This is a genomic window from Noviherbaspirillum aerium (assembly GCF_008929045.1).
In the GTDB taxonomy this organism is placed as follows: domain Bacteria; phylum Pseudomonadota; class Gammaproteobacteria; order Burkholderiales; family Burkholderiaceae_D; genus Noviherbaspirillum; species Noviherbaspirillum aerium.
The window spans coordinates 57,672-114,060 of the sequence record NZ_VFAH01000008.1 but is presented as its reverse complement, the minus strand read 5'-3'; the positions used below and the strand labels follow the sequence as shown (position 1 = coordinate 114,060).

The 56,389-nt window shown below is 60.8% G+C and carries 56 protein-coding genes (2 of these 56 only partly in view); 17 read left to right on the top strand and 39 right to left on the bottom strand.

Annotation, left to right across the window (positions count from 1 at the left end):
- The 12 genes from fliG to fliR all read left to right on the top strand — a co-directional run.
- Positions 1-898 carry the 3' portion of a flagellar motor switch protein FliG gene (fliG, locus tag FH061_RS13670; RefSeq protein WP_151636385.1) on the top strand. 98 nt of this gene lie to the left of the window's left edge, so 898 of the gene's 996 nt are visible here — the last part of the coding sequence; the start codon falls outside the window, past its left edge; it ends in the stop codon at positions 896-898.
- Between the two features lie 115 nt (positions 899-1,013).
- Positions 1,014-1,697: a flagellar assembly protein FliH gene (gene fliH / locus FH061_RS13665; protein WP_151636384.1), complete on the top strand. Its 684-nt coding sequence runs from the start codon at positions 1,014-1,016 to the stop codon at positions 1,695-1,697.
- Positions 1,694-3,094 carry a flagellar protein export ATPase FliI gene (fliI, locus tag FH061_RS13660; protein WP_151636383.1) on the top strand — a complete coding sequence of 467 codons (1,401 nt, stop codon included), beginning with the start codon at positions 1,694-1,696 and terminating at the stop codon, positions 3,092-3,094. Before fliH ends, fliI begins: the two co-directional genes overlap by 4 nt.
- Before the next feature lie 29 nt (positions 3,095-3,123).
- Positions 3,124-3,564, top strand: a complete 441-nt coding sequence (gene fliJ / locus FH061_RS13655; protein WP_151636382.1) for a flagellar export protein FliJ — start codon at positions 3,124-3,126, stop codon at positions 3,562-3,564.
- A 7-nt stretch (positions 3,565-3,571) separates the two neighbouring features.
- A complete protein-coding gene (locus FH061_RS13650; protein ID WP_225984656.1) occupies positions 3,572-4,885 on the top strand; it encodes a flagellar hook-length control protein FliK in 1,314 nt (437 codons plus the stop codon).
- Positions 4,886-5,076: 191 nt separating this feature from the next.
- A complete protein-coding gene (gene fliL, locus FH061_RS13645; protein WP_151636381.1) occupies positions 5,077-5,610 on the top strand; it encodes a flagellar basal body-associated protein FliL in 534 nt (177 codons plus the stop codon).
- 4 nt (positions 5,611-5,614) lie between these two features.
- Complete coding sequence (gene fliM, locus FH061_RS13640; RefSeq protein ID WP_151636380.1) at positions 5,615-6,616, top strand: flagellar motor switch protein FliM; 1,002 nt, start codon at positions 5,615-5,617, stop codon at positions 6,614-6,616.
- The gene (fliN, locus tag FH061_RS13635; protein ID WP_151636379.1) at positions 6,609-7,025 is read left to right on the top strand and encodes a flagellar motor switch protein FliN; all 417 of its coding nucleotides are present in this window, start codon (positions 6,609-6,611) and stop codon (positions 7,023-7,025) included. The genes fliM and fliN overlap by 8 nt, the downstream gene beginning before the upstream one ends.
- 5 nt (positions 7,026-7,030) lie before the next feature.
- Positions 7,031-7,507: a flagellar biosynthetic protein FliO gene (gene fliO, locus FH061_RS13630; RefSeq protein ID WP_151636378.1), complete on the top strand. Its 477-nt coding sequence runs from the start codon at positions 7,031-7,033 to the stop codon at positions 7,505-7,507.
- Between the two features lie 66 nt (positions 7,508-7,573).
- On the top strand, positions 7,574-8,281 hold the full coding sequence (gene fliP, locus FH061_RS13625; protein ID WP_151636502.1) for a flagellar type III secretion system pore protein FliP: 708 nt from the start codon (positions 7,574-7,576) through the stop codon (positions 8,279-8,281).
- Positions 8,282-8,297: 16 nt separating this feature from the next.
- Complete coding sequence (gene fliQ, locus FH061_RS13620; protein WP_151636501.1) at positions 8,298-8,567, top strand: flagellar biosynthesis protein FliQ; 270 nt, start codon at positions 8,298-8,300, stop codon at positions 8,565-8,567.
- A gap of 45 nt (positions 8,568-8,612) precedes the next feature.
- Positions 8,613-9,407, top strand: a complete 795-nt coding sequence (gene fliR / locus FH061_RS13615; RefSeq protein WP_151636377.1) for a flagellar biosynthetic protein FliR — start codon at positions 8,613-8,615, stop codon at positions 9,405-9,407.
- Between the two features lie 164 nt (positions 9,408-9,571).
- On the opposite strand, the gene flgL is transcribed toward fliR, so the two are convergent.
- The 11 genes from flgL to flgB all read right to left on the bottom strand — a co-directional run bounded on the left by flgL (position 9,572) and on the right by flgB (position 20,228).
- Entirely contained in the window at positions 9,572-10,801 is a 1,230-nt protein-coding gene (flgL, locus tag FH061_RS13610; RefSeq protein ID WP_151636376.1) for a flagellar hook-associated protein FlgL, read from the bottom strand.
- A 22-nt stretch (positions 10,802-10,823) separates the two neighbouring features.
- The gene (gene flgK / locus FH061_RS13605; RefSeq protein ID WP_151636375.1) at positions 10,824-12,788 is read right to left on the bottom strand and encodes a flagellar hook-associated protein FlgK; all 1,965 of its coding nucleotides are present in this window, start codon (positions 12,786-12,788) and stop codon (positions 10,824-10,826) included.
- Positions 12,789-12,880: 92 nt separating this feature from the next.
- Positions 12,881-13,873, bottom strand: a complete 993-nt coding sequence (gene flgJ / locus FH061_RS13600; RefSeq protein WP_151636374.1) for a flagellar assembly peptidoglycan hydrolase FlgJ — start codon at positions 13,871-13,873, stop codon at positions 12,881-12,883.
- A 6-nt stretch (positions 13,874-13,879) separates the two neighbouring features.
- Positions 13,880-15,025 carry a flagellar basal body P-ring protein FlgI gene (locus tag FH061_RS13595; RefSeq protein WP_151636373.1) on the bottom strand — a complete coding sequence of 382 codons (1,146 nt, stop codon included), beginning with the start codon at positions 15,023-15,025 and terminating at the stop codon, positions 13,880-13,882.
- Positions 15,025-15,708, bottom strand: a complete 684-nt coding sequence (locus FH061_RS13590; RefSeq protein WP_151636372.1) for a flagellar basal body L-ring protein FlgH — start codon at positions 15,706-15,708, stop codon at positions 15,025-15,027. The genes FH061_RS13595 and FH061_RS13590 overlap by 1 nt, the downstream gene beginning before the upstream one ends.
- 9 nt (positions 15,709-15,717) lie before the next feature.
- Entirely contained in the window at positions 15,718-16,500 is a 783-nt protein-coding gene (gene flgG, locus FH061_RS13585; protein WP_151636371.1) for a flagellar basal-body rod protein FlgG, read from the bottom strand.
- Positions 16,501-16,575: 75 nt separating this feature from the next.
- Positions 16,576-17,319: a flagellar basal body rod protein FlgF gene (locus FH061_RS13580; protein WP_151636370.1), complete on the bottom strand. Its 744-nt coding sequence runs from the start codon at positions 17,317-17,319 to the stop codon at positions 16,576-16,578.
- Between the two features lie 45 nt (positions 17,320-17,364).
- Positions 17,365-18,606: a flagellar hook protein FlgE gene (gene flgE, locus FH061_RS13575; RefSeq protein WP_151636369.1), complete on the bottom strand. Its 1,242-nt coding sequence runs from the start codon at positions 18,604-18,606 to the stop codon at positions 17,365-17,367.
- A gap of 40 nt (positions 18,607-18,646) precedes the next feature.
- Positions 18,647-19,315, bottom strand: a complete 669-nt coding sequence (flgD, locus tag FH061_RS13570) for a flagellar hook assembly protein FlgD (RefSeq protein WP_151636368.1) — start codon at positions 19,313-19,315, stop codon at positions 18,647-18,649.
- Between the two features lie 14 nt (positions 19,316-19,329).
- Positions 19,330-19,734 carry a flagellar basal body rod protein FlgC gene (gene flgC, locus FH061_RS13565; protein WP_151636367.1) on the bottom strand — a complete coding sequence of 135 codons (405 nt, stop codon included), beginning with the start codon at positions 19,732-19,734 and terminating at the stop codon, positions 19,330-19,332.
- Positions 19,735-19,736: 2 nt separating this feature from the next.
- Positions 19,737-20,228 carry a flagellar basal body rod protein FlgB gene (gene flgB, locus FH061_RS13560; RefSeq protein WP_151636366.1) on the bottom strand — a complete coding sequence of 164 codons (492 nt, stop codon included), beginning with the start codon at positions 20,226-20,228 and terminating at the stop codon, positions 19,737-19,739.
- Between the two features lie 208 nt (positions 20,229-20,436).
- Here flgB and flgA point away from each other — a divergent pair, with 208 nt between their 5' ends.
- From flgA to FH061_RS13545, 3 genes are all read left to right on the top strand, one after another.
- Positions 20,437-21,183: a flagellar basal body P-ring formation chaperone FlgA gene (gene flgA / locus FH061_RS13555; RefSeq protein WP_151636365.1), complete on the top strand. Its 747-nt coding sequence runs from the start codon at positions 20,437-20,439 to the stop codon at positions 21,181-21,183.
- Positions 21,184-21,311: 128 nt separating this feature from the next.
- Complete coding sequence (gene flgM, locus FH061_RS13550; RefSeq protein WP_151636364.1) at positions 21,312-21,614, top strand: flagellar biosynthesis anti-sigma factor FlgM; 303 nt, start codon at positions 21,312-21,314, stop codon at positions 21,612-21,614.
- Between the two features lie 30 nt (positions 21,615-21,644).
- Positions 21,645-22,115, top strand: coding sequence for a flagella synthesis protein FlgN (locus FH061_RS13545; protein ID WP_151636363.1), 471 nt, complete (start codon positions 21,645-21,647; stop codon positions 22,113-22,115).
- Positions 22,116-22,581: 466 nt separating this feature from the next.
- Here the strand turns inward: FH061_RS13545 and FH061_RS13540 are convergent, their stop codons facing one another.
- The 23 genes from FH061_RS13540 to flhD form a co-directional block, all read right to left on the bottom strand.
- Positions 22,582-23,313 (bottom strand): RNA polymerase sigma factor FliA, encoded by a 732-nt coding sequence (locus FH061_RS13540; protein WP_151636362.1) that lies wholly within the window; start codon positions 23,311-23,313, stop codon positions 22,582-22,584.
- A gap of 53 nt (positions 23,314-23,366) precedes the next feature.
- Entirely contained in the window at positions 23,367-24,176 is an 810-nt protein-coding gene (locus tag FH061_RS13535; RefSeq protein ID WP_151636361.1) for a MinD/ParA family ATP-binding protein, read from the bottom strand.
- The gene (gene flhF / locus FH061_RS13530; RefSeq protein ID WP_151636360.1) at positions 24,169-25,506 is read right to left on the bottom strand and encodes a flagellar biosynthesis protein FlhF; all 1,338 of its coding nucleotides are present in this window, start codon (positions 25,504-25,506) and stop codon (positions 24,169-24,171) included. The genes FH061_RS13535 and flhF overlap by 8 nt, the downstream gene beginning before the upstream one ends.
- Positions 25,503-27,587 carry a flagellar biosynthesis protein FlhA gene (gene flhA / locus FH061_RS13525; protein WP_151636359.1) on the bottom strand — a complete coding sequence of 695 codons (2,085 nt, stop codon included), beginning with the start codon at positions 27,585-27,587 and terminating at the stop codon, positions 25,503-25,505. Before flhA ends, flhF begins: the two co-directional genes overlap by 4 nt.
- Positions 27,584-28,759, bottom strand: a complete 1,176-nt coding sequence (gene flhB / locus FH061_RS13520; RefSeq protein WP_151636358.1) for a flagellar biosynthesis protein FlhB — start codon at positions 28,757-28,759, stop codon at positions 27,584-27,586. The genes flhA and flhB overlap by 4 nt, the downstream gene beginning before the upstream one ends.
- A gap of 189 nt (positions 28,760-28,948) precedes the next feature.
- A complete protein-coding gene (locus FH061_RS13515; RefSeq protein WP_151636357.1) occupies positions 28,949-30,163 on the bottom strand; it encodes an EAL and HDOD domain-containing protein in 1,215 nt (404 codons plus the stop codon).
- Positions 30,164-30,275: 112 nt separating this feature from the next.
- Positions 30,276-30,974, bottom strand: a complete 699-nt coding sequence (gene cheZ / locus FH061_RS13510) for a protein phosphatase CheZ (protein ID WP_225984655.1) — start codon at positions 30,972-30,974, stop codon at positions 30,276-30,278.
- Between the two features lies 1 nt (position 30,975).
- Positions 30,976-31,374 (bottom strand): chemotaxis response regulator CheY, encoded by a 399-nt coding sequence (gene cheY, locus FH061_RS13505; RefSeq protein ID WP_057289438.1) that lies wholly within the window; start codon positions 31,372-31,374, stop codon positions 30,976-30,978.
- Between the two features lie 200 nt (positions 31,375-31,574).
- Complete coding sequence (locus tag FH061_RS13500; RefSeq protein WP_151636355.1) at positions 31,575-32,651, bottom strand: protein-glutamate methylesterase/protein-glutamine glutaminase; 1,077 nt, start codon at positions 32,649-32,651, stop codon at positions 31,575-31,577.
- Between the two features lie 57 nt (positions 32,652-32,708).
- Positions 32,709-33,320: a chemoreceptor glutamine deamidase CheD gene (cheD, locus tag FH061_RS13495; protein ID WP_151636354.1), complete on the bottom strand. Its 612-nt coding sequence runs from the start codon at positions 33,318-33,320 to the stop codon at positions 32,709-32,711.
- Between the two features lie 3 nt (positions 33,321-33,323).
- A complete protein-coding gene (locus FH061_RS13490) occupies positions 33,324-34,223 on the bottom strand; it encodes a CheR family methyltransferase (RefSeq protein WP_225984654.1) in 900 nt (299 codons plus the stop codon).
- Between the two features lie 154 nt (positions 34,224-34,377).
- Complete coding sequence (locus FH061_RS13485) at positions 34,378-36,045, bottom strand: methyl-accepting chemotaxis protein (RefSeq protein WP_225984653.1); 1,668 nt, start codon at positions 36,043-36,045, stop codon at positions 34,378-34,380.
- A gap of 700 nt (positions 36,046-36,745) precedes the next feature.
- The gene (locus FH061_RS13480; RefSeq protein ID WP_151636352.1) at positions 36,746-38,473 is read right to left on the bottom strand and encodes a methyl-accepting chemotaxis protein; all 1,728 of its coding nucleotides are present in this window, start codon (positions 38,471-38,473) and stop codon (positions 36,746-36,748) included.
- 223 nt (positions 38,474-38,696) lie between these two features.
- Positions 38,697-40,457: a methyl-accepting chemotaxis protein gene (locus FH061_RS13475; RefSeq protein WP_151636351.1), complete on the bottom strand. Its 1,761-nt coding sequence runs from the start codon at positions 40,455-40,457 to the stop codon at positions 38,697-38,699.
- Positions 40,458-40,710: 253 nt separating this feature from the next.
- Complete coding sequence (locus tag FH061_RS13470) at positions 40,711-41,223, bottom strand: chemotaxis protein CheW (protein WP_151636350.1); 513 nt, start codon at positions 41,221-41,223, stop codon at positions 40,711-40,713.
- A 32-nt stretch (positions 41,224-41,255) separates the two neighbouring features.
- Positions 41,256-43,439: a chemotaxis protein CheA gene (gene cheA, locus FH061_RS13465; protein WP_151636349.1), complete on the bottom strand. Its 2,184-nt coding sequence runs from the start codon at positions 43,437-43,439 to the stop codon at positions 41,256-41,258.
- 57 nt (positions 43,440-43,496) lie between these two features.
- Positions 43,497-43,862, bottom strand: coding sequence for a response regulator (locus FH061_RS13460; protein ID WP_151636348.1), 366 nt, complete (start codon positions 43,860-43,862; stop codon positions 43,497-43,499).
- Between the two features lie 107 nt (positions 43,863-43,969).
- Positions 43,970-44,515, bottom strand: a complete 546-nt coding sequence (locus FH061_RS13455; protein ID WP_151636347.1) for a chemotaxis protein — start codon at positions 44,513-44,515, stop codon at positions 43,970-43,972.
- Between the two features lie 52 nt (positions 44,516-44,567).
- Positions 44,568-45,527 carry a flagellar motor protein MotB gene (motB, locus tag FH061_RS13450; RefSeq protein WP_151636346.1) on the bottom strand — a complete coding sequence of 320 codons (960 nt, stop codon included), beginning with the start codon at positions 45,525-45,527 and terminating at the stop codon, positions 44,568-44,570.
- Between the two features lie 30 nt (positions 45,528-45,557).
- Positions 45,558-46,418 carry a flagellar motor stator protein MotA gene (motA, locus tag FH061_RS13445; protein WP_151636345.1) on the bottom strand — a complete coding sequence of 287 codons (861 nt, stop codon included), beginning with the start codon at positions 46,416-46,418 and terminating at the stop codon, positions 45,558-45,560.
- Between the two features lie 239 nt (positions 46,419-46,657).
- Positions 46,658-47,455, bottom strand: a complete 798-nt coding sequence (locus tag FH061_RS13440) for a class I SAM-dependent methyltransferase (protein WP_151636344.1) — start codon at positions 47,453-47,455, stop codon at positions 46,658-46,660.
- A gap of 28 nt (positions 47,456-47,483) precedes the next feature.
- The gene (gene flhC / locus FH061_RS13435; protein ID WP_151636343.1) at positions 47,484-48,047 is read right to left on the bottom strand and encodes a flagellar transcriptional regulator FlhC; all 564 of its coding nucleotides are present in this window, start codon (positions 48,045-48,047) and stop codon (positions 47,484-47,486) included.
- 42 nt (positions 48,048-48,089) lie between these two features.
- On the bottom strand, positions 48,090-48,407 hold the full coding sequence (gene flhD / locus FH061_RS13430) for a flagellar transcriptional regulator FlhD (protein WP_151636342.1): 318 nt from the start codon (positions 48,405-48,407) through the stop codon (positions 48,090-48,092).
- On the opposite strand from flhD, the gene FH061_RS13425 reads away from it, so the two are divergent.
- Positions 48,391-48,783, top strand: coding sequence for a hypothetical protein (locus FH061_RS13425; RefSeq protein WP_151636341.1), 393 nt, complete (start codon positions 48,391-48,393; stop codon positions 48,781-48,783). The genes flhD and FH061_RS13425 overlap by 17 nt on opposite strands.
- A gap of 289 nt (positions 48,784-49,072) precedes the next feature.
- On the top strand, positions 49,073-49,912 hold the full coding sequence (locus tag FH061_RS13420) for a phytanoyl-CoA dioxygenase family protein (protein ID WP_151636340.1): 840 nt from the start codon (positions 49,073-49,075) through the stop codon (positions 49,910-49,912).
- 160 nt (positions 49,913-50,072) lie between these two features.
- On the opposite strand, the gene FH061_RS13415 is transcribed toward FH061_RS13420, so the two are convergent.
- The 5 genes from FH061_RS13415 to FH061_RS13395 form a co-directional block, all read right to left on the bottom strand.
- Positions 50,073-50,447 carry a hypothetical protein gene (locus FH061_RS13415; RefSeq protein ID WP_151636339.1) on the bottom strand — a complete coding sequence of 125 codons (375 nt, stop codon included), beginning with the start codon at positions 50,445-50,447 and terminating at the stop codon, positions 50,073-50,075.
- Positions 50,448-50,509: 62 nt separating this feature from the next.
- The gene (locus tag FH061_RS13410) at positions 50,510-53,614 is read right to left on the bottom strand and encodes an efflux RND transporter permease subunit (RefSeq protein ID WP_151636338.1); all 3,105 of its coding nucleotides are present in this window, start codon (positions 53,612-53,614) and stop codon (positions 50,510-50,512) included.
- Positions 53,615-53,622: 8 nt separating this feature from the next.
- The gene (locus tag FH061_RS13405) at positions 53,623-54,750 is read right to left on the bottom strand and encodes an efflux RND transporter periplasmic adaptor subunit (RefSeq protein WP_151636337.1); all 1,128 of its coding nucleotides are present in this window, start codon (positions 54,748-54,750) and stop codon (positions 53,623-53,625) included.
- 2 nt (positions 54,751-54,752) lie between these two features.
- A complete protein-coding gene (locus FH061_RS13400) occupies positions 54,753-55,313 on the bottom strand; it encodes a hypothetical protein (RefSeq protein WP_151636336.1) in 561 nt (186 codons plus the stop codon).
- Positions 55,310-56,389, bottom strand: the 3' portion of a protein-coding gene (locus FH061_RS13395; protein WP_151636335.1) for a TolC family protein. It continues 138 nt past the right edge of the window; the window shows 1,080 of its 1,218 coding nt (coding positions 139-1,218); the start codon falls outside the window, past its right edge; the stop codon is at positions 55,310-55,312. The genes FH061_RS13400 and FH061_RS13395 overlap by 4 nt, the downstream gene beginning before the upstream one ends.

Genomic DNA, 56,389 nt, shown 5'->3' with positions numbered 1-56,389 from the left:
GCAGAAACTGGGTGCCGCCATGTCGACCATGAAGTCGATCGGCAGCGAGCAGCTGGAAGCCGTGCTGCAAGACTTCAGGGCGGAGACCGAACAGAACACTTCGTTCGGCGTTGACTCCGATGAATACATCAGAACAGTGCTGACGAAGGCCCTGGGGGAAGACAAGGCCTCTTCCCTGCTCAACCGCATCCTCGGCACCCGCGACGCGAGCGGCATCGAAAGCCTGAAGTGGATGGACTCGCAATCGGTTGCCGACCTGATCCGCAACGAGCATCCGCAGATCATCGCCACCATTCTCGTGCATCTCGAGCGCTACCATGCCTGCGAGGTGCTGACCTATTTCACCGAGCGCCTGCGCAACGATGTGGTGCTGCGCATTGCGACCCTGGACGGCGTGCAGCCAGCCGCCCTGCGTGAACTGAACGAAGTCCTGACCAAGCTGATGGCCGGCAACGAGAACCTGAAGAAGAAGCCGATCGGCGGCGTCAGGGCGGCGGCGGAAATTCTCAACTTCCTGTCCGGCGAGATCGAGCAGTCGGTCATGGACAACCTGAAGAATTATGACAACGACATGGCGCAGAAGATCATGGACGAGATGTTCGTGTTCGACAACATCATCGACATTGATGATCGCGGCATCCAGGTGTTGCTGCGGGAAGTCCAGTCCGAATCGCTGATCGTGGCGCTCAAGGGAGCCACTCAGGATCTGCGCGAAAAGATCTTCAAGAACATGTCGCAGCGCGCGGCCGAGATGATGCGGGAAGACCTGGAGTCGAAAGGCCCGGTCCGCCTGTCCGAAGTCGAGGCGCAGCAGAAGGAAATCCTGCAGATCGTGCGTCGCCTTGCGGACGAAGGCCAGATTGTGCTCGGCGCCAAGGGCGATGATGCGTTCATCTGATACGCCTGATATTAGCCGCGCCCGCATTCGCCCGGTCTAGCAGACAGCATTGCAAGACCGGCTCTGACCGCAATGCGTTCCACTGCAATGCGGTCATGAACCACCAGGATATTTCATGAGCTCCACCATCATTCCGAAAGAACAGTTGTCCGCCTACCAGCGATGGGAGCTGGCGTCGCTGGGCGACAACCGCCCCAGCGCCAGGCAGGAGGCGGCGCTGGCGGAACAGCAGGCTGCCGAACAGCTTGGCTTGCAGCGCGAGGAAGCGAGGCGCCAGGGTTACGAGGAAGGCCATGCGGCAGGTCACAAGGCGGGTCATGCCGAAGGCTTCGCCGCCGGACATGCCGAAGCGCTGGAGACCGCGCGCGCGGCGCTCGAAACCGAACTGGCGCCGGTACGCCGCATCGCCGAGACCTTTGGCGGCGCGGTGGAGCGCGCGAATGATACGGTTGCCTCCGACATGCTTGAACTTGCATTGGACCTGGCCAAGGCCATGCTCAAGACCTCCCTGCAGATCCGCCCCGAACTCGTATTGCCGATCGTGAACGAGGCAATCCGCTACCTGCCCGTGGTGCAGCAGCCCGCCCTGCTGGCACTGCATCCGGAGGATGCCGCCCTGGTCTCCCGGCACATCGGCGAAGATCTGGCCCGCAGCGGCTGGCGCGTGACGGAGGACGCGCACCTGGAACGCGGCGGCTGCCGGATCGAGACTGCCAGCAACCAGATCGACGCCACCGCCGAAATGCGATGGCAGCGTATCGCCGATGCGCTCGGCAAGACCAACGGCTGGCTGGAATGAACGGCGGCCACACCGAGCGCTGGCAAGCTTACCTGCGCGATTGCAGGTCGCTGGTCGGCATCGCGGAGCCGATGCAGGTTTCCGGTAGGGTGACCCGCGTGGCGGGCCTGGTCATGGAAGCAGTCGGCCTCAAACTGGCGGTCGGCAGCGCCTGCACGGTCCCGCTCGGCAGCGGCGCAAAGATCGAAGCCGAAGTGGTCGGTTTTGAAAACGACAAGCTGTTCCTGATGCCGCAAAGCGACGTGGAAGGCGTCGTGCCCGGCTCGCGCGTATTCCCGCTTGAAGTGGTGCAGACCCTGCCCCGCCCCGGCACTGTCGATCATCCCCGCCGTCGCCCCAGCGACCGCGGCCGGCACCTGCCGGTCGGAGAAGAATTGCTGGGACGCGTGCTCGACGCCGCAGGAAGGCCGCTGGATTCCCTCGGACCGCTGCACGCGGCGCATTCCGCCCCGCTGAACGTCCGCCCCGGCAATCCGCTGTTCCGTGCACCGATCACGGACGTGCTGGACACCGGCGTGCGCGCAATCAACAGCATGCTGACGGTCGGACGCGGGCAGCGGATGGGCCTGTTCGCCGGCTCGGGCGTCGGCAAGAGCGTGCTGCTCGGCATGATGGCGCGCTACACCAGCGCCGATGTGATCGTGGTCGGCCTGATCGGCGAACGGGGACGCGAGGTCAAGGAATTCATCGAACAGATTCTCGGCACGGTCGGTCTCGCCCGCTCGGTGGTGATCGCCGCACCCGCCGACGTGTCGCCATTGATGCGACTGCAGGGCGCGGCCTACACCCACACGGTCGCCGAGTATTTCCGCGACCAGGGCAAGAGCGTGCTGCTGATCATGGATTCCCTGACGCGTTATGCGATGGCCCAGCGCGAGATCGCACTGGCCATCGGCGAACCGCCGGCGACAAAAGGCTATCCGCCTTCCGTCTTCGCCAAGCTCCCGGCGCTTGTCGAACGCGCCGGCAACGGCAAGGAAGGCGGCGGCTCGATCACGGCCTTCTATACCGTGCTGACCGAAGGCGACGACCAGCAGGATCCGATCGCCGATTCGGCGCGCGCCATTCTCGACGGCCATATCGTACTCAACCGGAGCCTGGCCGAGGCCGGGCACTATCCGGCGATCGATGTCGAACAGTCAATCAGCCGGGCCATGCACAACATCACCTCCGAGCAGCACCAGAAGCTGATGCGCAGGGTCAAGCAACTGTACTCGCGCTATCTGCGCAACCGGGACCTCATCAGCGTCGGCGCCTACAGCGCCGGCTCCGATCCGGTGCTGGACCAGGCCATCGCGCTTCATCCGAAGATCGAAGCATTCCTGCAGCAGGACATCACCGAAAAATCCGCCATTGCGGAGAGCTTGGGGCAACTTGCCACGCTTTTCGAGGGATGAGATATTGATTCGCAGAACTATAATGAATCATGGCAAAAATCTCCGCGCTCGACACTCTTATCGAACTGGCAACCACGCAAACCGATGAAGCCGCCAAGCGGCTCGGCATCGCCGTGCGCGCCTGTGAAGACACGGAGCAGAAGCTCGGGCTCCTGATGCAGTTCCGCGAAGACTATGAAAGCCGCCTCAGGACTGGCCTGTCGAACGGGATGACCGCCATGGGATACCGCAATTTCCAGCTTTTCCTGGAAAAGCTGGATACGGCAATCGCCGGCCAGCAGCAGATCGTGAACAACGCCAAGCGCCGCATTGTCGAGGAACGCAGCGCATGGCAGAGCTCCGAACGCACGCGCATGTCCTACAACACGCTGGCCGCACGCAAGCAATTGGTCGAGCAGCGCAAGGAAAACAAGCGCGACCAGAAACTGATGGACGAATACGCAACCCGCCTAGCCAACTATAAACGGTAGACCAGACATGCAAACGCCCCAGGTTACCAATCCAGCTGCGCTCTTCACCACGCCGGCACCGGCCGCGAAGAAGGCGGACGCCAATAGCCAGTCGCAGACGCAGTCCTTCGGACAGATGCTCTCGAAGGAAGTCGCAGAGCGCCAGCCGGCCAACGTGCCGGCGACGAAGGATACGCCTGCCGCGCCCGCCAAGGAGGCGAAGTCTTCCACGGCATCCGCCCCCTCTTCCCCCGCTCAGCCGGCAACGGCGCGCCCACCCGCCGGCGAAGCAAGGCCAGCGGTCAAGCAAAAGAGCGCATCGGAGAAGGCACCCGCCAAGGACGATCCTTCCGAAGCGAAGGCGGCTTCCGACCAGACACCGGAAGATCTGCTGGCCATGGTTGCCAACCTGCTTCAAATGCCGGCCGGCACCGATGCTGCAAACCCGGCAATACCCGCGGCGCCCGCCGAGGCTCTGCCGCAGCAAACGCAGCCGATGGTGGATTCCGCCATGCTTCTGGCTGCCACAGGCATGTTGCGCCCCTACCAGACTACGGTACAGCTCGACACCTCCGGCATCGCATCCGGCATGCAATCTGGCGGCACGACGCTCGGTCCGGATATCGACGGCCGCCACGCCGGCGCCAAGGACATATTGTTCCAACAGACCCTGAAGCCGCAGGTGGAAGCCACTGGGAACGGAGCGCCCGCTGGCGACCTGGCGATGATTGCACCCAAGGGGCAGGAACTGATGGCGGGCGCGGAAAACGAAACGGCACCGACGAATTTTGCGGCCAAACTGCAGGACACGCTCACGCAGGCTCCGGCGGCGGTGCAGGCCATGCCGCAGATGGCGCAGGTGCACGCCGCCGCTCGCGCCCTGGAATCCAAGGCGGCCGACCGCCTGGCTCCGGCAGTCGGGTCTTCCGCATGGGACCAGGCCCTTGGGCAGAAGGTGGTCTGGATGGTAACCGGGGAACAGCAGAGCGCTTCCCTGACCCTGAATCCGCCAGATCTCGGCCCGCTGCAGATTGTCCTCAACGTCAACAATTCACAGGCAAGCGCCACCTTTACCGCGGCACAGCCTGAAGTACGACAGGCGCTGGAAGCGGCGATGCCGAAACTGCGCGACATGCTCGGCGAAGCCGGCATCCAGCTTGGCCAGGCAACAGTCAATAGCGGATCGCCGAATCAGCAAGGCCAGCAAGGCCAGTCTTTCGGGTCACGCCAGGGAAGCCAGGGAGACCACCACGGCGGCGACGGCCCCGTCGCAGGGAATACCCAGGTGGGCCGCGTGGCACCGTCGGCTGGCGGGCTCGGCATGGTCGATACCTTTGTCTGAACCGGCAATCCACCGGTGACGGCGGACCGCGATCGAAGGAAAGCCGAGGCACAGACGGGAAAGCGGGAATGATTTGAGTCGACTTCTCCCCTCTGTTCAACGCATCCCGGAAGCGGCCGCTTGACGATAATGCGTCAGGAAACTCTGCAGGAAACACCGATCCGCGATGCGGACGGGACTAAGGAACAAACATGGCAACCGCCTCGAAAGCAAATGCGAAAGCCGTAGCCGCAGACGATGCCGGATCCGGCGCCGCGGCAAACGGTTCGAAGAAGAAACTGATCATCATCATCGCCGGTGCGGTGCTGCTCGCCGCCATCGGCGCAGGCGCCGCCTGGTTTTTCATGGGAAAGAAGGACGGCAATGACGAACATGCGGCCGCCCCGCCGCCCAAGGTTGATTTGAGCAAGCCCCCGGTCTTCCTGCAGATGGAACCGTTCACGGTGAACCTGCAGCCGGAGAATGGCGAGCAGTACCTTCAGGTTGCCTTCACGCTCCAGGTCGCCGACCAGACGCAGGTCGAATATCTGAAAATGTACATGCCCTTGCTGCGCAGCCGAATCCTGCTGCTGCTGGCAAGCCGCAAGGCATCGGAAATCGGCACTGCGGAAGGCAAGCAGAAGCTGCAGACCGACATTCTGGCCGAGGTGACGAAACCTTTCGTTCCGAACGCGGCGCCGCAGTCAGCTCACGGCGTGTTCTTCACGTCATTCGTCATCCAGTAACACCATGGCTGATAATTTCCTTTCCCAGGAAGAAGTCGATGCCCTGCTCAAGGGCGTCACCGGCGACCAGGACGAAAGCGCCGCGCCGGAAGACGATTCCGGGATACGTCCGTACAACCTGGCCACGCAGGAACGCATCGTCCGTGGCCGGATGCCGACGCTGGAAATCATCAACGAGCGTTTCGCCCGCCTGCTGCGCATCGGCCTGTTCAACTTCCTGCATCGCAGCGCCGAAGTGTCCATCGGCCCGGTGCGCGTGCACAAGTACAGCGAATTCATCCGCAACCTGGTGGTGCCGACCAATCTGAATCTGGTGCACATGAAGCCTCTGCGCGGCACCGCGCTGATGGTATTCGATCCCAATCTCGTGTTTCTGCTGGTCGACAATCTCTTCGGCGGCGACGGACGTTTCCATACCCGCGTGGAAGGACGTGACTTCACCCAAACCGAACAGCGCATCATCCAGCGCATTCTCGGCATCGTATTCGAGACGTATGCCAAGTCGTGGGAGCCGGTCTATCCGGTCGAGTTCGAATACGTGCGCTCGGAAATGAATACCCAGTTTGCCAACATCGCCACGCCCAATGAAGTGGTGGTAGCGACGACATTTACCGTCGAACTCGGTCCGGTCAGCGGCGAGATGCATTTCTGCACGCCCTACTCGATGATCGAGCCGATCCGCGACATCCTGACCAGCAGCCTGCAGGGCGAGACGCTGGAAATGGACAAGCGCTGGGTGCGCCTGATGACGCAGCAGATCCAGACCGCCGAAGTGCAGATCGTTGCCGATCTGGGAACGGCCAACACGACGTTGGGCGAGATCCTGAACATGAAGGTTGGCGACGTCATCCCGCTCGCCATCCCGGAAACCGTATCGGCCAAGGTGGACGGCGTGCCGGTGATGGAGTGCAGTTACGGAAAATTCAACGGGCAGTACGCGCTGCGCGTGGAAAAGCTGCTGACCTACAGCACGAACGAATTTATGCAAGGAGAAGACAATGGCTGACGAAAACGACCAGTCGAGCATGGATGACGACTGGGGCGCGGCGATCGCCGAACAGGCACAGGCGGAAGCGGCGGCGATGGCTGCGAAGCAGGCCCAGGCCACCGTATTCCAGGAATTCTCCGGATCGGCCGGCAAGTCGAACACCAACAACGATATCGATTTCATTCTCGACATCCCGGTGCAGTTGACGGTGGAGCTCGGCCGCACCAAGATCGCCATCAAGAATCTGCTGCAGCTTGCGCAAGGCTCGGTCGTCGAGCTCGACGGCCTTGCCGGCGAGCCGATGGACGTGCTCGTCAACGGCTGCCTGATCGCCCAGGGAGAGGTGGTCGTGGTGAACGACAAGTTCGGCATTCGCCTGACCGACATCATCACGCCCTCGGAACGCATCCGCAAGCTGAACCGGTGAGCGTCATGCGAATATATGCGGCATTGGCATTGCTCCCCTGCTCGATGGTCCATGCGGCGGAACAGTCCCCGGCTGCTGCCGCTGCGGCATCGGTCACAGCAGCTTCGGCAGCTTCGGCGGCGGCGGTCTCTCCCGCATCGGCCGGCAGCCTGTTCCAGGTACTGTTTGGGCTGGCCGTGGTTCTGGCCTTGATGGTCGGCGGCGTCTGGGTGCTCAAGCGCATGGGCGTGGCGGGTACGGCGAACAGCAATGTCGCGCGCGTGGTGGGTGGAGTCAATGTCGGTAACCGCGAACGCGTGCTGGTCATCGAGGTGGCCGACCAGTGGATCGTCGTGGGCGTTGCGCCCGGCCGCATCAGTGCGCTTTCCTCCATGCCGCGGCAGGAGTCGGCACCTACCGTGGAAACCCTGCCCGACAACAAGAATTTCGCCGCCTGGCTCAAGCAAACCATCGACAAGCGCAATGGCAGCAATGGCAAATAACGCCCGCCGCGCCTTCCTGAAGTGAACACTGTTTCCAAGACTCTTTTCCGCCTGCTCCCATTTGTCATGCTCGCGCTGCCGATCCTGGCCGAGGCACAGACCGGGCTTCCGGCGATCACCAGCAATCCGGCCCCCGGCGGCGGCCAGACCTATTCGCTCAGCCTGCAGACGCTGATCCTGCTGACCGCGCTGACGCTGCTGCCGGCGGCACTGCTGATGATGACAAGCTTCACGCGCATCATCATCGTGCTGTCGCTGCTGCGCCAGGCGCTCGGCACGCAGACGGCGCCGCCCAATCAGGTGCTGGTCGGGCTGGCACTGTTCCTCACCCTGTTCGTCATGGGGCCGGTGCTCGACCGCGTCTATACCGAGGCCTATCAGCCGCTTTCGGAAAACAAGATCACGATGAACCAGGCACTGGAACGCGGCGTGGTTCCGCTCAAGACCTTCATGATGAAGCAGACCCGCCAGTCCGATCTGGCGCTCTATGTGAAGCTGTCGAATACGCCTCAGCTCAACGGCCCGGAAGACGTGCCGCTGCGCGTGCTCGTACCGGCATTCATCACCAGCGAACTGAAAACCGCGTTCCAGATCAGCTTCGCGGTGTTCATACCGTTTCTCATCATCGACATGGTGGTGGCGAGCATCCTGATGTCGATGGGCATGATGATGATGTCGCCGGCGATTGTTTCGCTGCCCTTCAAGCTGATGCTGTTCGTACTGGTCGACGGCTGGCAGCTCCTGATCGGCTCGCTTGCCCAAAGTTTCTTCTAAGGTTAAAGGATTCGCGATGACTCCGGAAAGCGTCATGACAATGGGCCGCCAAGCCATGGAAGTCACTTTGATGGTGGCTGCCCCGATGCTGCTTGTAGCGCTTGTCGTTGGCTTGATTGTCAGCATCTTTCAGGCCGCCACGCAAATCAATGAAGCTACGCTCTCGTTCATTCCCAAGCTGATTGGAATATTCGTTGCGCTGCTGGTGGCCGGCCCGTGGATGCTGACGATCATGCTTGATTACATGCGGCAGATGTTTTCCAGCATTCCAGGCATGGTCGGATAGTCTTGCGCAGTCCGACGACTTGTCCATCATTTTCCTGCCCCTAACATGCTTGCCGTTACCAGCGCGGAGCTCAATACCTGGATCGCATCCTTCCTCTGGCCGCTCACGCGGATACTAGGACTGGTCGCTGCGGCACCGGTGTTCGGCAATCTGTCCATTCCGATACGTGTCAAGCTTGGACTCGGCATTATGCTATCGCTCTGCATTGCGCCGACCGTTCCATCCATTCCCGCTACGGATCCAATGTCTCTTTCCGGTCTGCTGATTGTCATGCAGCAGGCCGTCATTGGCCTTGCCATGGGTTTTGCAATGCGGCTGGTCCTGGCCGCAGTCGAAATGGCAGGAGAGATATGTGGCTTGACGATGGGCTTTGGCTTCGCCACGTTTTTCGATCCGCAGACGCGGGGGCGATCGTCAGCGATAGCGCAATTCCTGGCATTGCTGACGCTGATGATTTTCCTGGCCTCGAATATCCATCTGTTGATGCTCTCTACCCTCGCGGAAAGCTTTCAGACCATGCCAATCTCGGGCGCTCCTGTCGGAACCAGTTTATTCAGGCAATTGGCCAACTGGGGCGGCGTCATTTTCAGCTCGGGCATTCAGCTTGCCTTGCCCTTGGTCGCGGCTTTGCTGCTCATTAATATCGCACTGGGGATACTAACGCGGGCCGCGCCCCAGCTGAACCTGTTCGGCATTGGCTTTCCGGTCACCCTGGCTGTCGGCTTCATCGTGCTTGCCCTTGTATTGCCTTATCTGACTACCCCGATCGATAGGCTCTTGCATCAAGGCATCGAGTTCGTGCGACAGGCCACTATCCCGACGCGGGCAACGCTACGCTAGGCTGTGTTTGACAGGCTGCTGCACGATCCGGATTGGCGCCTGCAGTGCTCGGCGACCTGGTACTGGCAGATTGCTCTTTCCCGGCGATGGCGTGATCTGACTTGAATGCCTACAGCAACAAGCGTAACAAGCGCTGGGATAACAACGGCGCTTGAATAATCCGCTTAGATAAAGTTGAACAGCGACAGTCCAGATGTTTTTACAAAGGATTGCTGTGCGGCCTCGAGGGTGAACTTTTGCATCGAAAGATCGGTGATTGCTTTTGTGTAATCAAGATCCTGAAGCGTCGATAACCGATCCGCATATTGGACATCGATCGCCTCACCTTGACCATCAAGCGCCTCCAATTCGTTCAGGCGTGCTCCTACGGATGCCCTGACGGTCAAGACATTATCAAGCGCATTGCTCAGATTGTTGAGAGCCGAGTTCAGGCTATTGCTAAGCCTTGCACCGCCTGCCGCACCACTTGCAGGCGTTTCCAGGGCATTAACAAGGTTTTGCAATGTTGAAAATACATTCTGGTTCGTGCTCGGCTTTATCGAGAAGGTATCGCCAGTCGCTGGCGTACCTGTTATCTCGACCCGAAGCTTGCCGTCAACATTGATCGATTCGCCACTCTTGTAATTGGCTGCCGCTCCTATGGCCGTGCCTGCCGCCGAATCAGTCACATCAAAAATCTGAAATGTGGCCGGGTCCGCGCCAAATCGTATTTCGTACTGTCTTCCGTCGTATCCGGGGCCGGGCAACATGGCCCCGCTTGAAATCACGCCTGAACCGGTATTGGTGTCAGGGCCGGCGGGGCTGCCGGGAGAAGTCGCGAATTTTCCGTTACCCGTTCTGATCCGTTCAAAAACAGCGTCGCCGGAATCACTTATCGCGATCTGCCGCGCAGGGCCTACCTGCAGATTGCGTTGCCCTTGGTCAGCCGCATAGCTTGCACCGGAAGATGTACGTGCAAATGGCTGAGTTGTGCTCTGGTAGCCTGAAAAAAGGAAATTGCCGGTTCCATCCCGGGTATTGGCCAGGCCAATCAACTCCTCGAGACGACCATTGAGCTCGGTTGCCATGAACTTGCGCTCCACGTCGCTCAGCGCGGGATTTCCCGCGCTGACAGCGAGGGTTTGTACATTCTGGATCAACGTTGTGACGCTTTGAAGAACGTGCTCCTCCAAGCTCAGGGAGTTGGTCGCCGCTTGACGATTCACCGCATATTGGGCATTCACTTCCTTGCTTTGCGTAACCTCAAGTGCCTGTGCCGCCGCCAGGGGATCATCCGCCGGGGTCAATATCCTCTTGTTGGCCGCAAGCTGCTGCTGAGTCTTCGACAAGCCGGATTGCAATTCGCTCATTCGGACACGGCCGGATTCAAAGAGAGAACTTGTACTGATTCGCATGGTTTTTCCCCTCTAATGAAGCTTATTGTCCGCCGAGTGAAAGCAGCAGTTCGAACAGCTGGTTTGCAGTCTGCATCACTTTCCCGGCTGCCTGATAGGCCTGTTGATAACGCAGCAAATTGGTCGCTTCCTCATCGAGATTTACACCCGATTGCGCTTCGTGAGCCGTCACCGCCTGTTCCAGATATTTTGTTTCTGCCTTGCCGGTGACTTCCGTCTCCCGTGTCTTATTGCCGATCTGGCTGACAAGCTGCGCGTAAGCGCCCTGGAATGTTGTCGTTCCCTCGCCCGAGGATCCATTTCCACCGAGGGTAGACTTGGTCTGCAGGCCTCCGAGAAGGACAGCGTTACGATTATCACCTACGGCAGCGGCGCCATCATTCGGCACAATCGAGAAGAAATCATTGTTCTGCAGCTTTCCGCTGATTGCAAAGCTGATGCCGGCAATCGTGATTTTTTCACCATCTGTATAAGCTTTCGGAAAGCCAGGAGGCGAAACTGAAGCAGGTGTAACGGTGAGCGTCCCTGGCGCACCGCCCGCATAAGTCAACCTTATTTCGCTGGGCAGTGTCGGTGCTGCAGCCAGATAATCGCGATCCACCGTGCCCGCTGTAATTTTTCCGGTACCCGTATTTGTACCTGCCGCTGAAGTGCGAACAGGAGCGGCAGCCGCAATTTTCGAGATGTCCTTGATCGCCACTTCGATTTCCGAAGCCGCGCCTGCCGTCGGACGAATCAGGAACTCGTCATTCGCACTTAGCGTGCCAGACGCCAAAGACAGGCTTACCCCATCGATAGTGACGGGGAAGCCACCTGACGCAATAGGCGGAAAGGCAAAATTATCTGAAACGCGGGTTACTGTGAAATTGGCTCCGTCAGCACTGACGCGCATCCTGTAGTCGCTCGTCGTGACGGCGCTGATATCTGAAATTACCGCATTGACCTTCGCATTCGTAACGCTATTGTTCGTTGTAGCTGCGGTTACGCTGCGGTTTGTTGCTACAGAAAAGAAATCGCCGCCCAGGTCACCGTTCTGGTCCTCGCCCAGGCGATGCTGAGCATTGATCGTCATTGCCATCCCGAGGGCGACGCGTCCTAGCGAATTACGAGCGATGTCGAGCGAATTTGTACGGAATTCCAGCAGGCCGCCCAGTTTGCCTCCCGGCAGGCTGCTGTCGGCAACGGCAATGATAGATCCGTTCGACTGGACTCCAACGGTGATGCGTTCAGGGTCCGAAGTTGATTTTGCGGGCACCAGCTCGGAGGTCTTCACGCCGACGACGAGTGGCTGTCCGTTGCCAATGAAGACGTTATAGCTATTGCCCTGCTTGACAATGGATGTCTTGATCTCTTTGCTAAGTTCGGTAATTGCATAATCACGCTGATCAAGCAAATCATTGGGAATCTTGCCGTCGGAAGTCGCAGTGGCTTTTTCGATCGCATCATTCAGCTTTGCAATCTGCTTTGCATAGACGTTGATTGAACCGATGCTGGACTGTATCTGTGAATTGACGCTTGACTCCAATTCGGACAGTTGCCGATCAAGCCCTTGAAAGCGCGACGCCATTGCTTCCGCATTGGACAATGCAGCCTGTCGCGACGCAGCCGCACCGGGGTTGGACGCCAGGTCCTGCATGCCTTTGAAAAAATCCTGCAGGGCTGGCGTCAATCCAGCTGTGGTATCAGCCAGAACATTATTGATCTGACTGATCTGGTTGTAATAGGTCTCGGCCTGATTCTGGCTGGTCTGCGCGGAACGTACCCTCTCCGCAAGAAGGTTGTCATAAATTCGACGAATATCGGTGACTTCCGTACCTTTGCCAAGGAATCCGGACCCGTTGAACTGTGATCCTTGAGAGCCCTGGACCACTACCTGACGCGAGTATCCGGGCGTAGAAGCATTGGCAATATTGTGCCCGGTCGTTACGAGACCAGCCTGCGCCGCGGCTAGGGCACTCTGACCGACGTTGAGAATACTTGAGCCCATATTTTTCTATCTTCTTTCAGGTAGCGATGCCTTGTTAAACGGCACGCAGCCGCAAAACTTGAGCGGATAAGTGATGCCCGGCAGCGCAATTGTCAGGCAGACAACGAGTTCTTGATAATCTTCGCCAATTTCGTCGCGTAGTGCGGATCGGTGGCATAACCTGCCTTCTGCAAGCCTTGGGCGAAACTGAGCGCATCCTTGGAGTTGGCAATGACATTGTCATAGCGCGGATTGTTTTTCAACAGGTTGGCATAGTCGCGAAACGATTCGGCATAAGAACCGTAGGCCCGAAACTTTTCAATGCGCGTCTGTGGCACACCGTTGACATATTCCGTCGTCGCTGTCTCCACCACCTTGCCCTTCCAGTTTGATCCAGCCTTGATACCGAACAGATTATGGCTGCGCGCCCCATCGGCGCCGACAATCTCGCGACGGCCCCATCCGCTTTCCAGCGCCGCCTGCCCAAGCATGAACTTGGCTGGAATCCCGGTGACTCGGCTCGCTTCTTCTGCGTGAGCTTCCAGCTTTTGCTGGAAGTTGCGTACATGGGCAGGCTGCGACGGGTTCGCGGCGCTCGCCGAGTTCGCCGAGTTGGCCGAGTTCGCCGAGTTCGCCGAGTTGGCAAAAGACTGAACCGGGTTCGCAGGACTTGCAGAACCTGTCTGAGCTGGCTTGAACTGATCTTTTGCATTCGACAAGGGCTGCTGCTCGATTGCTTGTTGAATGCTCTTGAAGATACCGTCTTCGGTCTCTGATGCAGGAGTCGAAGGCGCATTGCTAAAGGATGCGAGCTGCCGGGTAAGTACCTCCGCCAGCCCTACCCCTTTGGAAGCCATGCTTTGACTAAGCTGCTGGTCCAGCATCGAGGTGTACATACGGCTTTGCTGACTGTCAAACATACCGTCTTGAGGAGAGGCATCACGCATGCTCTTCAGCATCATGTTGACGAACAAGGCCTCGAACTGCTGTGCAGTGGCTTTGAGCGCTTCCGGAGAATTTTCTTTTGCGGCTTGCCGCAGTTCACCGATGCCCTTGGTATCCAATGCAAAACCATTGGAAGTATTGATATTAAGCGGCTTGGTCATGATGTATCAGATAATTTCAAGTTCCGCCCTGAGGGAACCTGCTGCCTTCATCGCCTGGAGGATCGCCAAGAGATCCTGGGGCGTCGCACCAATCGCATTCAATGCCTTCACGACGTCAGCCAGCGACGTTCCTCCCTTGAGAAGCAATACCTGCCCTGGCTCTTTCTTGATATCGATCTGTGATGCCGATGTGACGACGGTCTGGCCGCCGGACATTGGCGCCGGTTGACTGATCACCGGCTCGGTATTGATTACGACCGAGAGATTGCCATGCGAAACTGCGCAACTATCGAGAGTCACCGCCTGATTCATGACAACCGAGCCCGTCCTCGCATTGAGGATGACTTTGGCATTGGTCTGCGCTGGCGTGACATTGATGCTTTCGAGTGCTCCAAGGAATGCAACGCGTTGATCGCTGGACTGCGGCGCCCGCACACGGATGACACGTCCGTCCTGTGCTGCCGCGGTTTCAGGTCCGAAGCGGCGGTTGACGGCCTCGACGACGCGGCTGGCGGTAGAAAAATCCGTATCATTCAGCTCAAGGTAAATCATTTCACCTTGTCCCAGCGACGAAGGAACTGCGCGCTCGACCGTGGCACCCGACGAAATTCTGCCCACGCTCAGGTGATTGATCTGGGCCTTGCTGCCGCTCGCCGCTGCCCCAACACCGCCTACCAGGACATTTCCCTGAGCGATGGCATAAATCTGTCCGTCCGCGCCTTTTAGCGGCGTCATCACAAGCGTTCCGCCGCGCAGGCTCTTTGCGTTGCCCATCGATGAAACCGTCACATCCAATGTCTGTCCGGGCTGGGAAAACGCCGGGAGCGACGCCGTTACCATGACCGCAGCGACGTTCTTGAGTTGCAGGCTTGTGCCGGGCGGCAGATTGACGCCAAGGCTTTGCAGCATGCTGACTACGCTTTGCACGGTGAACGGAGTTTGGGTTGTCTGGTCACCGCTTCCGTCAAGTCCAACGACCAAACCATACCCGATCAGCTGGTTCTGGCGTACGCCTTGAATACTGGCGAGATCCTTCAACCGTTCGGCATGAGCGACTTGCCAGATCAGAAGGGAGCCCGCGCACAGCGCAGCGCCAAGCAAAGCTTTGCCGATATTTGCAATCTTTAATTTCATTTTGATCGCCGTTGACATTACAGCGGCATGATACTAAGGAAGAATCGCGCCAGTTGCGACATGACTTCCGCCTTATCCAGGCGGGTATTCGTCCGATACTCGACGCGTGCATCGGCCACTTGCGTCGATGGCACCACATTACCCGCGGCGATCGTATCGGGACTGACGACACCGGAGAACCGGACGTACTCGATTCCCTTATCGAATGCGATCTGTTTCTCCCCGCTGACCACAAGGTTGCCGTTAGGCAGAACCTCGATCACGGTAGCGGTAATGGTGCCGCTGAACGTATTGCTTGACGACGCAGAGCCCTTATCCTCGAACTTGTTTTGGCCTGAAGCGCCGAGGGCAGCCTTGGCGGTCGTCGTTGCAGGTATGCCGAACAAGGTCGGCGCGCCGAATTCGACGCTGCCGGTCTTACTGGTAGCATTCGCGGCCGACTTTCCCGCGCTCGTTCTCTCACTAATCGAAATAGTCAGCACGTCGCCGACGAGACGGGCGCGGCGGTCTTCAAACATCGGGCGGTAAGCAGCGGACTGGAAGATTGCCCCGTTTGCCGGCATGCTGGGCGCTATGATTTGAGGGCGCACGTTTGCAGGCTGATGAACAATCGATTCCGGCACTGTCGAACATCCTGCCATGATCATGGGCAACAGAGCATAAGGAACAGACAGATAAGTTTTACGCATGATCTTGGACATGAAAAAGGATCAAAGCTGGGCCAGCTTTTGCAGCATCTGATCCGAGGTAGTAATCGCCTTGCTGTTGATTTCGTAAGCGCGCTGGGTCTGGATCATGTTGACCAGTTCTTCTACGACATTGACGTTGGACGTCTCTACGTATCCCTGATTCAACAAGCCGGCTCCGTTCGTTCCGGGGGTGCCGGTATTGGGCGTACCCGACGAGCCTGTCTCGACGTATAAATTTTCACCTTTGGATTCGAGGCCGGCAGGATTAACGAAGGTTACCAGCTGCATCGCGCCGATTTGCGTTGGCGCGGAAGTATTGGGCAAGGTTGCAGACACGGTACCGTCTCGTCCAATCGTCAAACTGCGCGCGCCCGCAGGCACGGTGATCGCCGGCTGTACCGCGAAACCGCTCGACGTAACAAGCTGGCCCTGACTATCGATGTGAAACGATCCGTCGCGGGTGTATGCAGTTGAGCCGTCCGGCATCAGTACTTGAAAAAAGCCGTCGCCCTGGATCGCAACATCCTTGTCGTTGCCTGTCTGCTGAAGGTTGCCCTGGGTGTGAATACGTTCCGTCGCAACGGGACGCACGCCGGTTCCGATTTGCAGACCGGAGGGCAGCTGGGTTTGCTGCGACGACTGCGCACCTGGCTGGCGCATCGTTTGATATAGAAGATCTTCGAATACGGCGCGTGAGCGCTTGAATCCGGATGTACTGACATTGGCCAGGTTGTTGGAGATGACATCCATTTGGGTCTGTTGTGCATCCAGACCCGTTTTCGAAATCCAAAGTGAGCGAATCATGATGTTTCTCCAGTATTTTTATTGCCAACCAAGGTTGCAGTGAGCCGCCGCGTCGACTCTATTGTGCATTAGGGATCAACCCGTCAAAGAGAGAAGCTGCGCGGCTTTGGTCTCATTGCTTTCGACATTCTTCAGCAGGTTCATGTGAGCTTCAAACTGCCGTGCGAGAGAAATCATATCCACCATCGCACTCACCACATTGACATTGCTTCCTTCAAGCGCCCCGCCCAGCAGCATGACATTGCCATCCACATCGGCAGGCGCGCCATCCCTCGTGCGAAACAGCCCGTCGTCGCCTCGCACTATAGATTCCTCCGGCGGATTGACAAGTTTGATGCGTCCCAGCACAGTGGTCGCGCCGGGCTTGAAGCCAGTAGGGATTGCTGACACCGTGCCGTCACTCGCTACACTAACGCGCACGTCCGGCGGAATGGCGATCGGGCCTCCATCGCCCATTACGGGAATTCCGTCATGCGTCTGCAAGATACCGTTCTCGCTCGTTTGCAGGCTGCCATTGCGGGTAAACGCTTCGGTCCCGTCCTCCAGCTGCAGCGTGATCCACCCTTTGCCTTGCACTGCAACATCCATGTCTCGCCCCGTCTGTTGAATGGGTCCGGCTGCGAAATCGGACCCTACGGTTGCATCGACGACGAAAGAGCGTGTCGGCAGCTGTGCGCCGACAACCGGAACGGCACGGAATGAATCAATCTGCGCACGAAAGCCGGTGGTCGTTGCATTGGCAAGGTTGTGCGACGTCGTTGCCTGCTTTTCCAGGATATGTTTCGCGCCGGTCATTGCCGTGTAAATAAGGCGATCCATGCTTCTTCCTTATCTCAAGTCTCTAGTGCGTCAGAAGGCGGTCAATCACCGCAGATTTACCAAGGTCTGCAACACCTGATCCTGCGTTTTGATCGTTTGTGCATTCGCCTGGTAGACGCGCTGTGCGGTAATCATGTTGACCAGTTCAGCGGTCATGTCGACATTCGAGTCTTCCACTGCGGACGACTGTATTACGCCGTTGTCTCCCTCGCCGGGCTGGTTTTCGACTGCGTCGTTCGAAGCAAAGGTCGACTGCCAAACGTTGTTGCCCAATGGTTGCAGTCCATTGGGATTGGGGAAGGTGGAGAGCACGACCTGACCAAGGACTTTCGACTGGCCGTTGCTGTAGCGGCCGAATATCGTACCTGACGAGTCGATGGAATAGGAAGACAGTTGTCCCGGTGCGAATCCATTTTGATTGATGGAATTTACACTGAATGCCACGCCGAACTCGGTACTTTTGCTGAAGTCGAAATCGATACTAATCGGGTTCGCACCGGATGCTCCGGGAAAGGTAGGCATGGGAGCAGCATCAGTTTGGGTGTTGAATGACCCGTCGGCATTAAACGTCAGCGTGCTGATCTGTCTTGCGGTAGTTTCGGTATCCATTCGGGCAAAGACGTTCCAGCTGCCTGACGGAGCCGGTGCATTTTGCTTGACATAGAACGTCTCCATTACGTGGGGAACGCCTTTTGAATCGTAGACTGTCGCCGAGCTTGCACTGTTGTATGTGCCGGCAGCCCTTACCGCCGGATCGAATGCAACGGCAGGCTGCGTTTCGCGCGAATCAAGATTAACCGCGGTGGTAAGTTCGCTCGTCGGATTGGGTGGACTATCCGCTGACAGATCGATCTTGAGCGGAAAGGTTTTCGTCCGCTCACCGGCACCAATAGTACCTGCGGCATTTGGAAGGTAGCCCATGAGCTGCGCACCGCTCGAATTGACGATATTGCCGACGCGGTCCAAGGTGAATTGCCCGTTGCGGCTATACACCGGCACGCCATCGGTGCCTTGAAGCTTGAAAAAGCCGTTGCCGTTCACCGCCATGTCGAGCGGATTGTTCGTTCCAGAGATGTTGCCTTGAGTGAACTGCTGCGAGATACCGGCAACCTTTGTTCCGATACCGTTCTGACTGCCACCGCCTGTCAGGGAATTAGCATACACATCTGCGAACTGGACTTGGGAACTCTTGAAGCCGGCCGTATTGGTATTCGCAATATTATTTCCAATAGCCTCTAGCGTCTTGGACGCTGCGTTCAAACCGCTCAAACCTTGCTGAAAACTCATTTCACGCTCCTTGCATTATGGGGTGACCGCTATGTATTTATTAAATAATCTGACGAATGTCAGCCAACTTGACAGGTTCACGGCCGGGGAGATTGACCAGCACGCCTTGTGCTCCGGTCGTCACACTCAACACGTCACCGTACGATAACGGGGTTGCGGACACCTTTTCGCCACCTCGGAGCGCTTTTACCTCAAAGGTGTACCGGCCGTCCGCCGCCACGGATCCGTTATCCGCCTTGCCATCCCATGCTAATGGGATCACTCCTGCGTCCTGTCCGTCCAGCTTGATGCTACGCACAAGGGCTCCGGAGCTGTTAAGAACCGAAATTTCGACAGAATCAGCAGCGTCGCTAAGCTCGATGCCGAATACCGCCTTGCTTTCCTTAAGCGCAATGCTTGATCCAGTCGTCAGCACACCGTGCCCAATCAAACTGGCGGCCTGCAGGGACTGGCTCGCCTGATAGCTTCCCTGCAGCGCCTGGAGTGTCGTATTGAGCTTGTCAATCCCGGTGACAGTCGACAGTTGAGCAAGCTGGCTGGTGACTTGCGCATTATCGAGAGGATTAAGAGGATCCTGATTTTTCATCTGAGTGACGAGCAGTGTCATGAAGCGATCCTGTGCTTCCTGCGTCGTATTGGTCGGCTTCTTCGCGGCACCGGAAGCCGCGAACGCATCACTCGTCGTATTGTTCGTCTGTACTGTCGTCATCCCGCCCTCCTATCTCACTGACCAAGGGTCAGGGTTTTGAGCAGCATGGTCTTGGCTGCGTTCATGGTTTCCACGTTCGTCTGGTAGGAACGCGAAGCCGAAATCATGTTGACCATCTCTTCCACCACGTTCACGTTCGGCATGGCGACATACCCCTTCTCGTCGGCCTGCGGATGCTTCGGGTCATAGACCATCTTGGGCGGCGTCTTGTCCTCGACCACCTGCTGCACCTTGACGCCGGCGGCGCCGGGGTTCCTGGTGGGTTCGACCTGGAACACCACCTGCTTGGCACGATAGACTTCGCCGGTCGAACTGGTGGTGCTGTCGGCGTTGGCGATGTTGCTGGCCACGGTGTTGAGGCGCTGGCCCTGGGCGCTCATGGCGGAGCCGGCCACGTTGAAAATGTTAAATAGCGACATGATTATTGTCCCGTGACTGCGGTGAGCAGCGTCTTGATCTGCCCGCTGGCGAAGGTGACGCCGGCTTCATAGCGAAGCGCGTTGTCGGCGAACTGGTTGCGCTCCACATCCATGTCGACCGTATTGCCGTCGACATTGCCCTGCACCGCCGTCTGCCGGTACATCAGCTGGGCGCCGCTGGCGGTGGTGGCAGTGGTGGCGCCGGCATTGCCGGACAGATGGGCTGCGGAGGTGCGCGCGAGCGCCACCGCGAGCGAGTTCAATGCCGGCTTGGCGGCTCCTCCCGCAGATGACAAAGCCGCCGCTGCCGGCGCCGTTGGCGTGGCGCCGGGACCGAGCGCCTGCTTGAGCGCCGCGTTGAAATCGACGTCGCGCGCCTTGTAGTTCGGCGTATCCGCATTCGCAATATTCGACGCCAGCACCTGTTGCCTCTCGGAGCGCAAGCTCAGTGCCGTCTGGTGGAACCGCAATGCCTCGTCCAGCTTTCCTATCATTTCAAACCCCCGCAACTCAAAACCCCGACCAGCCGCCTACGCGATGCGGCCATTGATGGATTGACATAGGCTGGATCATACGGATGCAAAAGTCGCATCGATCGCGCAATAAGACTCTGAAAGCCTTCCCTTTTCATCCTTTTGATTGCGGGCGGCGTGGGTAAGATTCTGGCCAGACAGTCTTGTATAGTCCCGCATTCCGGCCGACATGAAACCATCCGCATCAGCACTGCTAACCGCCCTCTGGCTCCTGGCCGCCACCGCCGGGCAAGCCGGCGCGCAGACCGCCGTTTCCGCGGCGCCGGCCGTGCCCGCCGCAACCGTCGTACAGCGTCAGGACACGGCGGCACTGCGCCAGACGGTCGAACAGTTCCTGCGCATCCAGAGCGCCGGCTTGCCCGGACAGGTCAACGTGAGCGTCGGCCAGATCGATGCGCGCGCCAACCTGCCCGCCTGCGCCGCGCCCGAAGCCTTCCTGCCCAACGGCAGCCGCGCGTGGGGGAAAACCACGGTCGGCGTGCGCTGCACCGCGCCCTCGCCCTGGACAATTTATGTCGCCTCGACGGTACAGGTCATCGGCGAATACCTGATCGCCGCCGCACCGCTTGCACAGGGACAGTTGATCGGCCCGAACGATGTGACCCGCATCAGGGGCGACCTGACTGCGCTGCCGGCCGGCATCGTGACCGATCCCGGACAGGCGGTCGGCCGCACCGTCGCCCTTTCTCTTGCCGCCGGCACCCCGCTCCGCGGCGACGCGTTGCGCAGCCAGGCAGCGGTCCAGCAGGGGCAGACGGTGCGCGTCGTTTCCGCCGGCCCCGGCTTTCAGGTTTCCGCCGAAGGCCGGGCACTAAACAACGCTTCCGAAGGTCAGATCGCACAAGCCCGCACCGCCTCCGGACAGGTCGTCAGCGGCGTTGCAAAGACTGGCGGCATCGTGGAAGTGACGTACTGATCGGCGCACTTGTTGACCAAAATGAAAATATTTTCAATCTGTTTGAATTCAGCGCTAAAGTTTTCCCGGATCGGGTCGATAGACCATGTGACAAGAACCGTAGAACCGCAAACAGCTAAGGAATTGCCGTGAAAATCGATGAGCCGTTGAAGAAAACCGGTGGTGCGGGCCTGCCCACCGCACCGACCCGCACCGGCAAGGGTGCCGAAAAATCGGCGGGGGTCAGTACGACTCCTGCCGAAACCGACAGCGTTCGCCTGTCGACGACCGCGCAGTCGCTCACCCTGGCGAGTGCCGGCGGCGTGTTCGATGCCGAAAAGGTGGAAGAAATCAAGGCGGCCATCGCCAACGGCACGTTCAAGGTCGATCCCGATAAGGTGGCCAATGGCCTGCTCGATTCGGTCAAGGACCTGATCAGCAGCCGCAAATAGCATCCAGAGTCATCAGCAAGGCAAAAAGTCATGCACAAGCCCGAAAGCCATCCCGGCATCAGCCTGAATGAAGAAATCGCCGCAGGCGCCGCCCTGCTGCAACTGCTGAAACAAGAGCAGGAACATTTGATCCAGGCCGATTTGGAAGGATTGACCGCGGTTACCGAAGACAAGGCGAAGATCGTCGCCCGCATGACCGAACTGGCGCTGGCGCGCCATCGCAGCCTCGGCACCGCTGGCTACAGCGCCGACGAATCCGGCATGCAGGCCTGGGTGAAGAGCGCCCCCGCCGACGCCGCCCGGGCATGGGGCGATCTGCTGAATCTGGCTCGCGACGCCAAGGAACTCAACCGCAGCAACGGCCTGCTGATCGGCCAGCACATGGCACGCAACCAGGATGCGCTGAGCGTTCTGCAGGGCAATCAGCGCGGCGGCACGATGTACGGCCCGAGCGGTCAGACGACCTCCGCCGGCGGTAACCGTACCCTGGTGGTCGGCTGAACAACTTCTGAATGACAGCTCAACGATAGCTGAATAAGGGCCGAGACACCCTCAAAGGCGGCACCGCGGCCGCCTGCACCTGACCCGCCCTTTCCTTCCCCTACCCGCAGTTCCTGCTTCCGCTTCCAGCGCGGCAACAGCACTCGTCGCACTTGTCGCACTTGTCGCACTTGTCGCATTCCTCATTTCCCGTATGGGACAGATTCGACGGCATCATGAATGCCACCCCGGTTCGGGCTTGCCGGTTTCGTTCTTTCCCTTCGGATGATTGATTGCGCATCAGGTCGCCGGCACGGCGAACCATCGCTCGCCCGAGCTGCTGCCCGGCTTGCCTGCCCCGCTTTGTCGAAGACTGGATCGGGATGGCAACAACAGGGCTAGGCGATGTTTGGTTTGCCTTGAGATGCAGGGCAAGGGGCAAGCGGAGGCGACGGGCCATTCACCTGCAATCCGCTCCGGGTTCAGGCTAGGCCAGCCCGGTCCATGCCTGTTCCTTCAACCGTGCCCGCATGCGCGCAATGGCCTGGCTGTGCAGCTGGCAAACGCGCGACTCGGACACGCCCATGACGGCGCCGATTTCCTTCAGGTTCATTTCCTGCTCATAGTAGAGCCCCATGAGGATTTTCTCGCGTTCCGGCAAGGCTTCGATGGCATGGATCACCGCCTGGCGGAAACCGCCGTTCATCAGGCTCTGCAGGGGGTCGCTGGACTCGTCGACGCAATAGCGGTCGAGGAAGTGCTCGTTTTCGTCCTTTTCGTGGAAATCCTCGTAGTACACCAGCTGGTGGCCGCTGCCCTCGGTCAGGAGTTCCTGGTAGTCCGCCAGCGACATCTTCAGCTCGCCGGCGATCTCGGCTTCCTTGGGAGGACGCCCGAGACGCTGCTGCACCTTGTTCATCGCCTCTTCGATCTTGCGCATGTTCTGCCGGATGCTGCGCGGCAGCCAGTCGCTGCTGCGCAGTTCATCGAGCATCGCGCCGCGTATGCGCTGCACCGCATAGGTTTCGAACTGGGCGCCATGCGTTTCCTCATAGCGGTTCACCGCGTCCAGCAAACCGATCATGCCGGCCTGAATCAGGTCGTCGACTTCAACGCTGGGAGGCAGCTTCGCTTTCATCTGGTGGGCCAGACGCTTGACCAGCGGAGCATGCATTTCCAGCAAGTGGTTCTTGTCGGATTTTCCGCTAACGGTATACATTGTGTTGATTCGTTTCGGATGTCCATGTGGGCATCCATCCCAGAAATGCCATGTTAGCCCGCCGCGGCCGCATCGGACAATACGAACTTTCCGGCGAGTCGGCGGAAGGCAACGGATGCGCCTGCCAGCGGAAAGGCATCGACCACCGCACGGCCGAGATGCATGGCTTTCTTCAGGTGTTCATCGGGAGGCACCGAGCCCATGGAATTGAGCTTGACCGCGAGATAACGGTTGGCCGCCTGCGCCATGTTCTGGTAGACCACCTGCGCTTCCTTGTCGGACGCGCCGGTCACCAGCAGGCTGAACGGACGGCGGCCCAGCTGGCCGTTGACGCGCTTGATCAGGGTATAGGCGGCCTTGATCGAGGCCGGACTGTTCGATACCTGCACCACGATTTCGGTATCCGCCAGCCCCGGGATCGGAAAGGCATCATTCTTGTCGAGCTCGGCATCGACGACGACGATATCGGCGCGCTTGGCCAGCACGTCGAAGGCATCGTCCAGGTGGCGGGCCCCATCGCTGCCGGTTTCCGGCAGCTTCTGCATGCCGCGCTTGAGTGCGGCGACGCTGAAGCCCTGCGGCATGGAATGCATCACATCGTCAAAGGCGCGTTCCTGCTGCGCCGCCTGCAGCAGCGAGCTGCCGCGCAGCCCGCTGAGACGCGAAGCGATGCCTTCCGAGGCCACGCAGGCGTCGAACAGCAGCACATCCCTTCCCGCCTGCGCGAGCGATGCGCCGAGGTTCACCAGCATTGCTCCTTTTTCTTCGGCGGAGGCGGCCGAGAGAAAGGTGAAGACGCGCGGCTTCGGACCGGCCAGCATGCGGCGCAGGCCTTCGGCCTGATCGAAATCGAAACTAGCCAAGTGTCACCTCGCGCAGGCTCTTGTCGTTCATGGCATGCGCCGTATTGGCGATGACCAGCGGCAGTTCCTCGTCGGAATACTGGAACGGCGCTGTCTCGCGCTTGAGCTTGAAGGCGCGGTCGACCAGGTAATGGGCATTGGGAACATGCAAGTCTTCCGGTACCCGCTGGCCGTTGGCCACATAGTAGAGGCTGAGCTTCTGGCGGATCATCACGTCCAGCACATTGCCCACCGTTGCCGCTTCGTCGAGCTTGGTCATGATGCAGCCGGCCAGGCCGCCGCCCTGATAGGAACGCACGACTTCGTTCAGGGTTTCGCCGGTGGACGTGGCCGACAGGCAAAGCAGGCGCTTGACCGTGGATTCGGTGCCGGAGAGCATCGCGATCTGTTCGGCCACCATCTTGTCGCGCTGCCCCATGCCGACGGTATCGATCAGCACGGTGTGCTTGTTCTTCAATTCGTCGAGCGCGATGCGCAGGTCGGTTTCATCCTTGACCGAGTGCACCATCACGCCGAGGATCTTGCCGTAGATGCGCAGCTGTTCATAACCGCCGATACGATAGCCGTCGGTGGTGATCAGGGCCAGCTTGCCGGCGCCGTGGCGCATCACGCAGCGTGCCGCGAGCTTGGCGGTAGTGGTGGTCTTGCCGACGCCGGTGGGCCCGACCAGCGCATAGACGCCGCCCTTGTCGAGGATCTCGTTTTCGTTGCCGATGATGCTGAGATTGCGCGACAGCACCGACTTGACCCAGGCCAGGCAGTTCTCGGCCGTCTCGTTCTTCGGCAGGTTCTGCGTCAGGTAGCGCGCCAGGCTGGCGCTGAAGCCGGCCGACAGCAGCTCGCGCATGACGGCGGCCTTGGCCGGTTCGCGTTTCTGCTGGGCGCTCCAGGCGATCTCGGCCAGCTGCGATTCGAGCATGCCGCGCATCGAACGCAGTTCGTCCATCACCTGAGCCAGTTCCGCGCCGCTCTGTGCAGCCGGTGCCGCATCGCGGCTGTCCCGGCTGTCGCGGCTGGCGGCGATGGCATCGGCCAGATTGGCGGCCTGGTTGTCGTCGGACGACGATTTCATGGAGGAGGCAGGCGCGGACCTTGCCGCGGGCTCCTGCGCACGGCTGGCACCGAAGGCGGCCAGCGTCGACTCCGACAGCGCCGGTCTTTCCACCACCGGTTCGGACAGCGAGGACATGTCTTCCGGCGCCATCGCCAGGATCTCGATCATGCCGTTGATGGTCCTGTTGGAGAGGATGACTGCATCCGGACCAAGGGCTTCACGCACCTGGCGCCATGCGTCACGCGACGAACTGGCAGAAAATTTTCTTACATTCATGCTTGGCCTCCGACCAGGCTGGTCACTCTAATCGTTTTTGAATCGGGAAGTTCCTGATGCGACAGCACCTTGAGCTGCGGCAGCGCGCGGCGCAGGAAGCGCGCCAGCAATGCGCGCAGCGGACCGGGCACCAGCAATACGGGTGTCAGTCCCATCTGTTCCTGCTGTCTTGCCGCCTGCTCCGCCTGCGCGGCGATGGTATCGGCAAGCCCCGGCTCGATGCCGGCGCCGTCCGGTCCGCTGGATTGCAGGGCCTGCATCAGGATGCGTTCGAGACGGCTGTCGAGGGTGATCACCGACAGCTCGTTGGTGGACGGGAATATCTGTTGCACGATCGCGCGGCCGAGGGCGATGCGCACCATCGCCGTCAGGTCGTTCGGATCCTGGGTCTGCGGCGCATACTCGGCCAGCGTCTCGATGATGGTGCGCATGTCGCGAATATGCACGCCCTCGATCAACAGGTTCTGCAGCACCTTCTGCAGCGCCGACAGCGAGATCAGCTTCGGCACCAGGTCCTCGACCAGCTTCGGGCTTTCCTTGCCGAGGTGGTCGAGCAGCTGCTGCACTTCCTGGCGCCCGAGCAAGTCGGCGGCATGCGACGTGATCAGATGGTTGAGATGCGTGGCGATCACGGTGCCGGCGTCCACCACGGTGTAGCCGAGTGCCTGGGCATGTTCCTTCATGCCGCTATCGACCCAGGTCGCGGGCAGGCCGAAGGCCGGATCGGTGGTGACCGTGCCGGGCAGCGTGCCGTTGACCATGCCGGGATTGATCGCCAGGAACTGGCCGACATAGGCTTCGCCGGTGCCGACTTCCACGCCCTTTAACGTGATGCGGTAGGCGGCGGGCTTGAGCTCCAGGTTGTCGCGGATATGCACCGGCGGCGACAGGAAGCCGACCTCCTGCGCGAACTTCTTGCGGATGCCCTTGATGCGGCGCAGCAGCTCGCCGTTCTGGCCCTTGTCGACCAGCGGGATCAGGCGGTAGCCGACTTCCAGGCCGAGCGTGTCGACCGGGACGATGTCCTGCCAGGTCGCCTCCTCCGACTCGGGTGCCGCCAATGCGGCTTCCGGCGCGGGCGGAGGTGCCGCCTCGGCCTTTTCCAGCCGCTGTTTCATCAGATAGGCGCCGCCGCACAGGGCGCCGCCGAGCAGGATAAAGGCGATGTGCGGCATGCCGGGGATGAGCCCCATGCCGCCGATGATGCCGCCGGTGATGTAGAGCACCTGCGGCTTGGCGAACAGCTGGTTGACCATCTGGCCGCCGATGTCCTGTTCGCTCGACACGCGCGACACGATGACGCCGGCGGCGGTCGAAATGATCAGAGAGGGAATCTGCGCCACCAGGCCGTCGCCGATGGCCAGCAGCGTGTAATTCTTGAGTGCCGCATCGAAGGCCATGTCATGCTGCAGCATGCCGACGACCAGGCCGCCGAAGACGTTGATGACCGTCACCAGGATGCCGGCGACCGCATCGCCGCGCACGTATTTGCTGGCACCGTCCATCGAGCCGTAGAACTCCGCTTCCTGCGCCACTTCGGTACGGCGCTTGCGCGCTTCCTGCTCGCCGATCAGGCCGGCGTTGAGGTCGGCATCGATCGCCATCTGCTTGCCGGGCATCGCATCGAGAGCGAAACGCGCGCCGACCTCGGCGATACGACCGGCGCCCTTGGTCACCACGACGAAGTTGATGATGGTCAGGATCACGAACACCACGATACCGACCGCGTAGTTGCCGCCGATGAGGAAGTGGCCGAAGGCTTCGATCACCTTGCCCGCCGCGTCCGGGCCGGTGTGCCCTTCGGTCAGCACGACGCGGGTCGAGGCGACGTTGAGCGACAGGCGCAGCATGGTCGATACCAGCAGCACCGCCGGAAACGCCATGAAGTCCAGCGGCTTGACCGTATAGAGACTGGTAAGCAGCACGATGATGGACAGCGCGATATTGAAGCTGAAGAACATGTCCAGCACGAAGGCCGGCAGCGGCAGCACCATCATCGCCAGCATCATGATGATGAGGATGGGCGCGGCCAGCGCCTTGCCCTGGCCGGTCAACCATGCGGGCAGTCTGAGGCTGTTCATTGGATGCGTCCGTCAGGTTTGCCGGACGCTTGTGCGGCGGGGTTGAGCGGATCGAGTTCCGGCGGGACGGCGAGGTCTTCGGGAGCCTGCGGGCGCAAGCCGCCATGCTGGCCATAGGCGCGCAGCTGGAACACGTACGCCAGCACTTCGGCCACGGCGGTGTACAGCGTGGCCGGAATTTCATCGCCGAGTTCGGCATGCTTGTAGAGGGCACGCGCCAGCGGCGGCGCTTCCAGCAGGGCCACGTTATTTTCTGCGGCGATCTCACGGATCTTGGCGGCGACTTCATCGGCGCCCTTGGCCACGACTTTCGGCGCGCGCATCTTGCCTTCGGTGTATTTCAGCGCCACCGCATAGTGGGTCGGGTTGGTGACCACCACGTCGGCGGTCGGCACTTCCGACATCATGCGCCGCTTGGCCATCTCGCGCTGCAGCTGGCGGATGCGCGCCTTCACATGCGGATCGCCTTCGGATTCCTTGTGTTCCTGGCGCTGCTCTTCCTTGGTCATCTTCAGCTTGCTGGCGTATTGCCACAACACGTACGGCACATCGATCAGCGCGATCACGACCAGTCCGCAGACGATCGCGATGAACCCTTTGAGCAGCAGATCGGCAAGGTGGGCGCTGCCCGACTGCAGCGGCTCGGTGACCAGCGCCAGCATCGGTTCGAACTCGCTCTTGATGACGATCCAGGCGATGGAGCCGACCAGCAGCGTCTTGCCGACCGCCTTGAGCAGTTCGACCAGCGAACGCACCGAAAACATGTTGCCGATGCCGCTGACGGGATTGAGACGGGAGAAATTGGGCATCAGCGACTTGGTGGTGAACAGCCAGCCGCCGATGAGAAGAGGCGATGCGATCGCCACGAGCAGCAGCAGGCCGGCGAACGGCAGCATGGCGACCAGCGCATCGAAGGCCATGGTGCCGAGACGGACCATGAGCAGGCTGGCATCGAACGCATGTTCCCTTTCCAGGGAAAGCCCGGACGCCAGCATGCGGTTGAGGCTGCGCACCATGCCCTCGCCCGTGAACATCATGCCGAGGCCGGCAGCGAGCAGCACCGTGCAGGTGGCAAGCTCCCTCGATCGGGGAACATCGCCTTCCTCCCGCGCCTGTTCCAGTTTTCTGGACGACGCTGGTTCGGTTTTTTCGAGATCGCTATCCTCGGCCATTGCCGACTCCTGTTGCAGACCTCCGCATGCGTCGGATGACGCATTGGGGGCCAATAGGAAGGATTATTCTCGAAATATCAGTTTGACCATCCTCAAAACAAGTGCGAAAACCCGTCGCTATTCAGAGTGAACGGGATGCTGCGATGAAGGATTGCAAACGAAGACGCACGACGACGATCAAGGCGCTGCTCAAATCGCAATGCGCTGCGCCCACGCGAGGGCGGAAAGCTGCGCCTGATTCACCTGGCGCGCGTCGATGCAAAGCGAGCCCGCCATCTCATTCACGTCCTTGCTGTGCAATTCGCAAGCTTCGGCCAGCGCAAGAAAGGGACCGTAGATGCCTTCCCGCGTGAGGAGTGCCTGAGTGACCGGTTCGGACAGCTGGATTTTTTCCAGCACATCATCCATCGGCACGCCGAGCAGCTTGTCGAGCAGGGAGAACATGCCTGCCACGAACAGATTCTCGGCTTCATGCCGTGGCAGGAAGGTACTGCCGAGCAGTTCGGCGAAACGGCCGCGCACGATGGCTGCATGCATCAGCACCGGTGAATATCCGGTAGTGGTGGCGGTTGCCAGCAACAGGGCCAGCCAGCGGTACAGCGGCGAATATCCGAGCATGGTCACCGCATGCTTGAGCGACTGGATCTCGCAGCCGAGTCCGAATCCGGCCGAGTTGATGTAGCGCAGCAGCTTGTAGGACAGCGCGGCATCCCGCTTGAGCACGCCCTCGAGCTGCTTGACGTCGGCATTCTGCCGCACCATGTCCATCAGCTGGAGGATCAGCGATTGCGCAGGATTGAGCTCGCGCGCATGCTGCCCCGGCCGAAGCGTGAGATGCAGATTGCCGACAAACGCCTGAATACCAAGCTTCTTGCATAGCTCAAAGGCCTGCCAGCTGTCGACGCAGCGCGCCACAAGGCGGATTGTCAGCAAGTTGAGTGCCCGGAACTGCTGCACCTGCGCCGGAAAACCGGCGGAATTAATGTTGGTTTCGATATGCGTGACCTGTTCCAGCACCGCTCGGTCGAGGCTGGCGATGTCGACGTCACGCAGGGAAATGCCGTAGCCTTTTGCGCGCGCGGACTTGATCGCTTCCGGTACGCCCTCCGCCGACAGGTCGTCGCCGCGCAGGACAAGAATCGTGCCGTTCGGCGGAAGCCTGCCGAACTCCTCGTGCTCGAGCAGCATGGGCCTGGCTTCGATGAAGATGACCTGATCGCCGAGAAGCGCCCCGCTATCGGTGTCGTTGAGCTGCTCCGCCACGAAGCTGGCCAGGAGGAGAATATCGGCATCGGGGCGCAAAGGATCCGATGCCGCCGTGCCGTGCCAGGTGATCTCATAACCAAGCACCCGCTCCTGGGAATTGACCAGGGGTTCGCGGACGATGAATTTCTCTGCATGCATGAGTGGCTGTCCGGGATGGGTTGGTGATCTAAACGAGACTGCAAAAGCGCGTGTTGTGCGTGGTACCGGCTGCGCGGAGGCCCGGGCCTGTATCAGGTCCGCGGAACGCGGATCAGAATCCCAGGCTTTCGAGGAGATCGTCCACTTGTCCCTGGTCCGATACGACGTCCGCATTGCCGGCGGGATTGATCTGGGGGCCGTTCAGGAGGCCGTTGCCGCCGTTGTTGCCGCCCGAATCGCGGCGCATGTCCTGCGGCGAATAATCCAGCAGCAGCTGCACCAGCTGCTGCTCGATCCCGTGGGCCAGTTCGGTCACCTTCTTGATGACCTGTCCGGTCAGATCCTGGAAGTCCTGCGCCATCATGATGTCCAGCATCTGCTGGCGCGAGGTCGAGGCATTGACGCGCGTCTCTTCGAGATAGGCCAGGGTACGCTGCATCAGCTCCCTGTCCTGCGGCATGGAATGCGGCGCGTCCAGGGCCGCGCGCAATTCCACGGCGAGCGCATTGGCGCCGGTTTCGATGCGATCCTGCAGCGGCATCGCATTTTCTGTCGCGGTCAGCACCCGCTGCGCGGCCTGCTCGGTCATTTTCGCGACATAGTCGAGACGGTCGCGCGCATCCGGAATGTCGTGCGCCGCCTTGGCGATGAGCTTGTCGAAGCCGAGTCCGCGCAGGTTGTCATGCAGCATGCGCGTCATTTGCCCGACGCGCGCCAGCATTTCTTCCTGCGCCTCCTGTGACTCCTGTGCTTCCCGGGCCTCTTGTGCCGCCGGATCGATGCCCGTCTCCCTGGAGAGCGGCTGATTCACGTCAGGCTCCAACCTTTTCGAGTTTCTCGAAGATCTTGGACAGCTTTTCGTCGAGCGTCGCCGCCGTGAAAGGCTTGACCACATAACCGTTGGCGCCGGCCTGGGCCGCCGCGATGATGTTTTCCTTCTTCGCCTCGGCCGTTACCATCAGCACCGGAAGCTTGGACAGCGCCGCGTCGGCACGGATGTTTTGCAGCATCGTCAATCCGTCCATGACCGGCATGTTCCAGTCGGAAATGACGAAGTCGAATTGCTCGCTGCGCAGCTTGGACAGCGCCATCGCGCCGTCTTCAGCCTCGTCGACGTTCGTATAGCCGAGCTCCTTCAGCAGATTGCGAACGATACGACGCATCGTCGAAAAGTCGTCGACCACCAAGAATTTTGTATTCGGACCCGCCATGAATTACTCCATTGATTCTGCAAACTGTTATCGACAAGCCGTTCTCACGCAGACCCGAACGGTAGGGCCAAAGTATAATCGCGCCGCTTCCGATTATGCACTCAAAATATTTACTTGAGGAAACTTCGGGCGCCGGCAACGAAACATTTTCGCTACATGCGCGACGCATGATGCATTTTTGCCAAGATCCATTAGCCCGATCAGACGCGCAGCGCCCTGCTGCTGTTGGCGGCAAGGTGGCTCAGCACCATGCCCGGCAGCGCGGACAAGGCACCGACCTCATGCGCGGCGCCGACGGCAATGGCTTCGCGCGGCATGCCGAACACGACGCATGAAGCCTCGTCCTGCGCAAAGTTGTGGGCGCCTGCATTCCTCATCGTCAGCATGCCCTGCGCGCCATCCTTGCCCATGCCGGTCAGGATGACGCCGACAGCGTTCTTGCCGGCGAAACGGGCAGCCGATTCGAACAGCACGTCGACAGAGGGACGATGCCTGTTGACCGGCGGTCCCTGGTCGAGCTGCGTCACATAATTGGCGCCGCTGCGGGCAAGCTGGAGATGCGAGTGGCCCGGAGCGATGAAGGCATGTCCCGGCAGCACCCGCTCTCCTCCCTCGGACTCCCTGACCGTAATCTTGCACAGGCTGTCGAGACGCTTGGCAAACGACCGGGTGAAGCCCTCCGGCATATGCTGGGTGATCAGGATGCCCGGACAGTCGGAAGGCATCTGCATCAGAAAATCCTTGATGGCTTCGGTGCCCCCGGTGGAGGCGCCGATGATGATCAGCTTCTCGCTGCTTGTCAGCGGATTGCGGATCAGCGGCAGCCCCTCGCCCGGCGTACGCGAGGCTTCCTGCTGCGCGATGGTGCGCGCCTTGACGCGTGCCTTGGCGGCGGCGCGGATCTTGTCGGTAATGAGCTCGGCATACTCGAGCATGCCGCTCTGTATCGACAGCTTGGGCTTGGTGACAAAATCCACCGCGCCGAGTTCGAGCGCCCGCAGCGTGATCTCGGAACCCCGCTCGGTAAGCGAAGACACCATCACCACCGGCATGGGCCGCAGGCGCATCAGCTTCTCGAGGAAATCGAGACCGTCCATGCGCGGCATTTCCACGTCCAGCGTCAGCACGTCGGGATTGGTCTGCTTGATCAGTTCGCGGGCGACGATCGGGTCGGGCGCAACGCCGACGACTTCCATGTCCGGCTGCTTGCGGATGATTTCATTCATGACGCTGCGTATCAGGGCGGAGTCGTCAACGATCAGTACTTTAGTTTTCATGACTATGGCTTTCTTGGAAGCGATGCGGTTCGCCGTTCAGCTTGGCGCCGGCGCGGTTCAGCTGAACAGTTCGATATCTCCCGCCACCGGCGTGGTCTGAAGCCGGCTGGCATAATCCTGCTCGCGGTTCACCAGGGTATTGTTGTTGAGCTGCTTGAGTTTCTTGACGAGCACCTTGCCGGAACGCGGAAAGTAGTACACCTTGCGCGGGTGAATGTCATTGAGATCTTCGGCCACGATGCGAATGTTTTCGGCACGCAGGTAGTCGCGCACGAACTGGGCATTGCGCTCGCCCACGTTGATGGCGATGAAGCCCCGGAGCACATTGCCGCCGCCGAATACTTTCGCCTCCAGGTTCTCGCGGCGGGCGCCCGCCTTCAGCAAGTCGTTGATCAGCACTTCCATGGCATAGGTCCCATATCGCATCGACGCCGACACCGGGCTGTCGCTGTCGCTGCCGCCGTCGGGCAGCATGAAATGGTTCATGCCGCCGATGCCCGTGACGCGATCGCGGATGCAGGCCGAGACGCAGGAGCCAAGCACCGTCACGATGAGCATGTCCTTGCAGGTGTAGTAATACTCTCCCGGCAGGATCTTTGCCGCATCGCAGTCGAACTGACGGTCGTAATAGACATTGGTGGCGAACTGCTCTTCGATTCCGTTGCTCATGGCTTATTTCTCAGTCCTGGATGCGGCTGCGCGCTGTGCGGCGCCGCTCCGGGTTTCAAGTTCGTAGACGGTTTTGCCCTTCAGCCTGAACGCATCCGAGACGTATAGAAAATTCTCCGAATGACCGGCGAAGAGCAGCCCGTCCGGTTTCATCAACGGAGCAAAACGCGCAAGAATCTTGCCCTGGGTCGGCTTGTCGAAATAGATCATCACGTTGCGGCAGAAAATGACATCGAATGGTCCGCTCACGGGCCATTCGCCGGCCAGCAGATTGAGCTGCCGGAACGTCACCATCTGGCGAAGTTCCGGCCGTACGCGAACAAACCCTTCATGCTGCCCCTTGCCTTTCAGGAAGAAACGGCGGGCGCGTTCCGGATCCATCTTGTCGAGCCTGTCCATGGAATAGATGCCTGCCGACGCGGTATTGAGCACATTGGTGTCGATATCGGTGGCAATCACATGCGACTGCGCGGCGGCGGACCCGAGCGCCTCGCACAGGGTCATCGCAATGGAATACGGCTCTTCTCCGGTCGAACTGGCGGAACACCAGACCGTGACCGGCTCCTTGCGCTTGCGCACATGTTCGGCAAGGATGGGAAAGTGATGCGCCTCACGGAAGAACGAAGTCAGGTTGGTGGTGAGCGCATTGGTGAAGGCTTCCCACTCGCCGTCATCCTGGCGGCTTTCCAGACTATCGAGATACGCCTGGAATGAACGTATGCCGGTGGCGCGCAAGCGCCTCGCCAGGCGGCTGTACACCATTTCCTGCTTGCTGTCGGCCAGCGCGATGCCCGCCCGCCGATGTATCAGCGCGCGCACTCTCTCGAAATCACGCGACGTGAATTCAAACTCCTTGCCGGCTTCGTTCTTTCCTGTTTTCACGACATGCATTGCGTCCGACATCTTTCTTACCTGTTCCACTGCAAAACCCTTGGTGCGTGCATTCGCTTTATTTCGCTGCTCTATTGTTTCACCGCCCGGGCGCAGCCCGATTGCCTGCCGCGCCTTGCTCTCGGTTCCCGGTCCCCGGTTTTCGGTCCATTGGAACGGCAGCGCCTTACTTCTTCCCCGGCTTGCGGGGATTGGCCTGTACCTGCCGCACCGCCCTGGTGGCCGGAGCCGGCGTGTGCACCGGTCCCGCCGACGCAGGCGTCGACGTACCGGCATTCGGCGCCAACGCCGAGGCTGAACGATAACCGATCCTGAATCCTCCCCAGTGCCTGCCTTTCACATAAATCGGTGCCGACAGGTCATGCATCACTTCGCCCGTATCCCGCTTGTAGGTCTGCAGCAGGAAGGGCTTGGTATTGGAACCGCAGCGCGAACCGGTGCGATCGTTGAAAATGCGCTTGGTCCGGTTATTGACGAGGTCGGTATCATAATCGCCAGTCAGCGGCTTGGAGAATTTCCGGTTGTGCGTCGGGAAATAGCCATTGTTGTCGACAGCGCCGGCGTACGCGATCTGCGGCATATCTTCAAGAATCTTTTCCTGCAGGGCCGGCAGCATGCGATCGGTAAAACTGTCGAAACTGGTCGTGTGCTTCGGCGGATTGGTGTTCGGTATCGGCTTGTAGCTGCGGTCGAACAGCGCCGCCTCGGTGATCTGGCCATTGGCGATCGCCTGTTCGAACAGCTTGCCGACCTCGCGCGCCGCACGCTGGGCCACAACCTTGATTTCATCGTGGGAAGTCCTGGCATTCGAGCGGGCAAGGGCATCGAACAGCACTTCGCCTCGCTCCGACAAAATCATCGCGGACCGCGTGGCACGCGGCAATTCCTCTTCGGTGGCCAGCATGCCGTCACGAATGCGCGAGATGGCGTCCGAGATCAGATGCGACGTTTCCACATGCTCGCGCGAGGCGGATGCGATCTGCTGGATCTCGTTTTCCGAAATCCCGGCCGAGCGCTCGATATTGCCAAGATAGCCATGCACCTTTTCCACGTTCTGCGCCGCATCGTTGACCTTGCCCGTCAGCGCCGACATGCCGGCTGCCGCGCGTTCGGCTTCTTCATTGATTTCCCGCACCATGGCGCCGATATCATCGGTGGCGGACTTGGTGCGCTGTGCCAGCTGGCGGACTTCTCCCGCAACGACGGCGAACCCCCTCCCGTGCTCGCCTGCGCGCGCCGCCTCGATGGCCGCATTCAAGGCCAGCAGATTGGTGCGGGCGGCGATCTCGTTGATCACCTCGGTGATGACATGAATCCGGCGCGCCCTTTCCTGCAATTCGCTCATCAGCCGGGATGCCGTCTGCGCATCCTGCCGCGCATTGCTGATGCGCTGCAAACCCTGGTCAACCTCGGTGCGGCCGGCGACGCTTTCGGAGCGCACATCCGCGGCCACGCGTGAAGCCCGCTCGGCGTTGGCGGCAATCTGTTCCGTCGCTTCGACGGTCTGTGCGGCGCGCCCGGCGATCTGCTCGGTGGTTTGCAGATCCTGGTCCACCTTCTTCTTGATCGAATCGACGAAATAGGAAGTTTCGGCGGCGCCGATCATGATATGGTCCACTTCCTCCCCGAGCTCGGCAACGCCCAAGCTATCGCTGGCGCCGGCCATGCGATAGGCCAGGCTTGCCACCACGGCCGAGGCCGCCGAAGCGATGGCTGCGGAGATCACGGGTCCCACGCTATTGCCCCCGATCGCGTAGGCGAGCGCACCCGACACCGTACCTGCGGTAATCGTGCCGGCTCCAAGCGCTAGATATTGAAAGGGTTTCTGTTTCATGATTTCCATTTCGTCTCCCAAATAAGACTGCTGCTGCATATCTCCGCTTGCTTCCATTGCGCCGGCGACGCGCACGCCGGTGAGAAGGAACGTACTGTTTTTATGGCTGCTCTTTTCTTATCGGCCTCTTGCCATCCGTCTTGAAATCTGCCTGCAACACCCTTGCGCCGGGAGCGCCGATGACGGGCATGACACAGAAGCCGGCCGCCGGGCACGCAAGAATGTTCAGGCTGCGCAGGTTCACGCAAATGTCCCTTCGTATGAGGTGACGGGTCTTCCGGTCATCTTGATCTGCAATGTTTCTGCGACCAACATCGCCTGCGCCACCGGCGGCAAACCGGTGTTTCACTAGGAATATATTACCCCGAAGAAATGCAGGGAGCCATCTTAATTACCGAAAAAGCGCCATTATCTGCAGCCTTCGCAGCTGCTTTAGACCGGAAGCCACAACCGGATCGGAGACGCCGGCGTTCAACCGGCCGGACAGGAACGCAAAGGAAGTGGAGATCGTGCGAATCCGAAAACAAGAGCTGCCCAAGCCTCGGCGCCAATGGGGGCATGCACAGGAAATTGAGGCGAAGACGGCATTGTCCGCCTCGCAAGTTGATGCCACATGAGCATGGCTGGCCGCCATGCTCATGCATTCTTGATCAATCGGGCCGGAAAGCCGTCGACAGTCCTTCAGGCTTTTGGCGGGGGATCAGAACTCTTCCCACTCCTCGCCACCGCGCGATGCCTGAACTTTCGGCGGCAGAGCGGCGGCTGACCTTGCTGAACGAAGCGCCACCGCGGTTTCGGCGGCCGCCTTGGCACGTCGATCGGAACGGGCAGGAGACGAAAGAGGCACGGCCGGGGCGACCACTGCCTGCGAGTCGAATGCGTTGAGCCGGAACACGGCGACCGCCTGTTCCAGCTTGAGCGACTGATCCTGCATGCTGCCGGCGGCGGCGGCGGCCTGTTCGACGAGCGCGGCATTCTGCTGGGTCATCTCGTCCATTTCCGCAATGGCGCGATTGACTTCCTCGATACCCGAGCTCTGTTCCTGGCTGGCGGCGGTGATTTCGTTCATGATGTCGGCCACATGCTTGACCGAGGTGACGATCTCTTCCATCGTCTTGCCCGCCTCATCGACCAGCTTGCCGCCAGCATCGACCTTTTCCACCGAATCGTTGATCAGCGCCTTGATCTCCTTGGCCGCGCCGGCCGAGCGCTGCGCCAGGTTGCGCACTTCGGCCGCCACCACCGCGAAGCCCCTGCCTTGTTCGCCGGCGCGGGCCGCTTCGACCGCCGCGTTGAGCGCGAGGATGTTGGTCTGGAAGGCGATGCCGTCGATGACGCCGATGATGTCGACCACCTTGCGCGAACTGTCCTTGATCGAGCCCATGGTGTCTACCACCTGACTTACCACCTGGCCTCCCTTGATCGCATAGTCGGAAGCGGAAACCACCAGCTGGTTGGCCTGGCGGGCGTTCTCGGCGTTCTGCTTGACGGTAGAAGTCAGTTCTTCCATGGAGGACGCGGTTTCTTCCAGCGAACCGGCCTGCGATTCGGTGCGGGATGACAGATCCGCATTGCCCGATGCAATCTCGCGTGCGGCCACGGCAATGGTTTCAGTCCCGCGCTTGATGTCGTTTACCGTATTGACCAGGTTGCCCTGCATGACTTTCAGCGAATGCACGAGGCGGCCCGCCTCGTCGTTGCCCGTCTCGGCATCGATGCGCGCGCTCAGGTCGCCGGCGGCGATCGTGTCCGCAATTCTTGCGGCGCTCTGCAAGGGCACGGTAATGGTGCGCGTAATGACAAGCGCGATAATGCCGCCAATGGCAATGGTCAGGATGCCCACGGCCAGCATGCCGAGCCGCGTCGAGACAAAATTTTCCTGGGAAGCCGCATAGGTGGCCTGCATCATCTTTTGCTGATGATCGGCCAGTGCGACAAGCGAGGCGCGCCATTTTTCCTGCAGCGGAAGAAAATCGTTCTTGAGCATGGACGCCGCGTCGAAATAATTGCCCCCGGCGGCATGTCCCTTGATCTTTTCAATGACCGGCAGGATCGCCTGGCCTTGCTCGATGGCCGAGCCAAGAATGGCTTTCGATTGCGCATCGGTGGAGTATTTTTTCACCACCGCTTCCGCCCTTGCATAGTTTTCGAGCAACTGTCCCAGGCGTTTCGATTCACGCTCGCCTTCGAGCGCATCGGTCGGCGTCGCGATCTGGCGCAGGGCCAGTGCGAGCGACCAGCCGGTCTCGCGCATTTCCATGGCGCTGGTCAGGCTCCCCATCTTTTCGGAAACGATCACTTCGGTGTTCGCATGCAAGGCCGTCATGCGCCACAACCCCAGGACCAGCAGCGCGGTAGCGCCGAGCAGCACCAGGCCGAAGCCGAGGGCGAGCCGCGTTCCGATTCTGATATTGGCAAGTTTCAACATAAGGTTTCCTTTTTCCTGGGTTTGATAGAGAGCAGCCGAAAAGATCTCTCGAAGGCCGTTTCACAAGCGACTGCGGCACCTGATCCCGGCACGGCGGTGCCCGGCGTACCGCTCGTACGCGCGGGCTCCGAACACCAGGCTCAAACTGCTTGAAGCAATTTCCGAACGGGCTTCCGGCAAGTCTGATTGCGCCCTTCCGTTTCTGCGGCTACTGCTGGCGGCATCAGAATTCCTCCCATTCGTCGTTTCCGCCACGCGCCGCAAGTGGCGTTGCCGACTTGGCAGGCGCGGCGGATTTGGCGAGGTGACTTACCGCTGTTGACGGGCGCGGCGGAACGAGTGCTTCAGACGTCTTGCCTGGAATTCGCCTGGCAGAGGCAGATACGGATGCGGCGGCGTGCGAAACAGCGCCGGCGGCGGGCTGCACGCCGGCGCGTTCCGCGGGATTGAGGCGGAAGACGGCAACCGCCTGCGCAAGACTGGCCGACTGGTTCTCCATGCTGGCTGCTGCGGCGGCGGCCTGCTCGACCAGGGCGGCATTCTGCTGGGTCATCTCGTCCATTTCCGCAATGGCGCGGTTGACTTCCTCGATACCCGAGCTCTGTTCCTGGCTGGCGGCGGTGATTTCGTTCATGATGTCGGCCACATGCTTGACCGAGGTGACGATCTCTTCCATCGTCTTGCCCGCCTCATCGACCAGCTTGCCGCCAGCATCGACCTTTTCCACCGAATCGTTGATCAGCGCCTTGATCTCCTTGGCCGCGCCGGCCGAGCGCTGCGCCAGGTTGCGCACTTCGGCCGCCACCACCGCGAAGCCCCTGCCTTGTTCGCCGGCGCGGGCCGCTTCGACCGCCGCGTTGAGCGCGAGGATGTTGGTCTGGAAGGCGATGCCGTCGATGACGCCGATGATGTCGACCACCTTGCGCGAACTGTCCTTGATCGAGCCCATGGTATCGACCACCTGACTTACCACCTCGCCGCCGCGCACGGCGACATCGGAAGCGGAAACCACCAGCTGGTTGGCCTGGCGGGCGTTTTCGGCGTTCTGCTTGACGGTGGAAGTCAGTTCTTCCATGGAGGACGCGGTTTCTTCCAGCGAACCGGCCTGCGACTCGGTGCGGGATGACAGATCCGCATTGCCGGCGGCGATCTCGCGCGACGCGACGCCGATGGTCTCGGTGCCGCTGCGCACCTGGCCGACGGTGTGCGAAAGGCTCTCGGTCATCGCCTTCAAGGCCATGAGCAGCTGGCCGGTTTCATCATTCGATTTGATCTCGATACGCTGCGCCAGATCGCCCGATGCCACGGCGCGCGCAATACGCACCGCCTCGTTCAGCGGGGCGGAAATCGCCCGGATCAGCCACAGTCCGATCAGCGCCGCCAATCCCACGCCGAACACCATCGCGGCGATCGACATGTTGCGCACCATGACATACATGCTCTGGGTCTTCTCGAACTCCTTGCGCGCATTGGCTTCCTCATGCTTGATGAGCTTGTCGATATTTTCCTGGAAGCTTGCGAAAAGCTGACTCATCGGCCCTTGCATGACTTCCATCGCCTGCTGCACGTTGGCCGCGCGCAATGCCTCGACCGTCGGCTTCAAGCCTTCCGCGACATACTTCTGGCGGCTCTCCAGCGACTTGGCTGCGCGCTCCTTCTCCTCCGCATCCAGTCCGTTTGCCATGAACGCGGTCCACAGCTTGTCGACTTCCGCAGAGCGGCGGTCTACCTCATCCATCCGCTTGACCACCACGGCGGGATCGCCATTCATGGATTCCGCAACGGCCATGCGATTTTCGGACGTCAGGCGAACGATATGGTTGAGTTGCCCGATCGGCACCATGCGATCGTCATAGATCGCCTTCAAGGACGAATTGGCCGAGCTCAGGCTGGCAATGCCAACGACGCCGCTGCCGATCAGCAGCAGCGACAGCAGGCTGATCACGAACACCAGCCGGGATTTGATGGTCAGGTTGTTAAACATTGTCTCTTCTTCTCTCCGTGTAATTGCCAGGCCGAACGGATAAGCAATGTCCGGGAGTGAAGATCAATTGCCGCCCGATCCTTCCCTTCCCTGTACGTCGCCTTCCATTCCTGTTTCTCCGGCATGCATGCCGGTACGTTGCCGGCATGCCGATTTTTATGGTTGTTTGTTTCTGTATTGCTGCGGTGCTTGCCGATTACGTTTCCCGCGGCATCGGCACACTTGCCGATGCCGTGGGCACCGATTGGCGGCGTCAGGCGGCGAGCTGTTCGATCAGGCCCATTTCAGAGCTGGACATGAGCTTGTCGATGTCCACCAGGATCAGCATGCGCTGATCGATGGTGCCCAGACCGATGAGGTAATCGGTGTTGAGCGCCGTGCCCATTTCCGGGGCCGGCTTGATCTGCTCGGGCGAGAGAGTGATGACGTCCGACACGCTGTCGACCACCATTCCCACGACGCGTCCGCCGATGTTGAGAATGATAACGACGGTGAACTGGTCGTAGGTCGGCTCGCCCAGGTGAAACTTGATGCGCATGTCCACGATCGGCACGATGATGCCGCGCAGGTTCACCACGCCTTTGATGAAGTCGGGTGCATTGGCGATACGGGTAACGGTTTCATAACCGCGGATTTCCTGAACCTTGAGGATGTCGATGCCATACTCTTCCTTGCCCAGGGTGAAGGCAAGGAACTCCTGGCCGGCAATGTCCTTGTCGGATTTTTCTCCGGCTGCCGGAGCATTCATCTGTACCACTTGTGTCATGTTGAGGTCCTTCTCGGGGAAATTCAGAATAATCAGGAAAAAATCGATTCGTCGGCAAGCTGACGGCTGGATCGCAGCAATGCCGCGACATCGATGATCAGCGAGACGCCGCCGTCGCCCAGGATGGTGGCGCCGGAAATGCCTGCCACCTTGCGGTAATTGGATTCAAGATTCTTGACCACCACCTGCTGCTGTCCGACCAGGTCATCGACAAACAATGCGGCTTTTCTGCCCTCCGATTCGAGGATCACCACGATGCCTTGCGAAGGATCGGAAAAATTCGGCTCGATACCGAACATCTGGTATAGCGGAATCAGCGGCAGATATTCTCCGCGCACTTTTACCACCCGTCCCTGTCCGCTGATTTCCTTGACGTCGGCCGGGTCGGGCTGCAGCGACTCCACCACGTAGCCGAGCGGAAGGATGTAGATTTCCTCGCCGACCTTGATCGACATGCCGTCGAGGATGGCCAGCGTCAGCGGCAGCGAAATCGAGATGGTGGTGCCGAAGCCCTTGGCCGAACGGATATCGACCACGCCGCCCATCGCCGCGATGTTCCGCTTGACCACGTCCATGCCGACGCCGCGGCCCGACACATCGGTCACGGTCTCGGCGGTGGAGAAGCCCGGAGCGAAGATCAGCTGCCAGACATCCGCGTCGGCCATCGTGTCGGAAACCGCCAGGCCCTGCGACTTGGCCTTGGCCAGGATTTTTTCGCGGTTCAGCCCGCCGCCGTCATCGGTCACTTCGATGACGATGTTGCCGCCCTGGTGGCCGGCCGACAGGGACAGGCGGCCGCGTTCGCTCTTGCCGGCCGCCCTGCGCACTTCGGGCATCTCGATGCCGTGGTCGATACTGTTGCGCACCAGATGCGTGAGCGGATCGACGATGCGCTCGATCAGACCCTTGTCGAGTTCGGTTGCGGCGCCATGCGTGACGAATTCGATGCGCTTGCCGAGCTTGCTCGCAAGATCCCGCACCATGCGCGGGAAGCGCGAAAACACATAGTCCATCGGCATCATGCGGATCGACATCACCGCTTCCTGCAGGTCGCGCGTATTGCGCGTGAGCTGGCTGACGCTGTTGAGCAGCCGCTCGTGCAGCATGGGGTCGAGCAAGCTGGTGCGCTGCTCGATCATGGCCTGGGTAATGACGAGTTCGCCGACGAGATTGATAAGCTGATCCACCTTCTCGATGCCGACGCGGATCGAGGAAGTCTCGGCGTTGTGATGTACCTTGTCCGCCTCGCGCTTTGCCGACGCCTTCTTGTCGGCAAGGGCGGCGTTTGCCGCCTCCTGCTGCAGCGCGGCGGCGGCCGCCTTGGCTTCGGCTTCAGACACGTTTTTCTGCGCCGGAGGTTCGAATCCCTCGAAGAATCCGTAGCCTTGCGCTGCCTCCTGTGCCGCCTTCGCCGCCTTCGCCGCCGCGGCGTTCTCGGCGTCTGCGGCGCCAGGCTCGATCGGATCGAAGAAGCCATAACCCTGCGCCTCTTCCTGGGCGGCCCTGAGTTCGGCCTCGGTCCTTGCGCGCGGCGGTGTCTCTTCAGTGATCTTCAGCTCCTCGGTGTCGACGATGAAGGAGCAGATGGAAATGATGTCGTCCCGGCTGCTGCTGCCGACCAGCGTGAATATCACGTGGCCGTCCGCCGTGGTTTCCTTGCCGGCATGGCCGAGCAAGCCAAGTTCGGCGAACAGCGCATCCACGTCGCGCTCGGCGATCTTCGGCAGTTCGATGCGGAAGCAGCGTGCCGATCCGTCCATCGGAATGGCGGGAGCGGCCGGCCCGGGTGCGATCTCCAGCGTAGCCGTCGCCACGGCCCTGGGCATATCGCCTTCCGACAGCGCTTCCAGCATCATGCGCACATCGGCGACGGCTTCCTGGTCGACCGGCGTCTGCAGACGATGTCCGTCCAGCTGCATCTTGAGTACGTCCTTGGCCATCAGGAAAGCGTCCACATGCTCGGCGGACAGGGCCATCTCGCCCTTGCGTATCTTGTCCAGCAGCGACTCCAGCACATGGGTGACTTCGGTCAGGTCGTTGAGGCCGAACGTGCCGGCGCCGCCCTTGATGGAATGGGCGGCACGGAAGATGGCATTCAGATCTTCCTCGCCGGGCGACGAGATGTCGATTGCCAGGAGCAGTTTTTCCATTTCTGCGAGAAGTTCTTCGGTCTCGTCAAAGAACACCTGGAAGAACTGGCTCATATCAATGGTCATATTGGAACTCCGTGATCTACGCGCTACAGGGTTGCAGTGATGGCGGGGGTGCGGCGTTCAGCCGATCACCTTCTTCACGACTTCCGTGAGGCGCTGGGGATCGAAAGGCTTGACCAGCCAGCCGTTGGCACCGGCGGCCCTGCCCTTGGACTTCATTTCGTCACTGGACTCCGTGGTCAGCATGAGGATCGGCACTTTCTGGTAGGTCGGCAGACCGCGCAGCGAGCGGATCAGGCTGAGGCCATCCATGCGCGGCATGTTCTGATCGGTCAGCACCAGGTCGAAAACCTGGGTCTTCGCCTTGTCGAGACCATCCTGCCCGTCGACCGCCTCGGTCACCTGGTAGCCGGCCGCCCGAAGGCTGAACACGACCATTTGTCGCAGCGAACCCGAGTCGTCTACCGCCAATATCGTTTTTGCCATTTTTCCAACTCCTGCTGTTTTCGTTTCCGGATCGTTCCGGTTTTCTTGTATTGCGCTGTCCGTGTCACATGCCGGCCTGCAGACATGTCGGCAGGCTGCGGTGCCGTTCAAAACAGCTCGATGTCACCGCTCTCCATGTGCGTCTGGCAAACCGCCTTCCACAATGCACTCTCCAGTTTCACGCTCTGCTCCTCAAGTACCTTGTTGATCGCATGAAGGGTCCTGACGATCTCTTCCGCGTTGCTGTCCGAGATGCCGGTACTGCCCGCGCCGAGTTCTCCCAGCACTTCCCTCAAGCCGGTCACCCGCCGTACTGTCCGGCCGATCAGCTGGCCGGTCATGTCCTGAAACTGCAGCCCGGTGACCGCCGCATTGACGTGCTGGCTGATCTCCGCATGCCTGGCCTTGATCTGGCCGGCCAGTTCCGGTGTCAGCGACACGCCAGACAGCAGCATGTCGATGGTGGCCTGCTGCGAGGTGATTGCCTCATGAATGGCCATGAAACTCGCACCCAGCTTCTCGATCGCTTCGCCGAGCAGCAGACTGGTTTGCGCCAGGTCGGTCTCGACTTCGTTCAGATGCTGCGTGCCATGATCCGACAAATTGGAGAGCAGGTTCTGCACCTGCGAGCCCAGCTGTTTATCTCTAGTCATGGAAATGTCCCGTCCCCATCCCGTTAGTCTGTCGACTGCTGACGACCATGCTTCACTTGACCGGCTCCGGTTTTGCAACCGTGCTGCCTATATCCGGCTTGACCTGAGATGCGTTTTGCACCTCGACCGTGCCGCCATCCTTCAATGCGCTTTCCTCCGCCTTCCGGTTCATGACGATGATGCTGATGCGCCGGTTGATCGGATTGAGCGGATTTTCCTTGTCGAACAGGACCGCGGAAGACAATCCGACCACTCGCAGCAGCTTGCTTTCATCCATGCCGCCGGCGAGCAATGCGCGCCGCGACGCATTGGCGCGGTCGGCCGACAATTCCCAGTTGCTGTATCCCTTTTCGCCGCTGGCGTAAGGCGTCGCATCGGTATGCCCGGACAGGCTGACCCGGTTGGGCATGTCGTTCAATGCCTTGCCGATTTCATACAGGATGTCCTTGGTATAGGGTTGCAGCTCGGCTTTCGCCAACGCGAACATCGGCCGGTTCTGCTCGTCCACGATCTGGATGCGCAAGCCTTCGGTGGTGATATCGATCAGCAGCTGGCTCTTGAACTGGCGCAGGGCCGGACGCGCCTCGATGGCTTCCTCGATGCGCGCTTTCAATGAACGCAGGCGGGCGATTTCTGCCCGCTCAAGCTGCTCCTGCGCCTCCTTCAGATGGGCGGCCTGAAGGTTGTAGGTCTTTTTCATCTCCGGGTCGTCGCCCTTCTTGACCTGGCCGTCCTTGCGGGTGAGATCCTTGCCTCCGCCCTGGACAATGCTGGAGCTGTCGCCGGAGCCTGAGCCGCCCGACATCGCCACCTTGAGCGGCGTCTTGAAATACTCCGCAATACCCTGCAGGTCGCCCTTGGCGGTGGAGCCGAGCAGCCACATCAGCAGGAAGAACGCCATCATCGCCGTCACGAAGTCGGCGTAGGCGATCTTCCAGGCGCCGCCGTGATGGCCGCCGCCGCCCTTCTTGATGCGTTTAACAATGATCGGGCGTAAGCCTTCGTCAGCCATGTCGCGGTTTGCCTGTCGGGTATCGAGGTGTTATTTGGACTTGGATGACTTGATGTGTTCCTCAAGTTCGCCGAACGTCGGGCGCTCCGTGGAATAGAGGACCTTGCGGCCGAATTCCACCGCCAGCGCCGGCGCATAGCCGTTCAGGCTGGCCAGCAGGGTCACCTTCACGCACTGGAACATCTTCGACGACTCGTGCAGCTTCTGTTCGAGCAGCGCGGACAGCGGACCCACGAAGCCATAGGCGAGAAGAATGCCGAGGAAGGTGCCGACCAGCGCCTTCGCGATCAGCATGCCCAGTTCCGAGGGCGGCAGGCCGACCGATTCCATGGTGTGCACCACGCCCATCACCGCCGCGACGATACCGAACGCCGGCAGGCCGTCGCCGAGCTTGGCCACGCAATGAATCGGCACCTCGCCCTCGGCATGATGCGTCTCGATCTCGTTGTCCATCAGGTTCTCGATCTGGAAGGCGTCCATGTTCCCGGACACCATCAGGCGCAGATAATCGGTCATGAATTCGACGATGTGATGATCGCCCAGAATGCCGGGGTACTTGCTGAAGATGGCGCTCTGCTCGGGGTTTTCGATATCGCCTTCGATCGACATCAGGCCTTCCTTGCGGACCTTGCTGAGGATTTCAAACAGCAGCGTCATCAGCTCCATGTAGAGCGCCTTGCTGTACTTGGAACCCTTGAACACGGAGGGCAATGCCTTGAGCGTCGCCTTGATCGACTTGCCGTTGTTGCCGACGAAGAAGGCGCCGAAGGCGGCGCCGCCGATCATCAGGAGTTCGATCGGCTGAAACAGCACGGCGACGTGCCCGCCCGCCATGACGAAGCCGCCGAACACGGAAACGCAAACGATGATGTATCCAACAATGACTAACAAGGGCTGCGCTCCGGTCTTGATGTTCCCGCGCCGCGCCGCCGAATCTGAAGCAATGCTGCCGGCGGGCGCGGTGTTCCAATTAGTTGTATTTCCTTAGGTCAACCATTTTGCCAATTCGCGAAGCCCTTCACAACCATTCTCTGCATCGGTGTGGTCAATCCGGCTTTCGCGGGCAACGTTGATGCGAAATTAACGGCAAAAACCGGCCGAACTTGAACAGCCTCCATCGCCATGCCCTCTCATCGATACCATCCGTACAAGACATCGCGCCCGTTGCCGGGATGAAGAAGCAGCTGCGGCTCCACGCCGGGAATGGCGAATTCATGACTGAGCAGCAAGCTGCCCGGCTTCATCTCCGCCATGGCCTTGGATGCGAGAGCGGGCATTGCCGCCGGCGACAGATAGGCAAAGATCACGTCATAGTCGCCAAAGTCGAGGTCGGCATAATCTCCCCGGAGGAAGCGCCCTCGGCTGCCACTCAGCCTGGCGCGCACAAGGCTCGCGAACCATGGCAGGGGAGCGAGCTCGATTCCCGCGAAGTCGCCGTCAGGCCGGCGCCGGGCGAGATGCATGGTGAGACCGCCGAAACCGCTGCCGATATCGATGAATCGCGGCGGACGATCGGAAGGAAGCAGGCGCTCGACTTCATGCCAGACGGCGGCACGGGAGGGATAGTAAGGAACCTGCGTGCGGAAAGTGCTCCAGTAGAGAATGAGCAGAACGCTGAAGGCGGACAGGTATATCCATGACGGCAGGCCCAGCGACAGGACCAGCACCAGTGTCAAGGGAAACAGGAATTGAATGAACGGCCACCAGGGAGCGAGCCGGCGCCATCGGGTCAGCGCCGCCGCGATACCGCCCTGCAGCAGCACGGCCATGGCGACATTGACCTGCACATCCAGCAGCGGCAATGCGTGAAACGCCATGCCCAAGGTCGCCAGCAGCGCGAGCAACTGGATCAGCAGCGCCTGGACCGCGGGAGGAAAGGAAGGCAGCCGGTGCGGCGAGGCGCCCGGCTGCGAGCGCCTGCTGTGCATGAGAAGCGAACGGGAAGAAAGACGAAGATCAGGCCTGGAACAGCGGAGCGGACGATGCCGCGCCCTCTTCCTTCAGCTTCTTGGTCTTGCCGGCGCGCGAGGGCATGTGGCAAAGGCCGCAGATATAGTCGTTGTGCAAATCCAGTCGGTGCACGACGAAATCGCCGCCGCACTTGCTGCAGCAGGCGGTCTCGAGCATCTTGCTTTCGAAGAAGCGGACCAGCGTCCAGGCACGGGTAAGCGACAGCACGGGTTCGCCCGAGGCATCCGGCTCGACCTGCTCGAGATAAAGCTTGTAGGCCTTCATGACCGCCTCGATGCCCGAGATCTGCGCATGCTCGACCAGGTATTTATGGATATTGATGAACAGGGAAGAATGGATATTGGGCTGCCAGGTGATGAACCAGTCGGTCGAAAACGGCAGCATGCCCTTCGGCGGCGACACGCCCTTGAGCTCCTTGTAGAGCTTGAGAAGTCGTTCACGCGAAAGCGTCGTCTCCGATTCTAGAAGCTGCAAGCGGGCACCCAGCTTGATCAGTTCGATCGCGAGCTGAATTTCCTGTGCTTCCGTGACCACGCTCTTTTTCGCCATGTTGTCCTCTTGTCATCCAAAAACCTGAATCGGCACTGCCGTTCAGGACAATTCTTCTATCTTTTGTCCGGCCATCAGGATGGCGGAATGCGTCTGCGACAGGCCGCGGTCCTTGGTGTGACTGGTCAGCATGCCAAGGATCGCGCCGTCGTCGAACCGGAAGCGCGCCAGCATCATGTTGGTGCCGGCAAGCTTCAGAATCTGCGCATTGTTCAACCCTTCGAGCAAGTCGGCCATTTCACCGCTGATCCCAAGCCGGAACACCGCCGCCGCCTTGTCGGAACGAATCATCTGTTGCGCCAGCATGAGGTAACTCAAATTGGCATCCCGAATTTCTGCCAGCATGTCGTTCGTCGTCATCGTGAACCCCCGTCCTAGATTGCAGTTGCCTGATGGCATTGCATTGGAAGCGATTCTGACCGCGGTCGAAAATTGGGAAAAGCGGAGCGCGCCCATATTTTGCGTCAGACGCAAGGCGGCATGGCCTGTCGGTATTTGTCCTACAAATGCCGGGCGTGGGGAATCCCGCACTTCTTTCGAAGTCCGGAAAATGGCTTGGCATCTGGCTTGCAGCCGGAATGGCCACCTGACATCTGCCCTCGCCGAAGGGAAAATTTTTAAAAAACTTGCCTCCGTTGCCTGCTTCCGGCAGTGCAAAATCCTGCTTTTGCAGCGTGCCTTACTGGCTACAACGATCGACTTTGTTGTATTACGGCAGCAGAAACGCGAACTTTAGGGTTCCGGCAAAAAAATTTCCGCCTGTGTGTTCATTGCTCTTATCGGCATGAAGGACGCTCGATTTAGGCCGGAAGACATTTTTCGTGCCTTGACGCCGGAATCGCCGGCAGGCTTGCCAAAGGTGCAAAGCGGAAAAATATTTCATCCAGAGCGGGCACTTTCCGGCCGCGCCGCCGGTCTCCTGCAAAGCCTCCAGCCATGCTGCAGGCCAATTCCCCAGACCACACGGCACCGCCTTGAGAAGCCTACCGTCCCAAGCGAGCCGCCCCGCCATTCAAGGATGAGACATGAGCGCAGTACTGCAACCCCGATATGACGAATTTGACACCGCCGATATCATGCGCGGCCTTTACGGTGACGGCATCATCGGCCTCAAGGGGGCGTTCGAACGCAGCTGGGTGCAAAGCCTGCGCCAGGATATCGACATGCTGTTCGAGGAAGCCCAGCGGCGCCCCGGCGGCGCCCTGGGACGCGGACCGAACCGGTTCTATGTCGAAGTGCATCCTGAACGCATCCGCGGTTTTGTCGACCTGATCACCCATCCCTGGGCTGTCGCCGTCTGCACCGCGGTGCTCGGTCCGCAATACCGGGTTGTCGAAACCGGTTTCGATGTCCCCGGTCCGGGCGCTGCCAATCAGCCCTGGCATCGCGACTTCCCCATGCCGGACGCCACGCGCGTCGGACGCCGCCTCAATTCGCTGGCATTCAATATCACGACGGTCGACGTCGAGGAAGACATGGGGCCGTTCGAAATCGCTCCCGGCACCCAGTGGGACGAATTCAGCGGCTGCGACAAGGGCATGTTCCCTCCCCCGTCGCACTATCACCGCTACGAGGCCCGCGCCCAGCGCAAGCTTCCGAAAATGGGAGACATCTCGGCACGCTCCGCGCTGACCATCCACCGCGGCACCGCCAATCGCTCGAACAGGTCTCGGCCGGTCTTCGTGCTCGGGGTCGACGCGCCCGATGCCACGAATTCCCAGCATCACGACATGCAGGTGACCCGGGCCTATTACAACGCATTGCCGCAAGAGGTCCGGTCGCACCTGACCTGCCGCATCGTCGATGAGCTGGAACACGTGGTCCAGGCGCATACGATCGAAGGTCTGATCAAGGGCGTCGACTGAAATTCCGAGCATGCTTCACCCGTGCTGCAGCTTGCCTGTGCTGCTGGCAGCTGCGCTGTTCGACTCGATGAGAAATGCCCTGCGGGGCATTTTTCTTTTGATGCAAGAAAAGCTGCGCCCGCGCGGCCGGCGGCTTCCTGCTGCGCCGGCCATTGCCACATTACCTGACCGAGAATCGTACGCTCGCCGTCTTCTTGTCCGCGAAGGTAATGGCCGCAATCGCTTTCGACCCCGATGCAATCTTCGCATCGCTTTTCGAAGCCAGGGCATTGTCGCCGGCAGGCTCCAGCGCCACTTCGGTTTTCTGGCTGCCGTTCAACACGGTCAGTTTGCCCGAGGCGCCCGTGGTGGCCACCGGCTTTCCATGATCTTCCACGTAAATCATGGTCTTTCCGTCCTTGCTCACCAGTTCAAGGCTGATGCCCGCACTGGATTCCTGGACGATGCCGCCATGCTTTGCCGTCTCGCCGTGTGCGAGCGCCTGGCCGGATGCGACGGCCATTCCGATTGCCGCCAGGGCCAATAGTTTTTTCATTGCTTTCTCCTTAGGGAATTCGGCAGCGGCTCTTGCCCGGGCGCCGCTGCAACAGCCCGTTATCAATACGCTTCCTGCGACTTGCCGGCGACGATGCGCTCCAGGGGCCGGCGGCCAACCAGCCAGAAAATCAGCGGGGTCAGCAAGGTATCGAGCAGCGTCGAACTGATCAAGCCGCCGAAGATCACCACCGCCACCGGATGCAGGATTTCCTTGCCTGGCGCATCGGCCGCCAGCAGCAGCGGCACCAGCGCGAACGCCGCCACCAGCGCGGTCATGAGCACGGGCGTCAGCCGTTCAAGCGATCCGCGCACAATCATGGTCGTGCCAAAGGTTTCCCCCTCGAACTTGCAGAGGTTGATGTAGTGGCTGACCTTCAGGATGCCGTTGCGGGTCGCGATACCGGTCAGGGTAATGAAGCCGACCATGGATGCCACGGACAGCGAAATGCCCGCGATCCACATCGCGATGACGCTGCCGATGAGGGCGAACGGAATATTCCCCATGATGACCAGCGCCAGCGCCGCCGATTTGTAGCGCGAATAGAGCACCAGGAAAATCATCGCCAGCGATATCAGCGACAGGCCGACAATCAGACGTGTCGCCTGCTCCTGCGCCTGGAACTGGCCTTCGATGCTGATGAAATAGCCGGCCGGCAGGGTTGTCGCGGCCACCGCCTTGCGAATGTCGGCGATGATGCCCGACATGTCGGAACCGTCGGTGTTGGCGTAGACGACGATGCGCCGCCGGCCGTTCTCGCGGCCGATCTGGTTCGGGCCGTCGCTCTCCTCCACCGCTGCAATCGCCGACAGCGGCACCTGTCCGGCCGGGCTGTCGAGCATGATGCGCGACAGGTCCTGCGGCGAGCGGCTCTGGTCAGGCAGGCGCAGCATCAGGTCGAAGCGGCGCGGTCCGTCAACCACCTGCGCCATGCGGTCACCCTCGGACAGCGTCTCCAGGGCCTTGAGCACCTGGCCGGGAGCCAGTCCGTACTGCGCCGCCTTGCGGTAGTCGACGCGCACCTTGATTTGCGGGATCAGTACCTGGCGCTCGACGGAAAGATCCACCAGCCCCTGTACGCTGGAGAACCTGCCGCGCAGCCCCTCGGCGAGGCCGCGCAGGGTGTCGAGGTCGTCGCCGTAGACCTTGACGGCGATCTGCGCGCGCACGCCGGAAAGCAGATGGTCGAGACGGTGCGAGATCGGCTGGCCGATGGAGACCGCGGCCGGAATGACAGCCATCTTCGCCCTCAGGTCGGCCATCACCTGTTCCCGGTCGCGGTCCGAACGCTTCAGGTCCACGTCGATTTCCGAGGAATGGACGCCCTCGGCATGCTCATCCAGCTCGGCGCGGCCGGTACGGCGCCCCACCTTGCTGACTTCCGGCACCTCCTTGATGAGCGTTTCGGCAAGCGCGCCCATCCGGTTGGCTTCGGCGAGGGATGTGCCTGGCGTGAAGGTCATGCCCATCACAAGCGAACCTTCATTGAAGGGCGGCAGAAAGGCTTTGGGAAAGAACGGCACCGTTGCCGCGGCCGCCGCCACGAGCAGCGCTGCCACGGCGAGGATGGGCCTGGCGCGCGGGAAGGACCACTCCAGCGCCCTGGCATCCCATTCCTTGAGCGTGCGCACCACCGGACTGTCTCCATGCCCAAGCTGCTTCATGTGCAGCAGGAGGAAATAGGAAAGCACGGGAGTGACCGTCATCGATACCAGCATGGATGCCAGGATGGAAACGATGTAAGCGATACCGAGCGGCGCGAACAGGCGCCCCTCGATTCCGGGCAGGGCGAACAGCGGCACGAAGACCAGCACCACGATGGCTGTCGCGTAGACAATCCCGGAACGCACCTCGACCGAGGCGTGCCAGATGGTGTCGAGCACCGATGCCGGATTCATTTCTCCCTGGCGCTGCTTGAGTCTTCGAAGGATGTTTTCCACGTCGACCACGGCATCGTCCACCAGTTCGCCGATGGCAATCGCCAGTCCGCCGAGCGTCATCACGTTGATGGATTGGCCCAGCAGGTGGAATGCCGCCGCGGTGACCGCCAGCGACAGCGGTATCGCGATCAGCGAAATCGCCGTGGTCCTGAAGTTCAGCAGGAATGCGAACAGCACGATCGCGACCATGATGGCGCCGTCGCGCAGGGCGTCGACGACGTTGCCGATGGATGCCTCGATGAAGTCGGCCTGGCGGAAGAGGATTTCCGGCGCCGCCAAGCCGGCCGGCAATCCCTGCCTGAGTTCGCACAGCGCCTTTTCAATGTCGTCGGTCAGCTTGACGGTGTCCGCGGCCGGTTGCTTCTGGACGCTGACGATGACCGCCGGCTTGCCGTTCATGCCGGCATCCCCGCGCTTGAAGGCCGGGGCATAACGCACCGACGCCACCTGTTCCAGCAACACCGGCGTGCCGTTGCGGAATGCCACCGCTATCCCCTTCACGTCTTCCAGGCGCGTCGTGCGTCCCAGGTTGCGGATAAGGTACTCGCGCGCGCTCAGGTCGATGAAACCGCCGCTCGTGTTGGCGGCAACTCCCTGGAGCGCATTGGCAACCTGCTCCAGCGAAACGCCGAACTGCGCCATGCGCGCCGTGTCGGGTTCGACGCGCAGCTGGCGAACTTCGCCGCCGATCGGAATGACCTGCGATACGCCCGGAATGGACAACAGGCGCGGCCGCAGCACGAAGTCGGCATACTCGCGGGCCTGCATCGGGCTTGCCTTCGATACGTCGATGGGCAAGGCGATCAGCATGATTTCGCCCATGATGGACGAGACCGGCCCCATGATCGGGGTGACGCTCTCCGGCAGCTGCTCCTTGACGAGCGTGAGTCGTTCCGAAACCAGCTGCCGGTTGCGGTAGACGTCGGTGCCCCAGTCAAACTCGGCATAGACGATCGACAGCCCGACGCCCGACACGGAACGCACCCGCGTCACGCCGGGCATGCCGTTGAGCGAGGTTTCCAGGGGAAACGACACCAGCTGCTCGACCTCCTCCGGCGCCATGCCTCCGGCCTCGGTCATCACGGTCACCACGGGCTTGTTCAGGTCGGGAAAGACATCGACCGGCGTGCGCCGGGCCATGAACGTGCCGTAGATCACCAGGATGATGGCGGCGGCCAGAACGAACAGCCGGTTCGCCAGGCTCGAACGAACTATCCAGTTGAACATAGATGTCCTTATCGAATCTGGTTGATCAGCGCGGCGCCGGAGACCACAACGCGGTTGCCGGGCCCCAGCCCCTTGACGACGACGACTCGGCTGGCGTCCAGCGGACGGGTCTCGACCGGTTGCGCGACGAAACGCTCGGCGCCGGACTTGATCCACACGATGGGCTCGTTGGACGGGTTGCGCACCACCGCCTCGGCAGGCACGGCGATGCCCTTGACCGCATCCTTGAGCTTCGCCACCAACGTTACCGGCTGGCCCACCGCGAGTGCGGCGTCCTTGGCGCTTGCACGGAAGTTCAGCGGCAAGGCGCCTTCACGCAAGGAGCGCCCGCCTCCGATGAACGCCAACTCGACGCCCGGAATGTTCGCCAGGGCGGCGGACTCCACGCGTGCGGCCAGGGAGGGCTCGGTCGTCACCGCTTCGACCATCATCCGGGCGGGATCCACGATGTCGAAGAGCATGTCGCGGGCCTCGACTATCTGGCCGTTAAGCGCATTGGCCGCGGCGATGACTCCGGCAGCGGGTGCGGTGATTGCTTCGCTGCCTCCCACCGTGCCGGCCACGGCTTTTTCGCGGCCGGTCAGGCTGGCGAGTTCCGCACGCGCTGCCTCGATTTCCTTCTGCGGCACGGTGCCTTCCAGCGATTCGAGCCTTCTGACCCGCTGTTCGGCGAGACGGCGGCTGGTTTGAATTTCGACCAGCTGCGCCTGCTGATTGCCGCGCTCGATGGCCGCCGCGATCGGACGGACGTACAGGAGCACTTGTCCCTTCTCGACCCGCTGGCCGGCAACCGGCAATCCCTTGGGTCCGGGCTCGAGGCGGCCGGCGAATGGCGCCTGGACGCGGCCGCCGGCATTCGGATCCATTGCGACCCGCCCGTTCAGTTCGGCCGTCATCGGATGCTCGCCCGCCTCGGCGACGATGGTGCGCAGGGCCATCCGGCGTTGCGCAAGCTTTGGCACATTGACGCTGCCGTCGGGCAGGCGCGCAAGTCCGGTGGTGCTGGCTGACGCGGGAGCGTCCAGGTGTTCGCCGTTTGGGCCGTGGGCGCCCGGCCCTGCCACAGCCGACGCGGAAATCAATCCGGCCAATCCAGCCGCCGCCAGGCCGAGCATGGGGAATGAAAGCTTGTTCATGTTCAGTTTCCGGTGGAAGGTTTGCGGCGTGCCAGCACGATGGCAATTGCAGCCAGAACGAGGGCGAGAATGCCGCCAATGATCGCTGCGGTGGAGAGCGGCACATGTCGCAAGCCGGTCTTGCCATCCGCGGTCGCGTAAGTTTCACCGCCGACCGTCATCGTGGTTTCGAGAAGGTCGGTGTCATCGCCCGCGGAAACCGTCAACATCAGAACGTGTTTTCCCGGTTTCGCCAGCGCCTTGATGAACGCCTGGTCGCTGACCGAATAGTCGCCGTGGTCCGCATGGAACTTGGCGGCAGCCTTCTGGCCATTCACCTCGACTTCGACATTGCCGTTGAGGACCGGCTCATTGGTCGCAAACCGGTCTATCAGCAGCGAGAGTTCATTGTTCTCCAGGCGGCCGACGATCTCGAAGATTTCCGTTGCCGTTTCGATGCGCGGCTGAGCCGATACGGATGCTGATGCTGCGGGGGCATCGTCGTGGCTGTGGTCCGCCCCTCCATGCGCGAAGGCGAGTACCGGGAACACCAGGCAGAAAATGATGATTTGTATGGCTTTCATGGAGTTACTCCCAATGCTTGATTCAGGCGGGCGCAGGCCAGGCCGACGGCAATACGCTGCTGCCGCTCGCCCGCCTCCGCCTCATGCAGGATGCTTCGGGCCCTGAGCATTTCGGTCAGGCCGCGTTCACCCATGCGAAATGCCTTCTCGATCAGTTGCGCATGTTCGCGCGCGATGCCGGCGCGGCTGACGGCCGCGTCAAGTGCCTGTTCGGAAGCCGCGACCTGCTCGCGCGCGAGCGCGATGTCCGCCTGCAGGCCCGCTTCGGACTGGACCGCTTCTGCGGATGCGGTGACCAGTTGCGTTTGTGCGGCCGTCTCGAGAGGCCGATTGCGTGCGGCGGTTCCAATGGGAATGTCAATGCCGAAGCTAACGCTGGAGGCCGATTCGCCGCCGATGGCTTCCCGTTCGCGGCGATAGGCGACGCCGACAGTCGGCGGCTCGCTTCGGTTTTTAGCGACCACGTTGAGCGACGCCTGCGCATTCCGGATGGCCGCCCTTGAAGCGGACAGGCGTGGATGAGGCTCCACCGGCGCATCCGCCACGGGCTCCGCTGCCGGCGGCGGTATCTCCGCCAGACCAGTCAGGGTAGTGAAGCGCAGCAAGGCTTCGCGCAGCTTCAATTGAGCGTCGACAACGCCAGTCCTGGCGGCAAGCGCCTCCTGTCGGGCGAGCATGCCGTCCGTGCGAGCCAGGTCGCCGGCATTGACCCGCCGCATGACTTCCTCCGCAGTCGCCTCAAGATATTTCTGGCGATTGACAGCTTCGGCCAAGACTTCCCTGGCTGAGGCAACAGCCCACAGGCGCTCCCGGACCTCGCCCGCAAGGCTAAGCCGCAGGTTGGCAATCTGTGCCTGAAGTTCGGCCGCACCAGCCTCGGCTTGCGCCCGGCGTGCGGCAACCTGCCCGGGGAGCCAGACCGGCGCCGACAGCGACACCTCCCTCTCTCTCGCACCGGCACGGTCGGTCCAGCGGTCGCTGCGCTCGGACAGTCCGACGGAGGGCGAACCCGCAATCCAGGAGCGCGCGGCCTCATGGCCTGCCAGGATCTCGTCCTGTCTCGACTCCAGCGTTCG

What these genes read in the sequence shown, in the direction of transcription:
- fliH (WP_151636384.1), top strand. Translation starts at nt 1,014, where the DNA reads ATGAGCTCCACCATCATTCCGAAAGAACAGTTGTCCGCCTACCAGCGA.
- fliI (WP_151636383.1), top strand. Translation starts at nt 1,694, where the DNA reads ATGAACGGCGGCCACACCGAGCGCTGGCAAGCTTACCTGCGCGATTGC.
- fliJ (WP_151636382.1), top strand. Translation starts at nt 3,124, where the DNA reads ATGGCAAAAATCTCCGCGCTCGACACTCTTATCGAACTGGCAACCACG.
- FH061_RS13650 (WP_225984656.1), top strand. Translation starts at nt 3,572, where the DNA reads ATGCAAACGCCCCAGGTTACCAATCCAGCTGCGCTCTTCACCACGCCG.
- fliL (WP_151636381.1), top strand. Translation starts at nt 5,077, where the DNA reads ATGGCAACCGCCTCGAAAGCAAATGCGAAAGCCGTAGCCGCAGACGAT.
- fliM (WP_151636380.1), top strand. Translation starts at nt 5,615, where the DNA reads ATGGCTGATAATTTCCTTTCCCAGGAAGAAGTCGATGCCCTGCTCAAG.
- fliN (WP_151636379.1), top strand. Translation starts at nt 6,609, where the DNA reads ATGGCTGACGAAAACGACCAGTCGAGCATGGATGACGACTGGGGCGCG.
- fliO (WP_151636378.1), top strand. Translation starts at nt 7,031, where the DNA reads ATGCGAATATATGCGGCATTGGCATTGCTCCCCTGCTCGATGGTCCAT.
- fliP (WP_151636502.1), top strand. Translation starts at nt 7,574, where the DNA reads ATGCTCGCGCTGCCGATCCTGGCCGAGGCACAGACCGGGCTTCCGGCG.
- fliQ (WP_151636501.1), top strand. Translation starts at nt 8,298, where the DNA reads ATGACTCCGGAAAGCGTCATGACAATGGGCCGCCAAGCCATGGAAGTC.
- fliR (WP_151636377.1), top strand. Translation starts at nt 8,613, where the DNA reads ATGCTTGCCGTTACCAGCGCGGAGCTCAATACCTGGATCGCATCCTTC.
- flgL (WP_151636376.1), bottom strand. Translation starts at nt 10,801, where the DNA reads ATGCGAATCAGTACAAGTTCTCTCTTTGAATCCGGCCGTGTCCGAATG.
- flgK (WP_151636375.1), bottom strand. Translation starts at nt 12,788, where the DNA reads ATGGGCTCAAGTATTCTCAACGTCGGTCAGAGTGCCCTAGCCGCGGCG.
- flgJ (WP_151636374.1), bottom strand. Translation starts at nt 13,873, where the DNA reads ATGACCAAGCCGCTTAATATCAATACTTCCAATGGTTTTGCATTGGAT.
- FH061_RS13595 (WP_151636373.1), bottom strand. Translation starts at nt 15,025, where the DNA reads ATGTCAACGGCGATCAAAATGAAATTAAAGATTGCAAATATCGGCAAA.
- FH061_RS13590 (WP_151636372.1), bottom strand. Translation starts at nt 15,708, where the DNA reads ATGTCCAAGATCATGCGTAAAACTTATCTGTCTGTTCCTTATGCTCTG.
- flgG (WP_151636371.1), bottom strand. Translation starts at nt 16,500, where the DNA reads ATGATTCGCTCACTTTGGATTTCGAAAACGGGTCTGGATGCACAACAG.
- FH061_RS13580 (WP_151636370.1), bottom strand. Translation starts at nt 17,319, where the DNA reads ATGGATCGCCTTATTTACACGGCAATGACCGGCGCGAAACATATCCTG.
- flgE (WP_151636369.1), bottom strand. Translation starts at nt 18,606, where the DNA reads ATGAGTTTTCAGCAAGGTTTGAGCGGTTTGAACGCAGCGTCCAAGACG.
- flgD (WP_151636368.1), bottom strand. Translation starts at nt 19,315, where the DNA reads ATGACGACAGTACAGACGAACAATACGACGAGTGATGCGTTCGCGGCT.
- flgC (WP_151636367.1), bottom strand. Translation starts at nt 19,734, where the DNA reads ATGTCGCTATTTAACATTTTCAACGTGGCCGGCTCCGCCATGAGCGCC.
- flgB (WP_151636366.1), bottom strand. Translation starts at nt 20,228, where the DNA reads ATGATAGGAAAGCTGGACGAGGCATTGCGGTTCCACCAGACGGCACTG.
- flgA (WP_151636365.1), top strand. Translation starts at nt 20,437, where the DNA reads ATGAAACCATCCGCATCAGCACTGCTAACCGCCCTCTGGCTCCTGGCC.
- FH061_RS13545 (WP_151636363.1), top strand. Translation starts at nt 21,645, where the DNA reads ATGCACAAGCCCGAAAGCCATCCCGGCATCAGCCTGAATGAAGAAATC.
- FH061_RS13540 (WP_151636362.1), bottom strand. Translation starts at nt 23,313, where the DNA reads ATGTATACCGTTAGCGGAAAATCCGACAAGAACCACTTGCTGGAAATG.
- flhF (WP_151636360.1), bottom strand. Translation starts at nt 25,506, where the DNA reads ATGAATGTAAGAAAATTTTCTGCCAGTTCGTCGCGTGACGCATGGCGC.
- flhA (WP_151636359.1), bottom strand. Translation starts at nt 27,587, where the DNA reads ATGAACAGCCTCAGACTGCCCGCATGGTTGACCGGCCAGGGCAAGGCG.
- flhB (WP_151636358.1), bottom strand. Translation starts at nt 28,759, where the DNA reads ATGGCCGAGGATAGCGATCTCGAAAAAACCGAACCAGCGTCGTCCAGA.
- FH061_RS13515 (WP_151636357.1), bottom strand. Translation starts at nt 30,163, where the DNA reads ATGCATGCAGAGAAATTCATCGTCCGCGAACCCCTGGTCAATTCCCAG.
- cheY (WP_057289438.1), bottom strand. Translation starts at nt 31,374, where the DNA reads ATGGCGGGTCCGAATACAAAATTCTTGGTGGTCGACGACTTTTCGACG.
- FH061_RS13500 (WP_151636355.1), bottom strand. Translation starts at nt 32,651, where the DNA reads ATGAAAACTAAAGTACTGATCGTTGACGACTCCGCCCTGATACGCAGC.
- cheD (WP_151636354.1), bottom strand. Translation starts at nt 33,320, where the DNA reads ATGAGCAACGGAATCGAAGAGCAGTTCGCCACCAATGTCTATTACGAC.
- FH061_RS13490 (WP_225984654.1), bottom strand. Translation starts at nt 34,223, where the DNA reads ATGTCGGACGCAATGCATGTCGTGAAAACAGGAAAGAACGAAGCCGGC.
- FH061_RS13485 (WP_225984653.1), bottom strand. Translation starts at nt 36,045, where the DNA reads ATGAAACAGAAACCCTTTCAATATCTAGCGCTTGGAGCCGGCACGATT.
- FH061_RS13480 (WP_151636352.1), bottom strand. Translation starts at nt 38,473, where the DNA reads ATGTTGAAACTTGCCAATATCAGAATCGGAACGCGGCTCGCCCTCGGC.
- FH061_RS13475 (WP_151636351.1), bottom strand. Translation starts at nt 40,457, where the DNA reads ATGTTTAACAACCTGACCATCAAATCCCGGCTGGTGTTCGTGATCAGC.
- FH061_RS13470 (WP_151636350.1), bottom strand. Translation starts at nt 41,223, where the DNA reads ATGACACAAGTGGTACAGATGAATGCTCCGGCAGCCGGAGAAAAATCC.
- cheA (WP_151636349.1), bottom strand. Translation starts at nt 43,439, where the DNA reads ATGACCATTGATATGAGCCAGTTCTTCCAGGTGTTCTTTGACGAGACC.
- FH061_RS13460 (WP_151636348.1), bottom strand. Translation starts at nt 43,862, where the DNA reads ATGGCAAAAACGATATTGGCGGTAGACGACTCGGGTTCGCTGCGACAA.
- FH061_RS13455 (WP_151636347.1), bottom strand. Translation starts at nt 44,515, where the DNA reads ATGACTAGAGATAAACAGCTGGGCTCGCAGGTGCAGAACCTGCTCTCC.
- motB (WP_151636346.1), bottom strand. Translation starts at nt 45,527, where the DNA reads ATGGCTGACGAAGGCTTACGCCCGATCATTGTTAAACGCATCAAGAAG.
- FH061_RS13440 (WP_151636344.1), bottom strand. Translation starts at nt 47,455, where the DNA reads ATGCACAGCAGGCGCTCGCAGCCGGGCGCCTCGCCGCACCGGCTGCCT.
- flhC (WP_151636343.1), bottom strand. Translation starts at nt 48,047, where the DNA reads ATGGCGAAAAAGAGCGTGGTCACGGAAGCACAGGAAATTCAGCTCGCG.
- FH061_RS13425 (WP_151636341.1), top strand. Translation starts at nt 48,391, where the DNA reads ATGTCGTTCGTCGTCATCGTGAACCCCCGTCCTAGATTGCAGTTGCCT.
- flhD (WP_151636342.1), bottom strand. Translation starts at nt 48,407, where the DNA reads ATGACGACGAACGACATGCTGGCAGAAATTCGGGATGCCAATTTGAGT.
- FH061_RS13420 (WP_151636340.1), top strand. Translation starts at nt 49,073, where the DNA reads ATGAGCGCAGTACTGCAACCCCGATATGACGAATTTGACACCGCCGAT.
- FH061_RS13415 (WP_151636339.1), bottom strand. Translation starts at nt 50,447, where the DNA reads ATGAAAAAACTATTGGCCCTGGCGGCAATCGGAATGGCCGTCGCATCC.
- FH061_RS13410 (WP_151636338.1), bottom strand. Translation starts at nt 53,614, where the DNA reads ATGTTCAACTGGATAGTTCGTTCGAGCCTGGCGAACCGGCTGTTCGTT.
- FH061_RS13405 (WP_151636337.1), bottom strand. Translation starts at nt 54,750, where the DNA reads ATGAACAAGCTTTCATTCCCCATGCTCGGCCTGGCGGCGGCTGGATTG.
- FH061_RS13400 (WP_151636336.1), bottom strand. Translation starts at nt 55,313, where the DNA reads ATGAAAGCCATACAAATCATCATTTTCTGCCTGGTGTTCCCGGTACTC.